56 protein-coding genes and 2 tRNA genes (1 of these 58 running past the window's edge) are annotated in these 57479 nt (G+C 57.4%); 28 read left to right on the top strand and 30 right to left on the bottom strand.

The features are described from left to right. Positions 1–85: 85 nt before the first annotated feature. Positions 86–598 carry a hypothetical protein gene (locus IEI95_RS25210; protein WP_194417161.1) on the top strand — a complete coding sequence of 171 codons (513 nt, stop codon included), beginning with the start codon at positions 86–88 and terminating at the stop codon, positions 596–598. A gap of 16 nt (positions 599–614) precedes the next feature. Here the strand turns inward: IEI95_RS25210 and pncB are convergent, their stop codons facing one another. The 7 genes from pncB to IEI95_RS25245 form a co-directional block, all read right to left on the bottom strand. Continuing rightward, positions 615–1919, bottom strand: a complete 1305-nt coding sequence (gene pncB, locus IEI95_RS25215; RefSeq protein WP_156532464.1) for a nicotinate phosphoribosyltransferase — start codon at positions 1917–1919, stop codon at positions 615–617. Between the two features lie 200 nt (positions 1920–2119). Beyond that, a complete protein-coding gene (locus tag IEI95_RS25220) occupies positions 2120–2401 on the bottom strand; it encodes a hypothetical protein (RefSeq protein WP_012654689.1) in 282 nt (93 codons plus the stop codon). Positions 2402–2483: 82 nt separating this feature from the next. Next, the gene (locus tag IEI95_RS25225; RefSeq protein ID WP_156532465.1) at positions 2484–3446 is read right to left on the bottom strand and encodes a 2-hydroxyacid dehydrogenase; all 963 of its coding nucleotides are present in this window, start codon (positions 3444–3446) and stop codon (positions 2484–2486) included. Between the two features lie 27 nt (positions 3447–3473). Then, positions 3474–5102, bottom strand: a complete 1629-nt coding sequence (locus tag IEI95_RS25230) for an ABC transporter ATP-binding protein (protein WP_194417162.1) — start codon at positions 5100–5102, stop codon at positions 3474–3476. Next, complete coding sequence (locus tag IEI95_RS25235; RefSeq protein WP_070147529.1) at positions 5099–6235, bottom strand: ABC transporter permease; 1137 nt, start codon at positions 6233–6235, stop codon at positions 5099–5101. The genes IEI95_RS25230 and IEI95_RS25235 overlap by 4 nt, the downstream gene beginning before the upstream one ends. Continuing rightward, positions 6235–7326, bottom strand: a complete 1092-nt coding sequence (locus tag IEI95_RS25240; protein WP_012654685.1) for a microcin C ABC transporter permease YejB — start codon at positions 7324–7326, stop codon at positions 6235–6237. The genes IEI95_RS25235 and IEI95_RS25240 overlap by 1 nt, the downstream gene beginning before the upstream one ends. A 171-nt stretch (positions 7327–7497) precedes the next feature. Next, positions 7498–9393 carry an extracellular solute-binding protein gene (locus tag IEI95_RS25245; RefSeq protein WP_194417163.1) on the bottom strand — a complete coding sequence of 632 codons (1896 nt, stop codon included), beginning with the start codon at positions 9391–9393 and terminating at the stop codon, positions 7498–7500. A 287-nt stretch (positions 9394–9680) separates the two neighbouring features. Between IEI95_RS25245 and mepA the strand changes: the two genes are divergently transcribed. From mepA to IEI95_RS25275, 6 genes are all read left to right on the top strand, one after another. After that, positions 9681–10691, top strand: coding sequence for a penicillin-insensitive murein endopeptidase (gene mepA / locus IEI95_RS25250; protein WP_194417364.1), 1011 nt, complete (start codon positions 9681–9683; stop codon positions 10689–10691). A gap of 83 nt (positions 10692–10774) precedes the next feature. Continuing rightward, positions 10775–11155, top strand: coding sequence for a methylglyoxal synthase (locus IEI95_RS25255; RefSeq protein ID WP_156537858.1), 381 nt, complete (start codon positions 10775–10777; stop codon positions 11153–11155). A gap of 47 nt (positions 11156–11202) precedes the next feature. Next, a complete protein-coding gene (locus IEI95_RS25260; protein ID WP_012654681.1) occupies positions 11203–12225 on the top strand; it encodes a glucokinase in 1023 nt (340 codons plus the stop codon). Positions 12226–12329: 104 nt separating this feature from the next. After that, positions 12330–14120, top strand: a complete 1791-nt coding sequence (locus IEI95_RS25265) for an ABC transporter ATP-binding protein (protein ID WP_156532471.1) — start codon at positions 12330–12332, stop codon at positions 14118–14120. An 85-nt stretch (positions 14121–14205) separates the two neighbouring features. Then, positions 14206–15018: a 4-hydroxy-tetrahydrodipicolinate reductase gene (dapB, locus tag IEI95_RS25270; protein WP_156532566.1), complete on the top strand. Its 813-nt coding sequence runs from the start codon at positions 14206–14208 to the stop codon at positions 15016–15018. 34 nt (positions 15019–15052) lie between these two features. Further along, positions 15053–15688 (top strand): 2,3-bisphosphoglycerate-dependent phosphoglycerate mutase, encoded by a 636-nt coding sequence (locus IEI95_RS25275; protein ID WP_012654678.1) that lies wholly within the window; start codon positions 15053–15055, stop codon positions 15686–15688. A gap of 54 nt (positions 15689–15742) precedes the next feature. Here IEI95_RS25275 and IEI95_RS25280 read toward each other — a convergent pair whose 3' ends face one another. The 7 genes from IEI95_RS25280 to IEI95_RS25310 all read right to left on the bottom strand — a co-directional run bounded on the left by IEI95_RS25280 (position 15743) and on the right by IEI95_RS25310 (position 21350). Then, positions 15743–16279, bottom strand: a complete 537-nt coding sequence (locus IEI95_RS25280; RefSeq protein WP_156532472.1) for a TIGR02281 family clan AA aspartic protease — start codon at positions 16277–16279, stop codon at positions 15743–15745. 129 nt (positions 16280–16408) lie between these two features. After that, on the bottom strand, positions 16409–17038 hold the full coding sequence (gene upp / locus IEI95_RS25285) for a uracil phosphoribosyltransferase (RefSeq protein WP_060719365.1): 630 nt from the start codon (positions 17036–17038) through the stop codon (positions 16409–16411). 84 nt (positions 17039–17122) lie between these two features. Beyond that, positions 17123–18121, bottom strand: a complete 999-nt coding sequence (locus tag IEI95_RS25290; protein ID WP_156532473.1) for an adenosine deaminase — start codon at positions 18119–18121, stop codon at positions 17123–17125. Then, a complete protein-coding gene (locus IEI95_RS25295) occupies positions 18118–19338 on the bottom strand; it encodes a phosphopentomutase (protein ID WP_156537860.1) in 1221 nt (406 codons plus the stop codon). The genes IEI95_RS25290 and IEI95_RS25295 overlap by 4 nt, the downstream gene beginning before the upstream one ends. A gap of 147 nt (positions 19339–19485) precedes the next feature. Beyond that, positions 19486–20070 (bottom strand): TadE/TadG family type IV pilus assembly protein, encoded by a 585-nt coding sequence (locus IEI95_RS25300; protein ID WP_012654672.1) that lies wholly within the window; start codon positions 20068–20070, stop codon positions 19486–19488. Then, positions 20067–20690, bottom strand: a complete 624-nt coding sequence (locus tag IEI95_RS25305; RefSeq protein ID WP_156532475.1) for a TadE/TadG family type IV pilus assembly protein — start codon at positions 20688–20690, stop codon at positions 20067–20069. The genes IEI95_RS25300 and IEI95_RS25305 overlap by 4 nt, the downstream gene beginning before the upstream one ends. Positions 20691–20915: 225 nt before the next feature. Further along, complete coding sequence (locus tag IEI95_RS25310; RefSeq protein WP_085946603.1) at positions 20916–21350, bottom strand: pilus assembly protein N-terminal domain-containing protein; 435 nt, start codon at positions 21348–21350, stop codon at positions 20916–20918. Positions 21351–21738: 388 nt separating this feature from the next. On the opposite strand from IEI95_RS25310, the gene IEI95_RS25315 reads away from it, so the two are divergent. The 11 genes from IEI95_RS25315 to IEI95_RS25365 all read left to right on the top strand — a co-directional run bounded on the left by IEI95_RS25315 (position 21739) and on the right by IEI95_RS25365 (position 31701). Further along, complete coding sequence (locus tag IEI95_RS25315; RefSeq protein WP_012654669.1) at positions 21739–21924, top strand: Flp family type IVb pilin; 186 nt, start codon at positions 21739–21741, stop codon at positions 21922–21924. 187 nt (positions 21925–22111) lie between these two features. Then, positions 22112–22297, top strand: a complete 186-nt coding sequence (locus IEI95_RS25320) for a Flp family type IVb pilin (RefSeq protein ID WP_012654668.1) — start codon at positions 22112–22114, stop codon at positions 22295–22297. A 203-nt stretch (positions 22298–22500) separates the two neighbouring features. After that, complete coding sequence (locus tag IEI95_RS25325; protein ID WP_071202384.1) at positions 22501–23019, top strand: A24 family peptidase; 519 nt, start codon at positions 22501–22503, stop codon at positions 23017–23019. Between the two features lie 110 nt (positions 23020–23129). Continuing rightward, entirely contained in the window at positions 23130–23939 is an 810-nt protein-coding gene (cpaB, locus tag IEI95_RS25330; RefSeq protein ID WP_012654666.1) for a Flp pilus assembly protein CpaB, read from the top strand. Continuing rightward, the gene (locus IEI95_RS25335; RefSeq protein WP_156532476.1) at positions 23936–25513 is read left to right on the top strand and encodes a type II and III secretion system protein family protein; all 1578 of its coding nucleotides are present in this window, start codon (positions 23936–23938) and stop codon (positions 25511–25513) included. Before cpaB ends, IEI95_RS25335 begins: the two co-directional genes overlap by 4 nt. Before the next feature lie 11 nt (positions 25514–25524). Then, on the top strand, positions 25525–26217 hold the full coding sequence (locus IEI95_RS25340; protein ID WP_194417164.1) for a CpaD family pilus assembly protein: 693 nt from the start codon (positions 25525–25527) through the stop codon (positions 26215–26217). A 26-nt stretch (positions 26218–26243) separates the two neighbouring features. Next, the gene (locus tag IEI95_RS25345; protein WP_156532477.1) at positions 26244–27530 is read left to right on the top strand and encodes a CpaE/TadZ family protein; all 1287 of its coding nucleotides are present in this window, start codon (positions 26244–26246) and stop codon (positions 27528–27530) included. A gap of 49 nt (positions 27531–27579) precedes the next feature. After that, positions 27580–29058: a TadA family conjugal transfer-associated ATPase gene (locus tag IEI95_RS25350; protein WP_156532478.1), complete on the top strand. Its 1479-nt coding sequence runs from the start codon at positions 27580–27582 to the stop codon at positions 29056–29058. A gap of 3 nt (positions 29059–29061) precedes the next feature. Beyond that, the gene (locus IEI95_RS25355) at positions 29062–30066 is read left to right on the top strand and encodes a type II secretion system F family protein (protein WP_156532479.1); all 1005 of its coding nucleotides are present in this window, start codon (positions 29062–29064) and stop codon (positions 30064–30066) included. Between the two features lie 10 nt (positions 30067–30076). Beyond that, the gene (locus IEI95_RS25360) at positions 30077–31057 is read left to right on the top strand and encodes a type II secretion system F family protein (protein ID WP_156532480.1); all 981 of its coding nucleotides are present in this window, start codon (positions 30077–30079) and stop codon (positions 31055–31057) included. 266 nt (positions 31058–31323) lie between these two features. After that, positions 31324–31701 carry a hypothetical protein gene (locus tag IEI95_RS25365; protein ID WP_012654659.1) on the top strand — a complete coding sequence of 126 codons (378 nt, stop codon included), beginning with the start codon at positions 31324–31326 and terminating at the stop codon, positions 31699–31701. Between the two features lie 96 nt (positions 31702–31797). Here IEI95_RS25365 and IEI95_RS25370 read toward each other — a convergent pair. Beyond that, positions 31798–31884, bottom strand: a tRNA-Leu gene (locus tag IEI95_RS25370). A gap of 393 nt (positions 31885–32277) precedes the next feature. Here IEI95_RS25370 and IEI95_RS25375 point away from each other — a divergent pair. Next, positions 32278–32691 carry a BA14K family protein gene (locus IEI95_RS25375; RefSeq protein WP_156532482.1) on the top strand — a complete coding sequence of 138 codons (414 nt, stop codon included), beginning with the start codon at positions 32278–32280 and terminating at the stop codon, positions 32689–32691. Between the two features lie 125 nt (positions 32692–32816). On the opposite strand, the gene pheT is transcribed toward IEI95_RS25375, so the two are convergent. The 8 genes from pheT to infC form a co-directional block, all read right to left on the bottom strand. Next, on the bottom strand, positions 32817–35240 hold the full coding sequence (gene pheT / locus IEI95_RS25380) for a phenylalanine--tRNA ligase subunit beta (protein ID WP_194417165.1): 2424 nt from the start codon (positions 35238–35240) through the stop codon (positions 32817–32819). After that, positions 35237–35656, bottom strand: coding sequence for a hypothetical protein (locus IEI95_RS25385; RefSeq protein WP_041696084.1), 420 nt, complete (start codon positions 35654–35656; stop codon positions 35237–35239). Before IEI95_RS25385 ends, pheT begins: the two co-directional genes overlap by 4 nt. Further along, positions 35656–36741, bottom strand: a complete 1086-nt coding sequence (gene pheS / locus IEI95_RS25390) for a phenylalanine--tRNA ligase subunit alpha (protein WP_156537863.1) — start codon at positions 36739–36741, stop codon at positions 35656–35658. The genes IEI95_RS25385 and pheS overlap by 1 nt, the downstream gene beginning before the upstream one ends. Before the next feature lie 126 nt (positions 36742–36867). Further along, a complete protein-coding gene (gene rplT / locus IEI95_RS25395; protein ID WP_012654655.1) occupies positions 36868–37272 on the bottom strand; it encodes a 50S ribosomal protein L20 in 405 nt (134 codons plus the stop codon). A gap of 39 nt (positions 37273–37311) precedes the next feature. Further along, complete coding sequence (gene rpmI / locus IEI95_RS25400; protein ID WP_012654654.1) at positions 37312–37515, bottom strand: 50S ribosomal protein L35; 204 nt, start codon at positions 37513–37515, stop codon at positions 37312–37314. A 227-nt stretch (positions 37516–37742) separates the two neighbouring features. Continuing rightward, positions 37743–39098, bottom strand: a complete 1356-nt coding sequence (locus IEI95_RS25405; protein WP_156532486.1) for a sensor histidine kinase — start codon at positions 39096–39098, stop codon at positions 37743–37745. Continuing rightward, complete coding sequence (locus IEI95_RS25410) at positions 39092–39760, bottom strand: response regulator transcription factor (RefSeq protein WP_012654652.1); 669 nt, start codon at positions 39758–39760, stop codon at positions 39092–39094. Before IEI95_RS25410 ends, IEI95_RS25405 begins: the two co-directional genes overlap by 7 nt. Before the next feature lie 1442 nt (positions 39761–41202). Beyond that, on the bottom strand, positions 41203–41739 hold the full coding sequence (gene infC, locus IEI95_RS25415) for a translation initiation factor IF-3 (RefSeq protein ID WP_041696081.1): 537 nt from the start codon (positions 41737–41739) through the stop codon (positions 41203–41205). Between the two features lie 203 nt (positions 41740–41942). Between infC and IEI95_RS25420 the strand changes: the two genes are divergently transcribed. Both IEI95_RS25420 and IEI95_RS25425 read left to right on the top strand, forming a co-directional pair. After that, positions 41943–42752, top strand: coding sequence for an alpha/beta fold hydrolase (locus IEI95_RS25420; RefSeq protein WP_194417166.1), 810 nt, complete (start codon positions 41943–41945; stop codon positions 42750–42752). A gap of 175 nt (positions 42753–42927) precedes the next feature. Next, the gene (locus tag IEI95_RS25425) at positions 42928–43542 is read left to right on the top strand and encodes a transglutaminase-like cysteine peptidase (RefSeq protein WP_041696079.1); all 615 of its coding nucleotides are present in this window, start codon (positions 42928–42930) and stop codon (positions 43540–43542) included. A gap of 64 nt (positions 43543–43606) precedes the next feature. Here the strand turns inward: IEI95_RS25425 and mbfA are convergent, their stop codons facing one another. From mbfA to cmk, 3 genes are all read right to left on the bottom strand, one after another. Further along, positions 43607–44590, bottom strand: coding sequence for an iron exporter MbfA (mbfA, locus tag IEI95_RS25430; protein ID WP_194417167.1), 984 nt, complete (start codon positions 44588–44590; stop codon positions 43607–43609). 161 nt (positions 44591–44751) lie between these two features. Then, the gene (gene rpsA / locus IEI95_RS25435) at positions 44752–46455 is read right to left on the bottom strand and encodes a 30S ribosomal protein S1 (RefSeq protein ID WP_060719485.1); all 1704 of its coding nucleotides are present in this window, start codon (positions 46453–46455) and stop codon (positions 44752–44754) included. 168 nt (positions 46456–46623) lie between these two features. Next, positions 46624–47268, bottom strand: coding sequence for a (d)CMP kinase (cmk, locus tag IEI95_RS25440; protein ID WP_194417365.1), 645 nt, complete (start codon positions 47266–47268; stop codon positions 46624–46626). Between the two features lie 269 nt (positions 47269–47537). Here cmk and IEI95_RS25445 point away from each other — a divergent pair, with 269 nt between their 5' ends. From IEI95_RS25445 to IEI95_RS25455, 3 genes are all read left to right on the top strand, one after another. Next, positions 47538–47924, top strand: coding sequence for a TIGR02300 family protein (locus tag IEI95_RS25445; protein ID WP_060719389.1), 387 nt, complete (start codon positions 47538–47540; stop codon positions 47922–47924). 151 nt (positions 47925–48075) lie between these two features. After that, positions 48076–48151 (top strand) — tRNA-Ala (locus IEI95_RS25450). Positions 48152–48593: 442 nt separating this feature from the next. Then, a complete protein-coding gene (locus IEI95_RS25455) occupies positions 48594–49973 on the top strand; it encodes an MFS transporter (protein ID WP_156532491.1) in 1380 nt (459 codons plus the stop codon). A gap of 81 nt (positions 49974–50054) precedes the next feature. Here IEI95_RS25455 and IEI95_RS25460 read toward each other — a convergent pair whose 3' ends face one another. Beyond that, a complete protein-coding gene (locus IEI95_RS25460; RefSeq protein WP_234890971.1) occupies positions 50055–50591 on the bottom strand; it encodes a hypothetical protein in 537 nt (178 codons plus the stop codon). A 234-nt stretch (positions 50592–50825) separates the two neighbouring features. Here IEI95_RS25460 and IEI95_RS25465 point away from each other — a divergent pair, with 234 nt between their 5' ends. Further along, the gene (locus IEI95_RS25465) at positions 50826–51461 is read left to right on the top strand and encodes a trimeric intracellular cation channel family protein (protein WP_156532492.1); all 636 of its coding nucleotides are present in this window, start codon (positions 50826–50828) and stop codon (positions 51459–51461) included. Positions 51462–51491: 30 nt separating this feature from the next. Here IEI95_RS25465 and irrA read toward each other — a convergent pair whose 3' ends face one another. After that, positions 51492–51908: an iron response transcriptional regulator IrrA gene (irrA, locus tag IEI95_RS25470; protein ID WP_070147497.1), complete on the bottom strand. Its 417-nt coding sequence runs from the start codon at positions 51906–51908 to the stop codon at positions 51492–51494. Between the two features lie 307 nt (positions 51909–52215). Between irrA and fabA the strand changes: the two genes are divergently transcribed. From fabA to fabI, 3 genes are read left to right on the top strand one after another with little or no spacing between them, the layout of a single operon-like run. Beyond that, complete coding sequence (gene fabA / locus IEI95_RS25475; protein WP_012654640.1) at positions 52216–52731, top strand: 3-hydroxyacyl-[acyl-carrier-protein] dehydratase FabA; 516 nt, start codon at positions 52216–52218, stop codon at positions 52729–52731. 34 nt (positions 52732–52765) lie between these two features. Then, complete coding sequence (gene fabB / locus IEI95_RS25480) at positions 52766–53989, top strand: beta-ketoacyl-ACP synthase I (protein WP_156532493.1); 1224 nt, start codon at positions 52766–52768, stop codon at positions 53987–53989. Between the two features lie 5 nt (positions 53990–53994). Then, positions 53995–54801 carry an enoyl-ACP reductase FabI gene (gene fabI / locus IEI95_RS25485; RefSeq protein WP_194417169.1) on the top strand — a complete coding sequence of 269 codons (807 nt, stop codon included), beginning with the start codon at positions 53995–53997 and terminating at the stop codon, positions 54799–54801. A 70-nt stretch (positions 54802–54871) separates the two neighbouring features. On the opposite strand, the gene IEI95_RS25490 is transcribed toward fabI, so the two are convergent. Further along, entirely contained in the window at positions 54872–55888 is a 1017-nt protein-coding gene (locus IEI95_RS25490; protein WP_194417170.1) for a class I SAM-dependent methyltransferase, read from the bottom strand. Positions 55889–56061: 173 nt separating this feature from the next. After that, positions 56062–57479, bottom strand: the 3' portion of a protein-coding gene (gene pnp / locus IEI95_RS25495; protein WP_012654636.1) for a polyribonucleotide nucleotidyltransferase. The gene runs 727 nt beyond the window's last position; 1418 of the gene's 2145 nt are visible here — the last part of the coding sequence; the start codon falls outside the window, past its right edge — the gene reads right to left on this strand; it ends in the stop codon at positions 56062–56064.

A 57479-nucleotide genomic window follows, 5' to 3' on the forward strand; every position in this document is an offset into this window, starting at 1 on the left:
TTCAACGATGACAAACCCGCTTTCCAGCTCGCCTTACGGTCTGAACCCGGATACACCGCTTCGAAAAAGCAGTGGTGATCGGACGATGGCGAAAGCAGAAAAACAGATGAAAGCTGCGGAGGTCGAGCGTCTCCGCGCAATGTTTCCCGGCATTTACAGTGATTTTTTAGCGGGCCGTATTGGTTCTCTGCGGGTCGCGCTTGAAGTGGCGGGGCTGCGGCCGCAACGCAGCCGGTTGGAGAAGCTGAAAAACTCCTGGAAAAAGGCGAGTTTGGAGGAGCGACGGGCGTTTATCGCCTGGCTGGCGGCCCAGGAAAATGGCGAGGCACTGGAAAGCGCTGTGTCGCGGTCAACCATGTCCGTGCAAAAATCTGCCGCCAGCCCGATTGCCAATGGCCGCTATCTCTTGCCGGAGACGATTATCCGCATTGAAACGATCATGGCGCGGCGGCGGCTGAAGCCGGGCGAGGTGATGCAGGAACTCGGTTTTGGCGCCAATGACAGGAGCCTGTTAAAGGCTCTGGCACGCAAAGCCGCATTGAGGCTGAAAGCCATCGCGGCGCTCGAAAGCTGGCTCGCCGAAAACGAAATTTCCTGACCCTTCGACGCAGGCTTTACACCTTGACGGCGTGCTCCACACGGTCCTCGGACCCGAAGAATTTCAGGTAGCGTTCGACTTCGGCGGGTTCGCCCGTTGCCTTCAAGGGATTGTCGGAGAGTTTGACGGCGGGACGGCCATTGGCTTCGGTGATCTTGCAGACGATGGAAATCGGCTTCAGCCCGGCAATGTCATGGGGTGCGCAGCCGATGAAATCATTGGTAAGGTTGGTGCCCCAGCCAAAACTCATTCGCACCCGGCCTTCAAAATGACGGTACGTGTCGATGATGGCGTCCACATCCAGCCCATCGGAAAAGATCAACAGTTTCTGGCGCGGATCGCGGCCCATTTTTTCCCACCAGGCGATGATTCTCTCACCGCCCTCAATCGGTGGGGCGCTGTCGGGACGAAAACCCGTCCAATCCGCCACCCACGGTGGCGCATCGCGCAGGAAAGCCGAGGTGCCGAAGGCATCGGGCAAAACGATCAGCAAATTGCCGTTGTAGAGCGTGTTCCAGTCCTGAAGCACCTTATAGGGTGCGTTAGCCAGTTCGGCATTGGTCTTCGCTAGGGCTGCGGCCACCATCGGCAATTCATGAGCATTGGTGCCGACGGCTTCCAGGTCCGAATCCATAGCCAGCAATACATTGCTGGTGCCGGTAAAGGCTTCGCCAATGCCTTCCTTCAGGGCTTCCACACACCATCTTTGCCACAGGAAGCTGTGGCGACGACGGGTGCCGAAATCGGAAATCCGCAGACCCGGCAATTGCTTCAGCCGCTCGACCTTTTCCCACATCTTCGCCTTGGCACGGGCATAGATAACGTCAAGCGTAAAATAACCGAGCGATTTTAGCGCAGCCCGCGACCGCAATTCATTGATGATTGCCAAGGCCGGGATTTCCCACAGCGTGGTTTCCATCCATCGCCCCCGGAAGGTCAGTTCATATTGGCCGTCGCGCTTGGAAAGCTCGTAGGGCGGCAGACGGATTGTTGACAGCCAGGCCAGAAATTCCGGCTCAAAAATCTGGGTGCGGCCGTAAAAACTATTGCCAGCCAGCCAGATCAGTTCTTTTTTGCTGATGCCAATCGTGCGGACGTGGTCGAGCTGGGCGCGCAATTCCGCTTCGTCGATCTCGTCGGCAATCCGCACCCTTGTCGTGCGGTTGATCAGCGTGAATGTCACATCGACATCTGGATAGAGCTTCCAGATCATCTGCAACATCAATAGTTTATAGAAATCGGTATCGAGCAGGCTGCGCACGATAGGGTCGAGCTTCCAGGCATGGTTATACACCCGCCGTGCAATATCCGCCTTTGCCATTCGTCCTCGCCGCCTGCCATCGGCCTGATTTTGGCCGCACCATTTCGACCATAGCCTTATGGCTCTGGTCTTTTCAGGGCCAACCTTATCGAAAAAACTGTGACCAAAGTCCAGTGGCCGGGAACTTCATTATTGTCCTACCGCACCCGCCCCCGCCATCAGGGCCCCGTCTATAGCCATCACGGCCCTGTCTTTCGCCATCAGGGGGTGGTGCTTGGTTGGCTCGGCTGCTGGGGAGCGGTGGTCGGGCGCGTCGTTTCTGTGGCCGGATCGGTCGAGGGTGCAATTTTCTGGCCCCACCATTCCGCTGGAATCCACGCAACCAGCGCCAGAACCAGTCCGGCCAGCAGTACGATCAGGACAGGTTTACCGCGAAAGCCCTGTCGCGCCTCGGTCGGCTCCAGCGGGCGTTCTGCTCCCGGCGTTTCGGGCGTCGTATTCAAGTTTCTATCAGCGGGGTCGAAATTGCCTGGACCTGCCATGCGGAGAGCCTCCATCTGTTTTATACGCATAAGCGTAAACACTTATGAAGGCCAACGTACCGACACGGCAAAGGTTCCGGGATCAGTAGCCCGCAGACCGGTCCACGACATGCTCCAGTGCCTCACCCGCCTCAAACCGGGCAATCTGCGTCTCCACATGGGCAAACAGCGCCCGCACATCCGATGCCGCTGCGGCATGAGGGGTCAGGACGACATTCTCCATGGCCCATAGCGGGCTATCCATCGCCAGCGGTTCTTTTTCAAAGACATCAAGCGATGCGCCACCCAACACGCCCTTCTGCAACGCGGCGATGACGTCTGCTTCCACCTGGCTTCCACCGCGACCGGCATTGAGAAACACCGGCTTGCCCAGCGCTCCGCCCTGTCGCAGCCGCGAAAACAGGCTGCTATCGTAGAGGCCCCGGGTTTCCGGAGTCAGCGGCAGGAGGCCGACCAGGATATCGGTGCGGGCCAGGAACGCATCGATATGGGCCTCGTCATAGGTGTCGATCCCGTCGATCTCGCGCCTGCGCCGCGACCAGCCGATCACGTCAAATCCCATAACCTTCAGTTTGCGCGCCGCATCCTGGCCCAGAACACCCAGTCCCATGACGCCGACGGTGATATCGCGGGCTTCCGGCTGGAGATCCAGTTCATTCCAGACCTTATCGCGCTGCTGCCTGAGATATTGGCCCATATGGCGCAAGTGATAGAGACAGTTCAGCACCACCCATTCGCTCATCCGGTCCGTCAGGCTGCGGTCAACAAAGCGCACGATCGGCAAGTCGGGAAGTCCCGGCAGGGTCAGGACGTGATCGACACCGGCGCCACCGGAAAACAGCACTTTGAGACCCGAAGCGCGGGTAAACAGCGATGGCTCCGGCTTCCACAAAACCGCATAGGCTGCCGCCGACAGGTCCCTGCCAGCGTTCTCGGGATCACCGAGATCGATCACCTCACGATCCGGAAAGGCCCCGGCCAGCGCTGCCTGCATGGCGGCGCGTGAAAACTTGAGGTCAATCACCACGGGAGGCTTGGGGGACATGCGGGGGCATCCTTGCAGAAGGCTAAATTATTGGCTGACACCACCGATATTCATGGCCTTGAGGTCGAATGCGGCAGCAAGAAGGGCCTTGGTATAATCCTGTTTCGGCGCGGTGAAAACCTCCTGCGCCGGTCCCTGCTCGACAACTTTTCCTGATCGCATGACGATGATGTCATTGGCCAGCGCCTTCACCACTTTCAGGTCGTGGCTGATGAACAGATAGGCGAGGTCATGGCGGCTCTGCAAATCGCGCAACAGATCCACCACCTGCGCCTGCACGGTCATGTCCAGCGCCGAGGTCGGCTCATCCAGCATGACGAAGCGCGGTTTCAGCACCATGGCACGGGCAATGGCAATACGCTGCCGCTGGCCACCGGAAAACTCATGCGGATAGCGCCAGCGGGTGGTGATATCCAGCCCGACTTCCTCCAGCGCCCAGCAGACCCGCCTGTCGCGCTCTGCTGCCGTGAGGCTCCGTTCATGCACTCGCAGGCCTTCGGCAATGATGTCACCCACCGACATGCGTGGGCTGAGCGCCCCGAACGGGTCCTGGAACACCACCTGCAAACGGTCGCGCAGCGGGCGCATCTGCTTGAATGAATAGCCATCGATATTCTCGCCGAGAAAGCCAATCCGACCCTCGGACGAGATCAGCCGGGCCAGCGCCAGCCCCAGCGTGGTCTTGCCGGAGCCGGATTCACCGACCACGCCAAGCGTCTGTCCGGCGCGCAGCGTCAGATCGACACCGTCCACGGCCTTCACATTGTCCACCACCCGGCGCAAAAATCCGGCCTTGATCGGGAACCAGACACGGATCTGCTGGCCTTCCATCACGACCGGCTTTGCCAGATCGGTTTCCGGCGGAACACCGCGCGGCTCGGATGCCAGCAATTTCCTTGTATAGGCATGTTGCGGATCAGCGAAAATTGCCTCAACCGGGCCGCTCTCAACGATTTTACCGCCGGTCATCACACAAACGCGGTCGGCAAATTTACGGACAATGCCGAGATCATGGGTGATGAACAGCATCGACATGCCATGCTCACGCTTCAGCCCGGCCAGAAGCTCCAGAATCTGCGCCTGTACCGTCACATCCAGCGCCGTGGTCGGCTCATCGGCTACCAGCAGCTTTGGCCGGTTGGCAAGCGCCATGGCAATCATCACCCGCTGACGCTGGCCGCCGGACAGTTCATGCGGAAAGGCCGAAAGCCGTTTTTCCGGCTCGCGGATGCCGACCTGAAGCAGCAGTTCCAGCGTCCGCTTGCGGGCGGCGTCACCGGTCAGCGACTGGTGGAGCTCCAGGATCTCGCCAATCTGCTGCTCGATGCTGTGCAGCGGGTTGAGCGAGGTCATCGGCTCCTGGAAAATCATCGTGATGTCATTGCCCCGCACCGCCCGCAAAGCCGGTTCCGACAGGGTCATCAGATCCCGCCCGTCAAACAGGATCTGGCCGGAGGGATGGCTGGCAGCGGGATAGGGCAGGAGTTTGAGGATCGAGGCTGCCGAAACCGATTTACCGGAGCCGGATTCGCCGACCAGCGCCAGGATTTCGCCCGGTGCGATATCGAAGCTGACGTGATCGACAGCAAGGCTCTGGCTTTCGCCCTGATGAAAAGCCACTGACAGATCGCGGACGGAGAGAAGAGGCGCGCTCATTTGAAGGTCTTCCTCGGATCGAAGGCATCGCGCACCGCCTCGCCGACGAAAATCAGCAGGGACAGCATGATCGCCATGGTGAAGAAGGCCGTCAGCCCCAGCCAGGGCGCTTGCAGATTGCGCTTGCCCTGGGCAATCAGCTCACCCAGCGAGGGCGAACCGGGCGGCATGCCGAGACCGAGGAAATCCAGCGAAGTCAGGGTGGTGATCGATCCCGACAGGATGAAGGGCAGGAAGGTCAAGGTCGCCACCATGGCATTGGGCAGCAGATGGCGGCGCATGATCGTCCAATTGCCAACCCCAAGCGCCCGGGCGGCGTTGACATATTCGAAATTTCTGGCCCGCAGAAACTCCGCCCGCACGATGCCGACGAAATGCACCCAGGTGAACAGCAGCATGATGCCCAGCAGAATGAAGAAGCCCGGCGGCAGCAGCGAGGCGATGATCAGCAGGATATAAAGCAGTGGGATCGATGACCAGATCTCGATGAACCGTTGCATCAACAGATCGGTCTTGCCGCCGAAATAGCCTTGCACCGCACCGGCGGACACGCCGATCACGGCGGAAATCATCGTCAGCGCCAGGCCGAACAGTACGGAAATCCGGAATCCGTAAATCATCCGCGCCATGACATCGCGGGCCTGATCGTCGGTGCCAAGCCAGTTCATGTTGCCGAGAATGCAATTCGGATCATCCGCACCCTGGGGGTAAGCCGAGCAACGCTGCTTGGCATCCATCAGCCAGAAGGGCGGCGTCGGGGCCGATTGCGGGATTTCCGAATTCACCGTGCGATAGGAATAGCGGATCGGTGGCCAGATCATCCAGCCATGGGCGTTGATTTCGTCCGAGACGAAGCTTGAGCGATAATCGGTAACAGCCAGAAAACCACCAAACTTTTCCTCTGGATAATTGATGGCGACCGGAAACAGGATCTCGCCCTTGTAGGAGGCGATGATCGGCCGGTCATTGGCGATCAACTCGGCGCAGAGGCTCAGTCCGAACAAAACCATGAAGATCCAGAAGGACCAGGAGCCGCGCCGGTTGGCCTTGAAATTCTCCAGACGGCGGCGGTTGATCGGGGTCAGGAACGGCTTTTTCGGCGGCTTGGCCAAGTGTTCGGGAACGGCTGCCATCAGACATCCCTCCGGTCAAAATCAATGCGGGGATCAATCCAGGTATAGATCAAATCCGAGACAAGGCTGACCACGAGGCCCAGCAGCGAGAAGATATAAAGCGTGGCAAACACAATCGGATAATCGCGGTTGATGATCGACAGATAGCCGAGACGCCCCAGGCCATCCAGTGAGAAGATATTCTCGATCAGCAACGAACCGGTGAAGAAGGCCGAGACGAAAGCGCCGGGAATACCGGCAATGACGATCAGCATGGCATTGCGAAACACATGGCCATAGAGCACCCGATGCTCGCTGAGACCCTTGGCGCGGGCCGTTACCACATATTGCTTCTTGATCTCGTCAATGAAGGAATTCTTGGTGAGCAGCGTCGTGGTGGCAAAGGCCGAAAGCAGCAATGCGGTCAGCGGCAGGGTCAGGTGCCAGAAATAATCGAGGATCTTCTGCCACCAGCTGAGATCGGCGAAATTATCAGAGGTCAGGCCACGCAGCGGAAACCAATTGTAGAAGGAGCCACCGGCAAACAGCACGATTAGCAGAATGCCGAATAGAAAGCCCGGCACGGCATAGCCGACCACGACGATGCCGGAGGTCCAGACATCGAAGGTCGAGCCGTCCTTGACGGCTTTGCGGATACCGAGTGGTATGGAAATCGCATAGGACAGCAAGAGAACCCAGACGCCGAGCGAGATCGACACCGGCATTTTCTCGACAATCAGGTCGATCACCGAGGTGTTGCGGAAGAAGCTCTCGCCGAAATCGAAACGGATATAATTCCACATCATGTCGAGAAACCGGGTAAGCGGCGGCTTGTCGAAGCCGAACTGCTTTTCCAGTTTCTTGATCAGGTCCGGGTCCAGCCCCTGGGCACCGCGATAGTTCGAGCCGCCATCACCCATGCCGCCCTGGCTGACGATATCGCCACCGCCAGAAAGCCGCTGGTCGGCGCTGTCACCCTGGCCGCTCAACTGCGCCACCACCTGTTCCACCGGACCGCCGGGAGCAAACTGGATGACCAGGAAGGAAATGCCCATGATGCCGACCATGGTCGGGATCATCAACAGCAGGCGGCGCAGGATATAGGCGCCCATCAGCAGAACGCTCCCGTGTTCACCATGCCATCACGTTTTGCCAATCCATCCGTCCTTTATTGCTCTTGCCGTAGTTTGGGGCGCTGATTCGCCGTGCCTATTGGTAGCGGCTGAAATGCGGCCTGCAAAGCAGCTGTCACTGCCTATGCCGCCGCACGATCCCACCTAGGGTTAGTTCGAGGCTTGCTTTGCCCACCAGATGTCGGGGAAGCCGCTTGAAAATTCCGGCAGATTTTGCGGATGCGCAAACTTGTCCCAATAGGCAAACCACACCTCACCGCGCGTGTAAGACGGCACGACGTAAGCGCCAGCCAGCAGCATCCTGTCGAGGGCGTGGACGGTAGCGATCAAAGTGTCGCGGTCTTTCGCAAAGATAATCTGGTCGACCAAGGCATCGATACCCGGGTTTTTAATGCCGGCATAATTGCGCGAAGCGGTGGTGTCGGCACTGGCCGACCCCCAGTAATCGCGCTGCTCATTGCCGGGATTGGTGGATTGCGCCGCAACATAATAGATGGCGTCATAATCGAAGCTACGCAACCGGCTGGTGAATTGGGAGGAATCGACGCTTCGGACATTGACCTCGATGCCGATTTTTCTCAGATTATTGGAATAGGGCAATGCCACCCGCTCGATGAGCGGACCATCCAGCAAAATTTCGAACGTGAACGGTTTGCCGGTCGCCTTGGAGACCATCCGGTTGCCGCGCAATTCGTAGCCTGCCTTGGCGAAAAGCGAAATAGCCATGCGCAGATTGTCACGCTGCTTTGAGGGGTCTCCATTGACCGGATTTTTATAGACCGTGGAGAACACCTCCGGCGACACATATTGCTTGATCCCGTTCAGGATCTCCAACTCCTTACCATCAGGCAAGCCGCTGGAGGCCAGGTCATTGCCATAGAAATAGCTGTCGATTCGCTTGTAGAGCCCGAAAAACGCCGTGCGGTTCAGCTCCTCGAAATCGAAAGCGTAGTTCAGCGCCTTGCGGACATTCACATCCTTGAACTGCTCCCGCCGCGTATTGAGGAAGAAGCCCATCATCAAGCCGGCTTTGCGGTAATCGTTCGGGATCTGCTCGCGCTTGATCCTGCCTTGGACGGCAGCCGGAAAATCGTAGGACTTGGTCCAGCGCATGGCGGAATTTTCAAGCCACAGATCGGTCGCGCCAGAACGGAAACCTTCGAATGCGACATTGATATCGGTATAATAGGTGTAGGATATACTGCGGAAATTATTGTAGCCGATGTTGACGTTGATATCCTTGCCCCAATAGTCATCCCGCAATTCGTAGCGCACCGATCCACCTGGCGAAAACCCGGCGATGCGATAGGGACCAGATCCCATGATCGGCTCAAGCGTTGTCTTGGAGATATCACGCGGCTTTCCATCGGGGCCTTGGGCTTGCCACCAATGCTTTGGAACGACGTCGAGTTGCCCGACAATCGAAGGCAGTTCCTTGTTGCCTTTCTGATCGAACGTGAATGTGACTTCCCGTTCACCGGTCTTTTCGGCCTTCACAACATGATTATAATAGATCGCAGCCGCAGGATTGAGCTGCTTGACGGCATCGAAACTGAAAACAACATCATCCGGGGTGACTGGCTGGCCATCCGCCCATTTGGCCTCGCGCCGCAGCCTAAATTTCACATAGGAAACGTCATCGGGATAGGCGAGCGCCTCCGCCAGAAGACCATAGCTGACGCCATCCTCATCAAGCGAGGATTTGAGCAGGGTTTCGGTCACAAGCGATGCACCAGGGGGCGACGATAGCAGCACCTGGACACCATCTGCCAACTGCCCCTTGCCCGCGATCGGATTGAACGTATCGAAGGTGCTGCCGAACGACGACAGTTTCAACTCACCCGCCTTCGGCGCATCCGGATTGACATAGTCGAAGCGTTGAAAACCCTCGGGATATTTCGGAGCGTCGATCAAGCCGATGGCGTGGCGCCATTGGGGTTCCTCTGCGAAAGCCTGGGTGGTCAAGCTCTGTGCGGCGCAAAGACCCAGAAGCAATGGCCCCAAAAACAATGCGCGTATTTTTGCCCCGGCGCGGATGACAGCCATGAATTACCCCTCGAATTTCGTCAGCATGACCGACAATGTCTTTCCATGCATGATTTTCCACATTCCTGACGGAGAAGGATAACCATGCAGTGGTGATTTGGCTGACAAGATAAGACAAAACCGGGCGAAAGACAGGCTTTGGCACACAAACCCACACAAACTCTCCGGTTTTGAGGAGTGCCGGGTTTCACTTTTGCCTGACAAACCCTAGTTTGATTGCCATGTATATGGATGATTCCGCAAGGATGAGGTGAAATTTGACGAGACGATCAACGGTGCTGCGGGCGATGACAGCCGGGCTGGCGGTTCTTTCATTCGGGCTCGACATGGCCATGGCCGGGCCGGATCAGCCGGCAAAACTCGCCTTTCCCCAGGAAACCCTTCCCAATGCAGGGCCATCCACGCCCTATGGTTCCTATGCGCGAGGCTGCATGAGCGGAGCGGTCGCCCTGCCGACGGATGGGCCGAATTGGCAGGCCATGCGGCTGTCGCGCAATCGCCGCTGGGGCAATCCGGCAATGATCCAGACCATCGAGCAATTGTCGCGGGATGCGCCGAAGATTGGTTGGCCGGGCCTGTTGGTCGGCGATATCGCCCAGCCGCGCGGCGGGCCGATGGCCAATGGCCATGCCTCCCACCAGATCGGGTTGGACGCCGATATCTGGCTAACCCCGATGCCTGCAAAACGCCTGAGCGTGCAGCAGCGCGAGGATCTGCCCTTTACCTCGATGATCCTGAAGGACAAGTTCCTGACGATCAATCCTCAGACCTGGACACAGACCCATGCCCGCCTGCTGATGCTGGCGGCAAGCTATCCGCAGGTGGAGCGGCTGTTCGTCAATCCGACCATCAAGAAGAAACTCTGCGAAAGCTGGACGGGCGACCGAACCAATATGGGCAAGATCCGTCCGATCTATGGCCATGACGCCCATTTCCATATCCGGCTTTCCTGCCCGCCCGGTGCCGCTGGTTGCAAGCCGCAAGCACCTGTTGCCCCCGGCGACGGCTGCGATAAATCGCTGGCCTGGTGGTTTACCAAGGAACCCTGGGAACAGAAGAAACGCGACCCGAATGCCAAGCCCCCACCGCCGCCACGCCCCGTGATGGTTTCAGACCTGCCCAAGGCCTGCGCCGCCGTGCTGGAGGCTCCGGCTGTCGCCAGCGAGAAACAGGCGACCTTTGGCGGCGCCAAGGCCTATGTCAGTCCGGGTGCTGCCGCGGTGAAAGCCTCAACGGCCACCCCTGATGATGCCAACCTGCCCAGCGAGGACGTTCCATCACCGGTACCGCGCCCCTAAGATCAGGCGGGGGCGGCTTTTCAATTCCCCGCCGCTTGGTATAAGAGATCCGCAAATCGATTTAAACGCTCAGGGGAGAACCAATGGCTGAGCGCCAGAAGATTGCGCTGATCGCGCATGACAAGATGAAGGACCAGATGGCGGCGTTCGCTCACCACCATCAGAGTTTTCTTGAGCAATGGCAGATCGTCGCCACCGGCACGACCGGCGCCCGGGTGCAGGACGCCTGCCCGAAACTGGACGTTATCAGGATGAAAAGCGGCCCTCTGGGCGGCGACCAGCAGATCGGTGCGATGATTGCCCAGGAAGAGGTCGCCATGCTGATCTTCTTCGTCGATCCCCTTACCCCCATGCCTCACGATGTCGATGTCAAGGCGCTGATGCGACTGGCCATTCTTTACGATACACCGATGGCGCTCAACCGGGCAACGGCTGACCGCCTTCTGCCCGTCATCGCCGAATAAGACCACACCGGACCATTAAAGCCGCGCGACCAGAAATGGATTTTTCAATGCCAAAACCTCATGACAATGATCACATGCCCTTTCCGGTTCTTGTCGGCGATATCGGCGGCACCAATGCCCGCTTCTGGATTCTCATGGATGCCCATGCTGCGCCCAAGGAATTTGCCAATATTCACACGGCGGATTTCCCGACCATCGACCAGGCCATTCAGGATTGCATTCTCGACAAATCCGGCTTCCAGCCGCGCTCGGCCATTCTGGCTGTGGCCGGGCCGATCAAGGATGACGAAATCCCGCTGACCAATTGCCCCTGGGTCATTCGCCCCAAGGCGATGATTGCCGATCTCGGCTTTGACGACGTGCTTGTTGTCAATGATTTCGAAGCGCAGGCGCTGGCTGCTGCCTCACTGGGACGCAACGACCGCGAACCGATCGGTCCCCTGACCGAAACCTCGCTGAATTCCCGCGTCATTCTGGGACCTGGCACCGGGCTGGGTGTTGGCGGTCTGCTTTATACCCATCATACCTGGTTTCCGGTTCCCGGCGAAGGTGGCCATGTGGATATCGGACCGCGCAGTGACCGGGATTGGCAGATTTTTCCGCATATCGAACGGATCGAAGGCCGGATTTCCGGCGAGCAGATCCTGTGCGGGCGAGGCATCCTACATCTCTACAATGCCATCTGCGCTGCCGATGGCATTGAGCCTGTATGGACCGATCCCGCCGATGTGACCCAGCATGCCCTGAAGGGTAATGATCCGGTCTGCGTGGAAACCATGACACTGTTCGTGACCTATCTTGGCCGGATTGCCGGTGATATGGCTCTGGTTTTCATGGCCCGTGGCGGCGTTTTCCTATCCGGCGGCATTTCGCAAAAGATTATCCCCTTGCTGAAGAGCCCGGTCTTCCGGGCCGCTTTCGAGGACAAGGCCCCGCATACGGAAATGATGAAGACCATTCCCACCTTTGTCGCCATTCACCCGCAGGCCGCCCTTTCAGGGCTGGCAGCCTATGCCCGCACCCCGTCGAGCTATGGCGTGAAGCATGAAGGACGTCGCTGGCAGCGTTGATTGCGTCGCGCATTGCTCTATGGTCAAAAGCCGCCGGACTGGCTATAGACCCGCTGGCGCGGCCATGATGGTCGCTATGACCAATCGAATGGGAAAGACATTTCTTGCGCGACACCATCAAGACCTCCCTGCCAGAATCGTCGGAAAGCATCACGGCAGTTCTCAAGCGGGTCATCGCCGAAAATGGCCGTGATCATGTGCGCGGCTATGTCTTCGCCATCATATGCCTGGCAACCGTAGCGCTGACAACGGCCTTTACCGCCTGGATCATGGAAACGGTGATTAACGAGGCCTTCGCCAACAAGCGCGCCGATCTGGTCTGGATCATCTGCGTCTCGATCTTCATCGCTTTCTCGCTGCGGGGCCTTGCCAGCTATGGCCAGGCGGTGGCCTTGTCCAAGATCGGCAATAACATTGTCGCGCGCTACCAGAAGCGGTTGTTCAGCCATCTGATGACGCTGTCGATGGGCTATTTCAACGAGGCCCGCTCGGCGCATCTGGCCGCCCAGGTCAGCCAGAATGTCAATGGCATCAGAGATGTTTTGAACCTGACCGTCACCTCGACGGCGCGGGATCTGCTGAGCCTCATCGGCTTGATCGCCGTCATGCTCGCCAAGGACTGGGTGCTGACGCTGATCGTTTTCGTGGTGGCGCCTCCGGTTCTCTATTCGCTGCGCTATATTTCCAAACGGCTTCGCAAGGCGACAACGGATTCCGTCATGCTCAACAGCCGGGTGCTGGGTGCCATGCAGGAAAGCGTCCAGGGCATTGCCGTCGTCAAGGCCTTCACCATGGAAGAAGAGCTTGGCCGCAAGGTGGAGGGCATTATCGACAGTGCCGAAAGCCGCGCCAATCGCATCGCCCGTTTGAGCGAACGCACCTCGCCGATTACCGAGAGCTTTGCCGGTCTCGCCATTGCCGCCGTCATTGCCTATGCCTCCTACCGCACCATCGCCGGTGGGATGCTGCCGGGCGCATTCTTCTCCTTCATCGCCGCCCTGCTGATGGCCTATGAGCCTGCCAAGCGGCTGGCAAAGTTGCAGATCCAGATGGAACGGGCCGTGGTCAATGCCCGGATGATCTATGCCATCCTCGACACCCAGCCACACCAGCGCGACAAGCCGGGCGCTGGCGAATTGAAGGTCAGCGAGGCCCGTATCGAGTTCAAAGACATTCATTTCGCCTATGGCAACGGCCCTGAAATTCTGAAGGGCGTCGATATCACGGCCGAAGGCGGCAAGACCACGGCACTGGTCGGGCCATCGGGGGCCGGCAAGTCGACGATCATCACGCTGATCCCGCGCTTCTACGATCCGCCGCAGGGCCAGATCCTGATCGACGGGCAGGACATTGCCGATGTGACCAAGGCCTCGCTGCGCAAGCATATCGCCTATGTGTCGCAGCATCCCTATCTGTTTGAAGGCACGATCCGCGACAATATCCGCTATGGCCGTCCCGACGCCACCGATGCCGACGTGGAAGAAGCTGCCCGCCTTGCCCATGCGCATGATTTCATCCTGGCGCAGCCCTATGGCTATGAAACACCGGTGGGTGAAAACGGCCTGACGCTGTCCGGTGGCCAGCGCCAGCGCCTATCGATTGCCCGCGCTCTGGTGCGCAACGCGCCGATCCTGCTTCTGGACGAAGCAACATCCGCTCTCGACACCGAATCGGAAGCCGCCGTACAGAAGGCATTGGACGAAGCCATGAACGGCCGGACTGTCGTGGTCATCGCGCACAGGCTGTCCACCGTGGTCAAAGCCGACAAGATCGTCGTGATGCAAGATGGCCGGGTGGTCGAAATGGGCAACCACAGGACACTGACGGAAAGGCCGGAGGGGCTTTACGCCCGGCTGAACAATATGCAGGCAACCAATGGAAGTCCTTCACTGTAAGCACAAAGCCTGCGGAGAAGGACGGATGAGGACGGAGAGAGGCATGACAGTTGCATTGAACACCGGTCCGACACAGACTGGCCCGATGAAGCTGGTCGTGGTTGGCGTCAGCGGACGCATGGGGCAAGCTCTGGTGCGGATCATCTGCGAGACGCAGGGTGCCGTGCTGCATGCGGCGGTGGGTCGTCCGGGCTCCGCCTCGATTGGCCGGGATGCCGGTGATCTGGCCGGCGTCGGTCCACTGGGTGTTCCCGTCACCGACGATGCATTGGCCGCCTTCGTCAATGCCGATGGGGTGATCGACTTTACCAGACCGGAAACCTCGGTGGAATTTGCCGCCTTGGCAGCCCAGGCCCGCATCGTTCATATCATCGGCACCACGGGATGCTCACCAGTTGATGAGGCGAAGTTCGAGGCGGCAGCGCGCCATGCCAGAATCGTCAAATCCGGTAATATGAGCCTAGGTGTTAATCTGCTCTCTGTTCTGGTTGCCCAGGCGGCAAAGGCTCTGGAGGCCTCCGGCTGGGATATCGAAGTGCTGGAAATGCACCACAAACACAAGGTCGATGCGCCCTCAGGCACCGCCCTTCTTCTGGGTGAAGCCGCCGCCAAGGGGCGTGGCGTCGACCTCAAGGACAACGCCGTCAAAGTGCGCGACGGACATACCGGGGCGCGTGCGCCCGGATCGATCGGCTTTGCAACGCTGCGCGGTGGCTCTGTCATCGGCGAACATTCCGTTCTGCTGGCTGGCGAAGGCGAGATCGTCACGCTCTCCCATAGCGCCGGCGACCGTTCAATCTTTGCACGCGGCGCGGTCAAGGCCGCGCTCTGGGCGCAGGACAAGAAACCCGGCCTTTATTCCATGCTCGATGTTCTCGGGCTTTCATCTCCGCAATAATGTTTCCAGTAACGTCAATGAGAGGATTTTGTCGATGACCGGTACCCTCGTGCTCGTGCGCCATGGCCAGAGCGATTGGAATTTGAAGAACCTGTTCACCGGTTGGCGTGATCCCGACCTGACCGACCTTGGCGTGCAGGAAGCCAATGCCGGCGGCAAGGCGCTAAAGGATTACGGCATTCAATTCGATATCGCCTTTACGTCCGATCTTTCCCGCGCTCAGAAGACCTGCGGTATCATTCTCGACAATCTTGGTCAGTCCGGCCTTGAAACCATCCGCGATCAGGCGCTCAACGAGCGCGATTATGGCGATCTTTCCGGCCTCAACAAGGATGACGCCCGCGCCAAATGGGGCGAAGAACAGGTGCATATCTGGCGCCGTTCCTACGACATTCCGCCACCGGGCGGCGAAAGCCTGCGCGATACCGGCGCCCGCGTCTGGCCCTATTACCTCACCGAAATCCTGCCGCGCGTGCTGCGGGGCGAAAAGGTGCTGGTGGCGGCCCACGGCAATTCACTGCGCTCGCTGGTGATGGTGCTGGACAAGCTGACCAAGGAACAGATCCTCAGCGTCAATCTCGCCACCGGCGTGCCGATGGTCTACAAGCTGAACGCCGATTCCACCGTGGCTTCCAAGGACGTGCTGGGCGACATGTCCGGCGCGCATTGAGCGCGGTTCAGCAATTTTAAATCAATCTCATCAGGGCTCCTCCAAGAGGAGCCCTTATTTTTGACTGAGCTTCAACTGGCCATCTTCAACTTTGTAGCTGCCGAGTTGTTTCAGGAATGTCATGCCGATCAGCGTACCGGACAGTGCCTTGTCTTTCAGCACCATGGCTTGAACCTGCGTAGCACGCACCCCGCCAACCTCCACCCGGTCAAGCGTCACCACCGCAGCCAAAGTGTCGCCATTGGCGGTATTGACCTTGTATTTGAAATTCAGATCATTGCCGCTGAAGCCAAGCCTGCGGGCGGTGGTCTCGTTAATGGCAACCGTGCTTGCGCCGGTATCGATCATCGCATCGACGGTTTTGCCGTTGATGCGGAAGGGCGCGATGAAATGGCCCCGGCCATCGGCCTTCAGGATCGCCTGACCTGAACCGGCGACCGGCTGCGGTGCGACCGCGAGACGGGTTGCCTCAAGGCTTGCCGCCTGCGATGACTTTTCCGGCGCGGTGTGCGTCCTGTCCTGCAAATAGGCAGGCAATTGCGTGGCGACGAGGACTGTCAGACCGGCAAAGACCAGAACCCTCATCAGCATCGCGTTAATCTCCCACCGTTTTGAAGATAAAAACGCTGATGGGCTTTCACTCCGGTTAACATCACCGTTCAAAAGCAAACCCCGACGCAAGAAGCACCGGGGTCGAGGCCGTTCATCATTAAAAAAGCTTTACTTGGTGCCGTACATCCGGTCGCCAGCATCGCCGAGACCTGGCACGATATAACCCTGCTCATTCAAATGACTATCAATCGAAGCCGTAAAGATCGGCACGTCGGGATGGGCTTCGCGGAAATGTTTCAAACCTTCAGGGGCTGCCAACAGGCAGACGAAGCGCAGGTTCTTCGCTCCCCGTTCCTTCAGCTTATCGACGGCAGCGATTGAAGAATTACCGGTGGCCAGCATCGGATCGACGACAATCACCAGCCGCTCCGACAGGTTTTCCGGGGCCTTGAAGTAATATTCGACCGGCTGCAAAGTCTCGTGATCGCGGTAGACGCCGACATGCGAAACACGAGCGGAGGGAACCAGATCCAGCATGCCTTCCAACAGGCCGTTTCCGGCACGCAGAATGGAGGCGAACACCAGCTTCTTGCCTTCCAGCACCGGCGCTTCCATTTCCACCATCGGCGTTTCGATGGTTTCCACGGTCAGCTCCAGATCGCGGGTCACTTCATAGCAGAGCAGCGTCGAGATTTCCCGCAGCAGCCGGCGAAAGCCCGCCGTCGAGGTTTCCTTGCGGCGCATAAAGGTCAGCTTGTGCTGCACCAGGGGGTGATTGATGACTGTGACGCCGTCCATGGGAAACCTCTTGTCTCTTCCGCTCTATTCCTGACTGTGATGTTTCTTCCAACGAATCGGTGGGATGAGCAAGGCTTACAGCCGTTAAATCGCTGCCTCATCCCCAGAACCAGCCGCTTGCAACCGCTGCAACAGGTTTTGGCGGGTCGTCTCATCCACGAAAGCCGCTTCGATGGCCGTTCGCGTCATCGCATTGATCTCCGCCTCCGAAAATCCCATCGAAGCGGCGATGGCATAGTCATTGGCCAGCGATGTGGCGAAAAACGGCGGATCGTCAGAATTGATGCATACCCGCACGCCAGCATCAGTCAGGTCGCGCATGGGATGGCTGGCATAATCCTCAAACACTTTAAGGGCGATATTGGAGGCGGGGCAGACTTCCAGCACAACGCCCTCATCCGCCAGTCGCTGCACCAGATCGGCATCCTCAATCGCGCGCACGCCATGGCCAATCCGGCTTGGGCGCACCAGATCCAGCGCGTCACGAACGCTGAAAGCTCCACAGAGTTCGCCAGCATGGATGGTAATGCCGTAGCCCGCCTCACGGGCGATGTCGAAGGCCGGGGCGTAATCCGCCACCCTATTCATCCGCTCCTCACCCGCCATGTTGAAACCGGTGATCAGCGGATGATGGTAATCGGCCAGCCATTTCGCCCGACGCAAGACGTTTTCCGGCCCCAGATGCCGTTCACCGATAATCACCATCCGGCATTCGATACCGGTCTTGGCCCGTGCAGCGACAATGCCTTCCGCCAGCCCTTCGATATAGGCTTCGGCGGACAATCCTACCGCCTCGCCGTGATCAGGCGAAACGAATAGCTCGCTATAGATCGTATTGACGCCCGCCAGTTCGCTCAGATAGGCCTCGGCCAGGGCGGCGAAATCCTCCTCCGTGCGAAACACCGAGGCGACAAAATCATAGGCGGCTATGAAACTGGTGAAATCCTCCCAGACATAGACGCCATTGCGGATGAAGCTGCTGGCGTCAATGCCGTATTTCTCGGCTTGGGCCGCGACCAGAGCCGGAGGTGCCGCGCCTTCGATATGGCAATGCAATTCGGCCTTCAACAGCAATGCGGTCATAGGAAACTCCCGCCATGGCGACCCGGAGCAATGCCGAGATGGGCCGCAATTGTCTCACCGATATCGGCATAGGTGTCGCGAATGCCGATGGAACGCGCCCGGATGCCGGGACCGAACGCCATGATCGGCACCCGCTCACGGGTATGGTCGGTGCCGCGCCAGGTCGGATCACAGCCATGATCGGCGGTCAGGATCACCATGTCGCCGGGGATAAGCTTGCGATAGACATCCGGCAGCCAGAGATCGAAGGCTTCCAGCGCTGCGGCATAGCCCGGCACATCGCGGCGATGGCCGTACAGCATGTCGAAATCAACAAAATTGGTGAAGACCAGATCGCCGTCCGCTGCCTCATCCATCACCGCCAGCGTCGTCTCCATCAGTGCGGCATTGCCATTCGCCTTGATTTCGCGGCCAGTCCCCTGATGGGCGAAGATATCGCCGATCTTGCCGATGGCATGTACCGTGCGACCCGCTTCACTCAGCCGATCGAGCAAAGTCGGCTCTGGAGGCGGCACCGAATAATCCCGCCGATTGCCGGTACGCTGGAAATTCGAAGCGCTATTGCCGATAAAGGGGCGGGCGATCACCCGGCCTATCTTGTAGGGAGTGAGCAGTTCCCGGACCATTTCGCAGAGCCGCAGCAAACGCTCCAACCCGAACACATGCTCATGGGCGGCAATCTGGAAGACGCTATCGGAGGATGTATAGCAGATCGGCTGGCCCGTGCGGCAATGCTCCTCACCCAAGCGGGCCAGGATGTCGGTGCCAGAGGCATGACAATTGCCGAGAATGCCGGGAAGATCGGCGCGTTTGCAAATCTCAGCGACGAGATCGGCAGGAAAGGCATCGCCTTCTTGCGGGAAATAACCCCAGTCGAACATGACAGGTGTACCAGCGATTTCCCAATGGCCAGACGGTGTATCCTTGCCCCGGGAAATTTCATTGGCCGCACCGTACAGACCAAAGACCCGCTCCGGCAAGGCCATGCCCGCAGGCAGGCTACCGCTGGCCAGACTGGCAATCTGCAACAAGCCCAGCGCCGATAGGTTCGGCAACATCAGCGGCCCGGCCCGCAGGCCATCGCGGTCTCCGGCACCGGCGGCGCAGAACTCGGCAATGTGGCCCAGCGTATCGGCCCCGTCATCGCCATAGGCTGGCGCATCGGGGGCACCACCGACACCAAAGGAATCGAGAACAAACAGAAAGGCCCGCGCCATGCTTCACCCATCATGCCCTGCCGTATCCTGCGCTTCACCATGCATCGCTTCGGGATTCAGATGAAATCAGGCCGTATCAGGCAGTTGACTATCAATCGGACGGATTGAATAGACATTTAGACAGGCAATGGCAAATCCCCCTTCGGATTAGCAATCAGAGCAAGCAATCTCGCCGTTTTCCCGCTGACGGAAGTAATAATCCCTGGCGATGGTAATTGTGCTGACGCTTGATCCGGTAAATCCAGGCAGATAGGTGACAAGCTCATGGGGAATGGTCAGTTCCGCGTGGACGAAAAAGGCATTGGCGGCGGCCATGCCGGACGGAAGCGTCACCGTTGCACCGGTTGCATAGGGTTTGGAGCCGTCCTGCGCCCAGGACCAGGCAATCGTCGCCTTGACATTGCTGTCCACCTTGATGCCGGTGATCTTCAGCGTATAGCCTGTCGTCGCAGTCGGGGCGAACATGGCCTTCAGCACATCCGGCATGTTCGCCAGAAAGGTCTTATCGACCGTTTTCTGCTTGCGCGCCACGATATCGGCGATGGCCCCGGCGCTGGTGGTGGCGCGCTGCGACACGCTGAGCGCCATGGTAAGCTCAAACGCCCCCAGATAGAGAACCAGCAACAAGGGCACGATCAGCGCAAATTCCACCGCGCCGACACCGGAACGATCCAGCGCCAACAGCCGGAACGGTCTGCATAGAAGCAAAATCAGGGCGGGTTTCGACCTCATGGATAATTCTCATTTTGGAAGGCCAAGGTCGATACGATCAGGTAATCGGAATTGCTGGAAACACCAGGGCGGTGGATCGTGGCAATATAGGGCCGGACGAGATCGGTGGTGACCGGCCAATAATAAAAGGCACGCAGCATATTGATCGAGCTTGCCCCGCCAGGCGTGAAGGCAAAACTGGATGTATCAAGGCTACCGGATGTGGTGGCAATTGTGGTGGGCATGGCGGAGAAAGCCGTATACGTGCGCACATCGAGCCAGAGCCGGTTGGGCGTTGCGACTTCCGCAGCATCGCAGGTGAGGAGAAAGGAAATCTCGTTGCAGAACAGCTGGCGGAATTCCGTCGCCGTCTTGTCGGTGCTACGGGCCTGGTTATAGGTGATATTGCCGGTGCGCAATTGCCTGCCGAGCGTATCGACCGCTGCATTGACGGTCTGTTCGGCGATGAAAGCCACGAATGTTTCAAGAATGGCAAAAATGATCAGGAAATAAGGAATGGCCAGAATGGCGAATTCGATGGCCGCCGATCCGTCACGGGAGCGACGCAAACGCCTGGCCACTAATCTCCATCTGCGCCATCGTCCGTTGCTTTTGTCACGAGTGCCATATGGAAAGACCATTGCTGAATGCCGGTTGTTGTGCCTGATAGCAAGCTAGGGCTGGATCTATTTAATTTCCGTTGCCGAATTCCTTCAGTTTGAACAGGATGATACGGAAACGAGCAAAAAATTAATTTTAGATATTCTGAATAAATTCATATTATTACTGCATGATTTCTTATGCAGGAGTTGGGCGCGTAACGATAGGGCAGTTAAAGTTTCACTGTCTCGCGCAGCGTCTTGCCGCTATTGGCCGGTTCCGCTGGACGCACTATTGCTGGAAGACGCATCTCCAGTGGAATTTCCAGACTGCGAATGCTGCTCGCAGCTTGGCGTGCAGGACAGGACCGTGCGTTGCGTCTGTTTGTACAGCCGAACTGTATTGGCTTCATCGATAGAGACAAGAATACGCTCGTCGAAAATGGCATTGCCCTGGCTGTCGAGCAGAACCAAATTCGTCGTTCCGAAGCTACGCCCTGTCAGCACGATGGTTTTTGGGTCGGCCACGGTGGCATCGGCGACTTTCTCATTGCCGATGATGACCTTGCTGACCGGCCGGTCGAGTTTGAGAATGCGGGCCTGATTCATCACCACGCGCAAAAGCGGGTCTTCAGCATGCGCTGTGCCGGGAACTGTCGCCATTCCGGCAAGCAAAAACGCAAAACAGCAGCGAAACAACATCGGCAGCGCCATGGAAAACATTTCTCTCGTGCAGATCAGGACCACAGATTGAGATAAAATGGTAAATGAACCATAAAGCCATCGTCTCCTCTCAGGACATCATACGGTTCATCTCGTGATAAATACGCGCATGTTCGCGGCCATAACTGACACATACTTGCATAATTTCGCATGTAAACATGCTGTAGACTGGCCTTTTTCCGGAGTGAATACAATTTTCCCGACTATCTTTCAGCTTCATTTACCACACTGAAATCAAGCTGCCGTTCAAGGATAATTAACTTGTTTTCTTAAGGCGATAGCAATGCGGCGAACTGTAATTTCAGTTCAACCGGACAACAAAAAACAGTTGGCGGACAAAATAAACCTTATGAAGCAGGAGAAGAGCATGTCCAAGATTTTCGCACGTTTTATGAAGGATGAATCCGGCGCGACCGCCATCGAATACGGCCTGATCGCCGCTCTGATTTCCGTGGCCCTGGTTGCTGGTGCAACGTCACTCGGCTCGAGCTTGAACAACACGTTCACCAATCTGACTACGCAGATGAATAAGGCGGCTACCGCATCCAAGTAAGCTTATTCCCAAATCCGAAAGGCTATTGGGGCATTTTCTCATCCGAAAATGCGCAAAGCTTTAGAGTATTTCACCACTTCAATTCAGAGTGAAATGCTTTACAAAATGCCGATCTTCAATTCTACATCAACCGATCAGTAAAAATAGTTGACTGGTCAGAACAACACCTGTGGAGCATGAGAAGCGCATGTCCAAGATTTTCTCACGTTTTATGAAAGATGAATCCGGTGCAACGGCCATCGAATACGGCCTGATCGCCGCTCTGATTTCCGTGGCACTCGTCGCTGGCGCGACCACACTCGGTACAAGCATTGGCAACACCTTTAATAACCTGACAACGCAGATGAATAAGGGTGCGGACGCAACCAAATAAGCTTGAAACGAGCAGCCTCAAGGCTACAAGAGCCGCCTCGCAAGGGCGGCTTTTCTCTTTGCTGTCGCTGGAGAGCCTGCCCTAAATATTTCCCGCCCCGAATATTCTGAGCGAGCAGTATTTTCAGTCCAGAGAATGATTCGGTAATGGCTTTACGCCATGGTCGATTTACTAAAATCACGTCATCAAAGGGTTCATCCGCCATGCTGGCTGTTACGCTGTCACTGATCATGCCTCTTTGTCTGGCACTCGCGGCCTTTACCGATCTGTTCGAGATGAAGATCCCCAATGCGATCCCCCTTGTGCTGCTTATCGGTTTTGCCGCCCTCGCCCTGGTGTTGGGCCTGCCTATAGGATTGGCCGGTCTGCATCTCACGGCGGGTCTGATCGTGTTTTTCGGTTGTTTCACGCTGTTTGCCGTCAATGTCATGGGCGGCGGCGATGCCAAGCTTTTGACGGCTGCTGCCGTCTGGTATGGTTTCAATATCAGCCTGGTGGAATTTTTGATTGAAGTCGCGGTGTTTGGCGGCGTGCTGACCCTGATGATCCTGGCTTTGCGCAGCCAGGCCAATACCGTAATGGCCCTTGGACTGCGCCTGCCGCGCTCGCTGATTGTCGAGAAAAAAATCCCCTATGGTATTGCCATTGCCATTGGCGGTTTTTGCAGTTTCCTCAGTGCACCAGTGGTGACATTGGCCTTGGCGACAGTTTCGCCGAAATAAATTCGGCAATATTTTGTTAACCACGCCAGTAAGGCGGTTGTTAACTATAATTACACCAATTTCTGTTCTTTTCGACCTTAAGAAAGCTTCCGCCGACTTAAGGACAGACCATGAAGCCCGCCCGCATTCTCATTCTCTTCGTCGCCGTGGCCGCGGCCGGTCTGGCCGGTCTGTTGGCCATGGGACTGAGCGGGCAAAAGCGCGTGGTGGTGCAGCAATCCGAGCCTGTGGTGACGAAGGAACCGACCACCAAGGTGCTGATCGCCGCTGCCAGCCTGCCGGTCGGCGCCCGCCTGACCGATAAGGCAATGCGCTGGATGGACTGGCCGAAGACCGATCTGGTCGACGGTTTCGTGACGGAGGAGAACCGTCCCCAGGCCTTGAGCGACCTTGCCGGGCTTGTCGTGCGCCTGCCGATTTTCGAGGGTGAGCCGATCCGGATCGAAAAGATCGCCGACGCCTCCAGCCGCACCCTTTCAGCGCTGCTTCCAGCCGGAAAGCGGGCAATCTCCACGGAAATTTCCGTGGCAACCGGTGCTGGCGGTTTCATCCTGCCCAATGACCGCGTTGACGTGATCATGGTCCGCAAGGGCGATAATGACAATCATCTGACCGAAACCGTGCTGTCCAATGTCCGCGTTCTCGCCATCGACCAGCAGATCGAGGAAAAGAACGACGGCACCCGTTCGGTCATTGGCACCACCGCAACACTGGAACTGACGCCGGAGCAAACCAAGGTGCTGACGGTTGCCCAGCAGATGGCCGAGCGCCTGTCATTGGCGCTGCGCTCCGTGGCGGATGCCCAGGAGCAGGACAATAGTTCCGCAAGCTACCTGCTGAGCGGCGATAGCGGCGGTCCACAGGTGCAGGTCATCAAATCCGGGCAGATCGTCAAGAGCGCGGGAGCTGCAAAACAATGAACGGACGATTTTCCATGCGCCTTTCCCCTGCCCGCCTGTTTCGGATGATGATCACCGGCAGCCTTTCGCTAGGCCTGTCGATTACCGGCCTGCCGGGAGAAAATATGCTTGTCTGGCGTGCCGAGGCGCTTGCCGCCGGTGCCCAGAGCCTGGTGCGCATCGCCCAAACCGGCCCCGGCGTGCGGCGTGATCTGAAGCTTGGCCTCAACAAGGCCATCGTCGTCGATCTGCCTGAAGATGCCCATGATATCCTGGTGGCTGATCCGGAACTGGCCGATGCCGTCACCCGCACCTCGCGCCGGATCTATCTGTTTGGCAAAAAGGTTGGCCAGACCAATATTTTCATTTTCGGGGCGGATGGCCGCGAGATCGTCAGTCTCGATCTGCAAATCGAACGGGATATCGAGGGTCTGCAAACCAACCTGAGCCGGTTCATTCCAGAGTCCAATATCAAGGTCGAGATCATCTCTGACAACGTCGTGCTGAGCGGCACGGTGCGCACCCCGCAGGATTCGTCGCGCGCCGTCAGCCTTGCCAAGGCCTTCCTCCAGGGTGGTGAAGCCACCACCCGCGGCGAAACCGCAACCAGCAACAGCAGCGGCGACGGCGCGGTGGCCATCTATGCAGAAGACCGTCAAACCTCGCAGATCGTCAACATGCTGACCATCGAAGGCGAAGATCAGGTAACACTGAAAGTCACCGTTGCCGAGGTCAGCCGTCAGGTGCTGAAACAGCTTGGTGTCAGCGCCAGCGCCACCGATGGCACCAGCGGTATCAGCTACGCCAATCCGTCCAACCTCGGCAATTCCGTCGACGTCGGCGGCACCGCCACAATTTCCAAGACATTCGGCAGCTTTGGCATCAGCGCCTATGTCAATGCCATGGAGCAGGCGGGTGTGATGCGCACGCTGGCTGAGCCCAGCCTGACGGCAATTTCCGGCGAACAGGCGAAATTCTACGTCGGCGGCGAATATCGTCTGGCAGCTGGCCAGGAAATCAGCACCGACAGCACCACCGGGCAGAAAACCGTCTCTCGCACGACCTCAACCGTCGATTACGGCATTCAGCTGAACTTCCGACCGGTCGTGCTCTCTCCGGGCCGTATCAGTCTGGCAATCGAGACCAATGTCTCCGAGCCGACCTATGAGGGATCGGTGGTAGAGGGCAATTCGGATTCGTCCATCCCCGGCTCGACCTATTTGTCGATCCGCAAGCGCGAGGCCTCGACCACGGTCGAGCTGCCCTCCGGCGGATCGATTGTGATTGCCGGTCTGGTCCAGGACAATGTCCGCCAGGCCATGTCCGGCCTGCCGGGTATTTCGAAAATCCCGATCTTCGGCACGCTGTTTCGCAGCAAGGATTTCGTGCGTAACGAAACCGAACTGGTGATCATCGCCACGCCCTATCTTGTCCGGCCTGTCACCCGCAATGCGCTGGCGCGTCCCGACGACAATTTCAATCCTGCTGGAGACGGCGCCATGTATTTCCTGAACCGTGTCAACAAGGTCTACGGCCGCAAGGAAGCCACGGCGAACGGCGCTTATCACGGCACTGTCGGCTATATTTACAAATGAGGGCGAACGCGATGACACTTCACCCTACCCTGCCCCTGACACGCGTTTGCGCGCTCCTCCTCGGATTGATGGCCATCCTGCCGCTTAGCAGTTGCGGCGGCATGAAAGACGAGATGTCCACCGGCTCGATTCCCGACGATTACCGTACCCGCCATCCGATCATCGTCACCGATGTCGAGCATTCGCTGGATCTTCCGGTCGCGCAGGGCTCAAGCCGCCTGACGATCGGCATGAGCGATGCGGTGACGGGCTTTGCCCAGGATTACCGCAATGCGTCCACCGGCTATGTGCAAATCCTGGTGCCGCAAGGGTCTCCCAATACAACAGCTGCCTCCAGCATTGCTCGCCAGGTACGCAGCCTGCTGGTGTCCAAGGGCATTGCCGCCCCTAAAATCGTTGAACGGCCTTACCGGGCTGGCGCAACAGGTGATGCCGCGCCGATCCGACTGAGCTATGTCGCAACCACGGCGGTGGCCGGACCGTGTGGCCAATGGCCGGAGGATCTCTCCAACGACACGGCGCAGAACAAGAACTGGCAGAATTTCGGCTGTGCCTCCCAGGCCAATCTGGCGGCGCAGGTTGCCAGCCCGACGGACCTGATCGCGCCGCGCGGTATGACGCCGATCGATGCCGAACGACGCTCGACGGTGATCGACAATTATCGCGACGGCAAGGACACCTCAACCACGACATCCACGGATTGAGTGACAAGGATCGCGGGGGCAGGCTGATGAATACGATCAAATACGATATCGCCGGATCGAAAGAAGACGGCCTGGCCGCGGAACCGGTGAGAACCGGTAATCTCGAGCAATTGCGGCCTTTGCCACGCATTTCCGTGCATGCGTTCTGCATCTCGGACAGTGTGCTGGCGGTGATGGAAGAGGCCGCCCGCGACCGTCGCATGGCCAAGGTCAGCATGCGGGTAACAAGCGGCGGCATTTCAGCGGCGGTCAATATGTTTGCCGGGGCACCGACCCCCAATCTGGTCATTCTGGAAACCGATGCGAAGCCTGAGAATCTGCTCTCCGAGCTGGCGCCGCTGGCCGATGTCTGCGATCCCTCGACCCGGGTCATCGTCGTCGGACGCTATAACGACATCGCTCTTTACCGCGAATTGATGCGCAATGGCGTCTCCGATTATATCGTTGCGCCGGTCAGCATGGCCGACGTCATCGGGGCCTTATCATCGATCTTCATCGACCCCGATGCCGAGCCGCTGGGGCGCAGCATCGCCTTCATAGGCGCAAAAGGCGGCGTCGGCTCCTCCACCATCGCCCATAATGCGGCCTTCATGATCGCCTCGCTGTTTTCCTCCGAAACCATCCTGGCCGATCTGGACCTGCCCTATGGCACGGCCAATATCGATTTCGACCAGGACCCGGCCCAGGGCGTAGCCGAAGCGGTCTTTGCCCCGGAGCGCCTGGACGAAGTGTTTCTTGATCGCCTGCTGACCTCCTGTTCACAGAACCTGTCCCTGCTGGCCGCCCCCTCCCTGCTGGACCGTGCCTATGATTTTGAGCGCGGCGCCTTCCTGCCGCTGTTGGAAACCCTGCAACGCAGCGCCCCGGTTGCGGTGCTGGACCTGCCGCATAGCTGGAACGAATGGACGCTGGCGCTACTGTCGGAAGTGGACGAGATCGTCCTGACCTGCGTGCCGGATCTTGCCAATTTGCGCAACGTCAAGAACCTGCTCGATGCGCTGAAACGGTTGCGACCAAACGACAAGGCACCGCATCTGATCCTCAACCAGGCCGGCATGCCGAAACGACCGGAAATTTCGCCCAGCGATTTTTTCGAACCGCTGGACATGCAGCCAGCCGCGATCATTCCTTTCGATATTCAGCTGTTTGGCAATGCCGCCAATTCCGGCCGGATGATCGCCGAGATCGATGCGAAAAGTCCGACGGCGGAGACGTTCTCGCAGCTCGCCCATCTCATCACCGGACGGGTCAGTATCAAGAAGCCGAAAAAACCGGGTCTCAGCACGATCTTCGCCATGTTGGCACGCAAGTAAACATGCAACCGAGGGCGTCTTTGCATAGGCGCCCGACTGGAACGACACAATGTTCGGTAAACGTGGAAATGAAGGGTCTGTAAAGTCCGGTTCCGGCACAGCGGTGCCGGTCTCGGCACTGTCATCGCCCGGCATGCCGGCGTCCGTTTCTTCATCCGGACGGATCGAGCCGGGCCGCGCAGAGCCACCCAGGCCAGCCGCTCCCGCCGATCCCGCTCAGCGTCGTCGCCAGAACCGGACCGAGGATTATTACGATACCAAGAGCCAGGTTTTTTCGGCGCTGATCGACACGATCGACCTGTCGCAGCTTGCCAAGCTGGACGCGGAAAGCGCGCGCGAGGAAATCCGCGATATCGTCAACGATATCATTTCCATCAAAAATTTCGCCATGTCGATTTCCGAGCAGGAAGAACTGCTCGACGACATCTGCAATGACGTGCTGGGCTACGGCCCGTTGGAACCCTTGCTGGCCCGCGACGATATTTCCGACATCATGGTCAATGGTGCCGGCCAGACCTTTATCGAAGTTGGCGGCAAAACCATCGAATCCGAAATCCGGTTTCGCGACAATTCCCAGCTTCTCTCAATCTGCCAGCGCATCGTCAGCCAGGTTGGCCGCCGCGTCGATGAGAGCAGCCCGATCTGCGACGCCCGCCTGCCGGATGGCTCGCGTGTCAATGTGATCGCTCCGCCGCTGTCCATCGACGGTCCGGCGCTGACGATCCGTAAGTTCAAGAAGGACAAGCTCAATCTCGACCAGCTGGTCAAGTTTGGTGCCATTACGCCGGAAGGTGCGCAAGTCCTGCAAATCATCGGGCGGGTGCGCTGTAATGTGGTGATTTCCGGCGGCACCGGCTCGGGCAAAACCACCCTGCTCAATTGCCTGACCCGTTATATTGATGCCGACGAACGGGTAATCACCTGCGAAGATACGGCAGAATTGCAATTGCAGCAGCCGCATGTCGTCCGGCTGGAAACCCGCCCGCCGAATATCGAGGGCGAAGGCGAAATCACCATGCGTGATCTCGTCAAGAACTGCCTGCGCATGCGTCCGGAACGGATCATCGTCGGCGAGGTGCGCGGATCGGAAGTCTTCGACCTGTTGCAGGCGATGAATACCGGCCATGACGGCTCGATGGGCACCATCCACGCCAATACGCCGCGTGAATGCCTGAGCCGTATGGAATCGATGATTGCCATGGGTGGCTATTCCCTACCGGCAAAGACCGTGCGCGAGATTATTTCCGGCTCGGTCGACATTATCATCCAGGCCGCCCGTCTGCGCGACGGGACACGTCGCATCACCCAGATTACCGAGGTGGTGGGGATGGAAGGCGATGTGATCATCACCCAGGACCTGATGCGCTTTGAAATGGAAGGCGAGGACCTGACCGGCAAGATCATTGGCCGCCATGTCTCCACCGGCATTGGCAAGCCGCATTTCTGGGAACGCGCCCGCTATTACAACGAGGAACGGCGCCTGGCGGCGGCGCTCGACGCCATGGAACAGAAAACCGGTGTGGTGTAAGCCATGAACATCAATGTGCTCGCCATCGTGCTTCTTGCAGCCCTCGCGGCGGGATCGCTGGCCTATGTCCTGTTGTTTTCACGGGTGCAGGCCGACAAGAAAACCGCCACACGCCTCGCCCGGGTGAAAAATGCCGAAGCCGATACCGCCAAGAAACAGGTGGCGCGCGACCGGGTTCAGGAGCTTTCCAAGCGACGCAAGTCCGTGCAGGACACGCTGAAGGAAATCGAACGCAAGCAGAATGAGAAAAACAAGAAAATCTCCAGCCAGTCGCTGAAACAGCGGCTCGGCCAGACCGGTCTAGATGTCAGCCTGACCCAGTTCAGCATTGCCAGTACCACACTTGGTCTGGTGTTTTTCTGCCTGTGCTTTGTCCTCGGCATGTCTCTGTTTGTGTCCTTGGGGATTGCCTTTACGGCTGGTGCCGGCCTGCCGCGCTGGATCGTCAGCTTCCTGATCCGCCGACGCCAGGAAAAATTCCTGACCGAGTTTCCCAATGCGCTGGACGTGATGGTGCGGTCGATCAAATCCGGCCTGCCGCTCAACGATTCCCTGAGGATGATCGCCGTCGATGCGCAGGAACCGGTCAAAACCGAGTTTCGCCGTGTGGTCGACGCCCAGCAACTGGGTATAACGGTGCCGGAAGCCTGCGGGCGTATGTTCAACTCCATGCCTTTGCAGGAGGTCAGCTTCTTTGCCATCGTCATCGCCATTCAGTCGCAGGCGGGCGGCAATCTCTCCGAAGCCCTGTCCAATCTATCGAAAGTGCTGCGTGAGCGGCGCAAGATGAAGGCCAAGGTCAGCGCCTTGTCGATGGAGGCCAAGGCATCAGCGGTCATCATCGGCGCGTTACCCTTCATCGTCGCCTTTCTCGTCTACATTTCCTCTCCAGCCTATATCATGGTGCTGTTTACCGACCCGCGCGGCCATATGATTCTGGGGTTCTCGGCGTTCTGGATGTCTATCGGCATTTTCGTCATGCGTAACATGATCAATTTTGACATTTGAGGACGTGCCAATGTCTGCCGATCTTACCGCCACACTGACCAACCCGACCCTGCTGATCGCCGTATTGGTGGCCATTGCGGTTTTTGCCACCCTTTACACCCTGATTTCACCGCTGCTGGAGCGGAGTGACCTCAACAAGCGGATGAAGGCCGTATCCTCCGAGCGCGAACTGATCCGCGCCCGCGAGCGGGCCAGAATGAACAGCGAGGGCGGACGCGGCAGCCTGCGCAATACTGATAACAGTTCGGCGCGCAAGATCGTCGAGCGTTTCAACCTGCGCAAGGCGCTGGTGGACGACAAGACCATGGACCGGCTGAAAACCGCTGGTTTGCGCTCCCAAAATGCCCTGAACATGTTTCTGACGGCCCGTTTCCTGCTGCCCTTCCTGTTTCTGGCCCTGGCAACCACCTGGATCTTCGCCTTGCACAACATGCAGTCCAGGCCGTTTGCCGTGCGTTTCCTGGCGGCGGTTGTGGCGGGTTATGTCGGCTTTTATCTGCCCAATATCTATATTTCCAACCGCATTACCAAACGGCAGCATTCGATCCGTCGGGCCTGGCCCGATGCACTGGACCTGATGTTGATCTGCGTCGAATCCGGCATGTCGATGGAAGCGGCGATGCGGCGCGTCGCCGATGAAATGGCGTCTCAATCTCCGGCGCTGGCCGAGGAAATGGTGCTGACCACAGCTGAACTGTCTTTCCTCCAGGACCGCCGCACGGCCTATGAAAACCTTGGAAACCGGACCCAGCTGGAAATCGTCAAGTCTGTCTGCCAGGCTTTGATCCAGGCGGAACGCTATGGAACACCGATCGGCCAGGCCTTGCGCGTTCTGGCGCAGGAGGGCCGCGACGAGCGGATGAATGCTGCGGAAAAGAAAGCTGCCGCCCTGCCCCCAAAGCTGACCGTGCCGATGATCCTGTTTTTCCTGCCGGTGCTGGTCGCCGTTATTCTTGGTCCAGCCGGTATTCGCGTCTCGGACCGGTTCTAGGTATTTTGGCATAGCGAAGCGTTTGATGGATATCACAATCCGCTACCCGCTGGCGAAACCGTGATCGGCAAGGCCTGCCCTATGCCCTTTTGCCCACGCGGCGGCCTTCCTATATCAGAGATGACGAGTCCAGTTTTGGGCAGGCGCGCAACGGGCCATCGATTGTTTGTCAGGGACACCGCTCACCGATTTTCCTGAACCGACAAGCTTGAAAAGGGGACTGGATATCCGGTCCTTCGGCGCGGTGTCAGCAAATGGAGATCGACATGCAGAACCGAGCAGCAAGATGGACGGCAGCGCTGGTGGCAGCAGGCTTGACCATGACGGGGCCGGTTATGGCAGACCAGAACAAGAAGCCCGCCCTGGATAACTGGTCGCAGCCGTTGAAAGGTTACAAGGACCTGCCCGGCGTGAAGACGCAGGCCGAAATCGACCGGCAGAACCTCCAGCCAAGTTATCGCTGCCAAACCGAGACCGTGCTGATGCAAGGGCGCGGCACCCGCGATTTTCATTTTCTCGGCTCCGGCATGCCGCGAACCGTCTATCGCTGCACCACGGATGAGGGAATTACCTATACGGGCAGCGAACCGCCACGTACCGGCGCATGGCTGCCGGGAATCAATCCGAGAGATGTCGGAGAATAAGCACTCAAACAACGAAAAGACGCTTAAAAACAAAAAAGCCCGGCGAACCGGGCTTTTTTGTATTCATAAACCAAATCAAAGATTTGGCTTGGGAATTGGTGCCCAGAAGAGGACTCGAACCTCCACACCCTTTCGAGTACCAGCACCTGAAGCTGGCGCGTCTACCAATTCCGCCATCTGGGCGACGAGGAGGGATTTAGTAGGCCAGCCCGCGCCTGTCAACACGGTTTTTGAAGTTTTCATGTCAGGACCGATTTTTTTCCGATTGCCTCTATCCCGTTCATTTTGCAGCATCATTCAACATTCGTCCAAGCGTCTGAATCTAGAGGTTTTAATAGAGACAATCCGCGACCCAGAAAAAACTGGCGCCAATAAATGATTCATCTAATATACAAAGCGATCTCGCTCGAAAGCCTGAGTTTTTGATAGATGCAAGCGCAAGACAGATGGAATCATGTCGCCAGAAAAATTGCCTCGCCTTGAAACTGTCCCCACCCTTGAAGCTTGGGCCTTGAAGCTTGGGCGACGAGATTTATGTAATTCGGCATGTCCGGTTTTAGTGTGAGGAGGCGTAGAATGCCATTGTTCCGCAATGCCTTGGCTGGGGTTGCGTTCGTCCTTGTCGGCAGCTTGCCCGCTGTCGCCTCGGCGACCATGCCGTTTGCCGTGGACCCGCTCAGCGGCAACCCATCCCGAGTGATCGATATCCGCTATGTCTGCGACGTCTATGGTTGTTATGATCGGCCCGATTACGGCAGGCCCCCACCGCCACCGCCAGGCTATTACCGGCCAGTCCCACCGCCGCCGCCACCCGGCTACTATCGCCCAGCACCTCCACCACCGGGTTACTACCGTCCAGCGCCACCGCCGCGGGTATCGAACCGCCATGTCCGCTGGTGCATGGACCGTTATCGGTCCTATGATCCACAAACCAACCGCTATATTGCCGGGGATGGCCGCACGCGGGTCTGCCGCTCACCATTCCGATGATTTAAGCGTCTGACTGTGTTGAAAACCTGAGAAACGCAAAACCCCTCGAAATATTCGAGGGGTTTTTACAATCACGATAAAAACAGCGGGACAAAGTTCCCGCCACCTGATCCTGACGATGGATGTCAGGCGCGTAGCGCACCGCCTGTGGTCTTCTCCACATTGCCGACGATCTTCTTGGTCAGCGCGTCAAAATCCTCATCGGTCAGGGTCTTGTCCGATGGTTGGATCAGCACTTCAATGGCCACCGATTTCTTGCCTTCGCCAACGCTTGCCCCTTCAAACACGTCAAACACGTTGACGCCCGTGATCAGCTTGCGGTCGGCGCTGGTGGCAGCCTTGATGATCGCGCCCGCTTCAACCTGTTTTTCGACCACAAAGGCGAAATCGCGCTTCACCATCTGCAAGGGCGAGAGATCCAGCGCAGGCTTGGTGCGGGTGGCCTTCTTCTTTGGCTCCTGCATGGCATCAAGATAGATCTCAAAGCCGCAGAGCGCACCGGAAACATCCAATGCGGCCAGCGTCTTGGGGTGGAACTCACCAAAGTAGCCGAGCACGACCTTTGGACCCATCTTGATGGTGCCGGAGCGGCCCGGATGGTACCATTCCGGGCCACCCTGCTCGATCTGCACATTGCCCATCGGCAGGCCGCAGGCTTCCAGCACGGCCAACGCATCGGCCTTGGCGTCATAGACATCCACTGGCTTGCCGCCGCCCTTGGCAGCGTTGGACCACATGCGACCAGCACCTGCGAGCGATGCCGTGCCACGGCGCACGCCACCTGCCACGCGGCGCTGACCTTCTGGCGTATCGCCTTCATAGGTGCCGGAGACTTCGAAAATCGCCACATCGCCAAAGCCACGGTCGGCATTGCGCTGGGCAGCGGTGAGCAGACCCGGCAGCAGCGATGGGCGCATGTCCGACATGTCAGCAGCAATCGGGTTGACCAGTTTCAGCTCCGGCTTGCCGCCACCAAACAAAGCGGCCTGTTCTGCCGAGATGAACGACCACGTCACGGCTTCCATCATGCCACGGCTGGCCAGCGCCCGCTTGGCTGTGCGGGTGCGGATCTGCAAGGTGGTGAGGATTTTGGTGTTGACCGCGCCCATGGATGGTAGAGGCTCTGGCGTAATCTTATCCACGCCATGCATACGCATGACCTCTTCCACCAGATCGGCCTTGCCGTCCACATCTGGCCGCCATGATGGCACAGCCACCTTGACGGTTTCGCCCTCGCCCGACACTTCAAAGCCAAGACCGGTGAGGATGGTGCGGGATTCGTCGGTGGAAACATTGAGGCCAGTGAGGCGCTTGACTTCCGAGAATGGGAAATCAACCACCTTTTTCGTGTGGCCCTGATAGCCAACCACCTTGGCGCTTGCAGCCTTTCCGCCGCACATCTCCAGCACCAGCTCGGTGGTGCGCTCAAGGCCGGGCACCATATAGTCCGGGTCAACACCGCGCTCAAACCGATAGCGGGCATCGGTGATGATGCCGAGCGAACGGCCCGATTTGGCAATGTTGATCGGGTCCCACAGGGCCGATTCAATAAGCACATTACTGGTGTTTTCATCGCAGCCGGAATGCTCGCCGCCCATGATACCGCCAATGGATTCTAAGCCATTATCATCGGCAATCACCACGGTGTTGGGTGTCAGCTTATAGGTACGGGTGTCGAGCGCGAGAATTTCCTCGCCATCCTTGGCGCGGCGCACGGTCAGCACACCCTTGACCTTATCGGCATCAAACACATGCATGGGCCGACCTTGATCAAAGGTCATGTAATTGGTCACATCCACCAGCGCCGAGATCGGGCGAAGGCCAATGGCAATCAGCCGCTTTTGCATCCAGACAGGGCTTGGGCCATTTTTAACGCCGCGCACGAGGCGATAGGCAAAGCCGGGGCAAAGCTTGGCATCATCCAGCTCCAGCTTGACCTCAACCGAGGTCTCGCCTTCCACCGCAAAGCTTGGAGCCTTTGGCTGCTTCAACGTGCCAAGGCCGGAGGCGGCCAGATCACGGGCAATGCCGTAAATGCTGGTGCAATCGGGCCGGTTGGGCGTGAGATTGATCTCGATGACCGGATCATCAATGCCTGCATAGGCGGCGAAAGAGGTACCGACAGGCGCATCATCCCGCAGATCGATAATGCCATCGTGATTGTCAGACATGTTGAGCTCTTTTTCAGAACACATCATGCCATGGCTTTCCACGCCACGAATATTGCCAACCGCCAGCGTCACATCCAGCCCCGGCACATACATGCCCGGACGGCCAAACGCGCCAATCAAGCCCGCCCGCGCATTCGGCGCGCCGCAAACCACCTGCACAGGCTTACCATCACCAGCATCGACCGAGAGAACTTTCAGACGATCGGCAGACGGATGCTTTTCCGCGCTCAAAATCTTGGCAATCACAAACGGCTTATAGGCCGCCTTGTCATCAACATCCTCAACTTCAAGGCCAATGGCGGTAAGGCGCTCGCAGACCTGATCCAGCGTGGCATCGGTGTCCAGATGGTCTTTCAACCAGGAGAGTGTGAATTTCATTGCTTTTCTCTCAACTCGTGGAATCTCAAGATCGTAAAATCTTCAGAAGTTGGCGTTAGCCCTAGCTCACGCCGAATTTGAGATCTCACGTACTTCATCAATTCAGTAGTATTTGAACTTCCATCTACCTTAAGATCATCACTGTATTTCTTCGTTAATCTTAAAAGCTCTGGATCACCGAAAACCTGAACTCTATCAACAGCACGCTCAATCGCCTGCATTTCGTCCTGCGGACTCACAAAGGACGGTGTAGCAATAGCATCATACGTTTCAAGCAGGTACTTCACGATCAGCTCACGTCTTTTATTGTACTTCTCTCTTCTGGAAGACAATAAATGTGTAAGCCAAGCGACAACAGCCCCGCCAATCACAGCACTTGTTAACGTTAGCGATGCGGTGAGGACGGCTTGCTCCATCAAACGCTCAATCCACCAAACAATGTCGGCACATCCAATGGACGAAAACCGTAGTGGTTCATCCAGCGGACGTCGGCGTTGAAAAAGTCGCGCAGGTCCGGCATGCCGTATTTCAGCATGGCGATGCGGTCGAGGCCCATGCCCCAGGCAAAGCCCTGGTATTCATCGGGGTCGAGGCCGCCGGCGCGCAGCACGTTGGGGTGGACCATGCCGCAGCCGAGGATTTCCATCCAGTCCTTGCCTTCGCCGAATTTGACGATCGGGCCAGAGGAGCGGTCGCACTGGATGTCCACCTCAAACGATGGTTCCGTGAACGGGAAGAAGGACGGACGAAAGCGCATGGTGACGCTATCGACCTCAAAGAAGGTCTTGCAGAATTCCTCCAGAACCCAGCGCAGATGGCCAACATTGGCGGTCTTGTCAATCACCAGACCTTCGACCTGATGGAACATCGGCGAATGGGTGGCGTCGGAATCCTGTCGGTAGGTCTTGCCCGGAATAACGATGCGGATCGGTGGCTTTTGCGCTTCCATGGTGCGCACCTGCACCGGCGATGTATGGGTGCGCAGCACCTTGCGCTCGCCATTGGCGTCGGGTTGCAGGAAGAACGTGTCGTGCATTTCGCGGGCCGGATGCCCTTCAGGGAAGTTCAGCGCCGTGAAATTGTAATAGTCGGTTTCGATATCCGGGCCTTCGGCAATGGAAAAGCCCATATCGGCGAAAATGGCGGTGATCTCATCGACGATCTGGCTGATCGGATGAATACGGCCACGCTCAGCAGGCGAAGAGCGCACGGGCAGCGACACATCCAGCGTTTCAGCCTTCAGGCGCGCATTGATGGCGGCATCCTTCAGCTCGGTCTTCTTGGCGGTCAGCTGTTCGGTGATCTCGTTTTTCAGCGCGTTGATCGCGGCACCGCGGGTCTGGCGCTCTTCTGGCGTCATGGAGCCCAGCGTTTTCAAAAGCTCGGAGACCGCGCCTTTCTTGCCCATGGCGGACAGACGCACAGCTTCAATGCCCGCCTCGTCGCTGGCGGCAGAAATGTCGGCCAGAAGGGATGTTTTCAAACTCTCAAGATCGGACATTGTTGTCTTTCCTGCCCATGTTCCGCCAGCGGATGTATCGCCAGTATCAAATAAAAAACAAAAAACCCGCGCCAGTTCTCCCAGCGCGGGTTTCCCAATACCAAATTTCAGTTTGGGACGCGCTGGTTACTTAACAGCGGTCTCAAACTCGTTCTTCGTGCCGGTGTCCTTCAGGTAGGACAGAGCCTTCTTGGAGGCTTCAACCAGCGCGCCGAAAGCTGCCGGCTCATGGATGGCCATGTCGGACAGAACCTTACGGTCAACTTCAATGCCAGCCTTGTTCAGGCCGTCGATGAAGCGGCCATAGGTCAGGCCGGATTCGCGCACAGCTGCGTTGATACGCTGAATCCACAGGGCGCGGAAGTTGCGCTTGTTGACCTTGCGGTCGCGGTAGGCGAACTGCTTGGAACGATCCACCGCAGCCTTAGCAGCGCGGATGGTGTTCTTGCGGCGGCCATAAAAGCCCTTGGCGGCCTTCAGAACCTTTTTGTGCTTGGCATGAGCGGCAACGCCGCGTTTTACGCGTGACATGTCATGATCTCCTTGAATGATCCAAAAAGCGAAAGGGTCTCAGAGACCGTTAGGCAGGTAGTTCTTGATGACTTTCTTGCCGTCTGCTTCGGCAAGTACCATCGTTCCGCGTGCATTGCGGATGAACTTATTGGACCGCTTGATCATGCCGTGACGCTTGCCAGCGGCAGCAGCCAGGACCTTGCCGGAGGCAGTGATCTTGAACCGCTTCTTGGCGGAGGACTTCGTCTTCATCTTGGGCATTTTGCTACTCCATTGTTCTTGTATCGAAACAGGCAGACGAGGCCTGTTTTCAAGCATAAAGAACGGCCACGGCATGCCCTGCCGGACCGTTCGGACGGGCGCTTATAACCGCAGGCCCGGTAAAGTGCAACGGGATTCAATGGCGCGAGGCAAAAATCGCTTTTGCGGCCTGCCAACACTGAAAAATTGTTGGCTTAAGCGCGTTATCTAGGCCAAGTGACCTGCCATCAGATCGGGTGAGCCGGAATCTGACGGCCGCCATTGCGGGGAAATTGCAGCGTAACAAGCAAGCCGCCAATATCGGCCTGATCCAGGCTGAGATTGCCGCCATAAGCGGTCATAATATCAGCGCAGATCGCGAGCCCCAGACCGGAACCGCCTTGGTCTGCGTCCAGAAATTCGCCCCGGCGCAGCACCTGCTGCCGGTCTTGCGGGCGCACACCCGGCCCATCATCACCAATGACGATCATCGCCATGTCCCGATCCCCAAACGCGCGGACGTGAATGACCGAGGTGGCCCATTTCGTTGCATTGTCGAGAATATTGCCGATCGCTTCGGCAAGATCGGCAGCGTCGGCCTCAATCGCCAAGCCTTGCTCCACCTCGACATCCCAGGCAAGCTCTCGCGCCCGGGCAATCGGGTCAAGAACCTTGACCAGTTTGCCTATCAGGCTTTCCATGTCGGTTACCTGCATCTGCTCGACACCAAGGCGGGCAGCCTGCAATTGCCGGTCGGCTCGCTGGCGCACCAGGTTGATTTGCTCGAAAGCCGCTTCTCGCTCGGCGGAAGGCAGATGCTGCACCATTTGCGCCAACACCGTCAGCGGTGTTTTCAATCCATGCGCCAGGTCGCTGGCCCTGCTACGCGCCTTCTCGATCGTGTATTGCCGTTCGGTGAGCAAGAGATTGATCTCCTCGACAAGCGGCATCACTTCAAGCGGCACGCCGTCATCCATCACCCGCAACTGACCGGCCCGGACCATCGACACCTGGTTTCGCACACGTGTCAGTGGTTGCAATACCACCCGGGCCTGGAGCAGCGCCGCACCCAGCAAAACCAGGGCAGTGATCAGCATGACGGAACGCGAGCGCTCCCGATGCTGATCGAGCGGCTCCATCAGGTTGGCCAAAGGAAATCCGGCATAGATGATAACCGGATAGTCTATGCCTTCATCCGAGATTTTGATTTCGCTGCGGAGCAGCAAAATATCCTCACCATCGGGTCCCTGCGCGCGACTGAAATCGAATGGACCTTCCTGATGCAATCCAGTTCGGGGCAGTTCCACATCCCATAGCGACCGCGACCGCAGGCTGCGGCCATCAGGCGTCCATACTTGCCAGTAACGTCCGCCGCTGACCGTGGAAAAGCGCGGATCTGCGGGTGGCGAGACGATATCAATCTTGCCATTTTCCACCTTGAGGCGGGAGGCAATGATATTGATAGTGACATTCATCTCGGTTTTGAATTGCTGACCGACATAGTTGATGAACAAATAACCGACCGAGAACCAAAGGACCATCAGCGCCAGCCCGATTGCCAGGAAGGAGCCGATCGCGAGCCTGAAGCGCAGTGATCTCAGCATGAATTTTCGTCTGGCACGACGTAACCAAAGCCGCGCCGTGTTTCGATAGCACTGGCATCCGTTTTCTTGCGGATCCGCGCCACCATGGCTTCGACTGCATTTTTCGAAGCATCGTCATCGCGGCCCTGGATCTGGGTGGCGATCTCATACGCTGAAAACACCCGGCCCTTGTTTTGGACGAGAATCTGGATCAATCGAAACTCCAGCGGGCTGACCTCCAACAGGGCACCATTGAAGGTGACGGTCCGACCGGCCTCATCCACCTGAAAACGCCCGGCTGAAAACAGGGTATGGCTGGTTTTTCCAGCGCGCCGCAACAATGCGCGAAGCCGGGCCAACAACTCCTCTGTGCGGAACGGTTTCGGAAGATAGTCATCCGCCCCGGCATCGAAACCATCGACCCTTTCCATCCAGGACCCTCGCGCCGTCAGAACCAGAACGGGTGTCTGGATCCTATCCTTGCGCCATCGCCTTAAAATCGAAAGCCCATCCAGCCCGGGCAGACCGAGGTCGAGAATGATGGCGCCGAGGCCGGTATCCTCTCCAGCCTCCCAGACATCCGGCCCCTTGTTGACCAAGGTCACCTCGTAGCCCTCGCCTCTCAGCGTCTCCGCCACATGGCGCCCGATATTGGCATCGTCTTCAGCCAGTAAAATACGCAAGATTCAATGCTCTCCAAAAGACCGCCGTGAAAGAAGTTACAATCCGCGCAAGATTATATCGTGCATGGCGCTATAGGATTTTGTTTGTATAGTCTTGTCCAAAAACCGGTTTCCACTTTTCGGCACGATACAGTGTAGGCAGTCGCTGTCAGATTTATCGTGCCAGTTTCCCGGTCCGCGCATCCACTTTCAAGGTGCGAAACCGCCCGGACATGTCCTTTATGGTCAGCAAGTAAAAATCACCGTTGGAGAGATAGCGTAAATCCACGTCGATCAACCGCGAACCTTCAGGCAGTTTGAGATTGCCAAGCACCTCTCGTAACGAACGATAGCGGCCACTTTTGACGCCGTCCAGCACCTGTGGCCGAACAACGCTCGGATCGTCATCTGTAAACGAGCCGTTCGGAGTTCCACCTGGACCTCCCCCGCCGGGCCTGCTGCCAAAAGGTCCAGGAGAGCCTGAAAAACTAGGAGGGCCACCACTCGGCGGATCGCCGCCTCGCCATCCACCAGGAGGGCCACCGCCTGGAGGCCCACCGCTTGGAGGCCCACTGCGATTGTCAGAGGCCATGACAAGACTGGTAAAGAACAGGGATACAAGAAACAGGATTGCCGCCACACACCGACCGTAGACGCGGCAGCCGTCTTGCCCGCCTTTCGCAAACCATCTCAGACACAAAAGTTGGTGCCGGATTGCTCTGGCAACCTCCTTTTTTCCATCTTCCGTTGAGCTGCTTCTCATGTCCATTCCGGTATAGGCAGAGGGCGACACTGGCTGACAAAATTTAATCGGCGCTCGGCTGCCTGTATTCAGTCATAAAATCCCATTGGACCTCAGATAAATTATCCAGTCAACGCGACGTGTGATGCGCAAGGCGATCCGACGGCATTCTCAGGTTGATTCGTATAGGGCTATTTGAATATAGAGACCGCCAATAGCTGTAAAGTTAAATAACAATTGAAACAAATGTATCACCAGTATTTTTTGAATTTTCGAAATTTTTCTGATGCAAAATTCAATAAATTTCAATTGAAATTAAATTTCACTTCTCAATTGACCTTCATCGCAAATATAAATGACATAATTTATTTGGATAGACCACAAAAGTGCATAAATCTGCACACTCCCGAATAAGGAACTCCGCCGTTCCATTTAGAGACGGCGGAGTTTCCAATAGGCTAAGAGCCTGGTTGTCACCCAGGGGCATAGGATGACATAACAGACCGGGAACGTTGTGGGGACGTGGGGTAAATCCCGTCTGCTGAAAATGACAATGCCAAAAGACCACTGACACCGCGCTGACGGCCTTGTCAGGATTTTGTCAGGTTTACGTGTTCGAAGGCGACAAGATACTTTACGTAAAAAAGCGACCTGCGCTCGATAAAACGCATGTCGCTTTAAACTGGCAGATGCTCGCGGGTCCGACTGACACGCCGCTGGATTATTTAGGGGCCAGCACCATCATCATCTGACGACCTTCGAGCTTGGGTTCAGCTTCAACCTTGGCAACCTCGACTGTGTCTTCCTTCACCTGCATGAGCAATTTCATGCCCAGTTCCTGGTGGGCCATTTCGCGGCCACGGAACTTCAGGGTGACCTTGACCTTATCGCCGTCTTCAAAGAACCGCGACATCGACTTCATCTTCACCTCATAGTCATGGGTGTCGATGTTCGGGCGCATCTTGATTTCTTTGACTTCAACGATTTTCTGTTTCTTGCGCGCTTCTGCCGCCTTCTTCTGGTTGGCGTATTTCAGCTTGCCAAGGTCCAGGATCTTGCAAACGGGCGGTTCAGCATTCGGCGAAATTTCGACCAGATCGAGACCGGCTTCTTCCGCCATGCGGAGCGCCTGGTCCGTCGGCACGGCGCCGAGATTCTGGCCTTCTGCGTCAATCAACTGGACCTTTGGAACCCGGATCTCCCGGTTGGAGCGCGGCCCGTCCTTAACGGGGGCATCGGCTTTGAACGGTCTGCGAATGGTCGTATTCTCCTCAATAATTTCGGATAGTCAAATAGGCGATTTCGGAACGTCAGATAGGCCCGATTGCCCCGCCTTGCAAGGCTGGGCACTCTCTCGGACCACTGTTCAGAGGTTGATAGCATAGTTTTTTAAAAAAATCACCTGCTGTCGTGAAGAGAAGAATCTGTTTTATACCTTATAGGCCAAAGCAGGAGACAATCATGACCAATGTCGGACGCCCAATAGAAACCCATCCCATCACCGTGGGACAGGGAAGCGATGCGCGCAGCATAGCCGCGCTGGTACGGGCGCCAGCGCAAGACGAACGGCCCACCTGCATCTGGCTTGGCGGCTACCGGTCCGACATGACGGGCACTAAGGCACTGGAAATGGACGATCTGGCCGCGTCTCTTGGAGTTGGAGCGATCCGCTTCGATTATTCCGGGCATGGCGCCTCTGGTGGGGCCTTTCGCGACGGCACTATTTCCCGCTGGCTGGAAGAGGCTCTTGCCGTTCTCGATCACTTCAAACCGGAAAAGGCCATTTTGGTCGGCTCCTCCATGGGTGGGTGGATTGCATTGCGACTGATCCAGGAACTGAAAGCCCGCCACGACAATCCGACCCAGGTGTCAGGAATGGTGTTGATCGCACCAGCGCCCGACTTCACGTCGGACTTGATCGAGCCACTGCTTGGCGACCGGGAGCGGAAAGACCTAGCCGAGAAAGGCTATTTCGAGGAGGTCTCGGAGTATAGCCCGGAGCCGAATATCTTCACGCGTGCGCTCATGGAAGACGGGCGCGCTAATCGGGTGATGTCCGGCATGATCGACACCGGCTGCCCCGTCCATATCCTGCAAGGCATGGCCGATCCTGATGTACCCTACCAGCATGCGCTGAAACTGGTTGAACACCTGCCCGCCGACGATGTTGTGTTGACATTGGTGCGTGACGGCGATCATCGCCTGTCGCGTCCGCAGGACATCGACCGGATGCGCAACGCCATTCGCGCCATGATCGAACCACGGCCATGAAGGCTGAGGCCAAACCCAAGCCTCTTGAGCCATTCGGCAAAAATGCGACAAAAACTTCACACTCATTAACGGATTTTAACCATATTGGCCGATTGAGCCGCCCCTCGACCTTGGAACGATTGACTCTCTGCCCTTGGTAATCTTAACTCTTTGTTAAGAATTCAAGGGACGTCTCATGACCTTCAGGCTTTCAGCTCTGGCAGCATTTCTGGCACTTCCGCTGTTTTTCGCGGGCAATGCGGCTGCGGATATGACATCGGCTGTTCCAGCCTCGATGGTTACCGGTGGCATCACCTCGCAGCCCATTGGCCATTACGAATTTTGCCTGCGCTACAAGGCCGAATGCCAGGTGCGCAGCAAGCCCGCCCCTGCCCGCCAGGTTACGGAACACGGTTGGGATATTGTTCACGCCGTCAACATGGATGTGAACAAATCCATCACCCCGATGACCGATATGGACGTCTATGGCCGCGAAGAATGGTGGGAATACCCCGTTGACGCCGGCGATTGTGAAGATTTCGTTCTCTTGAAGCGCAAGCGCCTTCTCCAGGCCGGATTTTCTGAAGCGGATCTTTTGATTACCGTCGTGCGCAAAGCCGATGGCGAAGGCCATGCGGTACTGACGCTGCGCACATCCGCAGGCGACTATATTCTCGATAATCTGGTTGATGACGTCAAACTCTGGAGCCAAACCTCCTATACCTATCTGAAACGGCAGGCGAGCTTCGATACCGGTCGTTGGGTCACGATTGAAAGCGGCAAGGATGTTCCAGTCGCGGCGTTGAAATAGGTTAACAGACAATCAGTAAAAGGCCTGGATGTGGAAACGCTCCAGGCCTTTTTCATGGACTATTTCAACCATTGCCGATCAGGATACCGGCGGCCAGAACCAACGAACCGCCTAGCACCACCTGCATGGCCGCACGCCAGAACGGCGTTTCCATATATTTATTCTGGATGAAGGCGATGGCCCATAATTCGATGAACACCACCACACCCGCCGTCGCTGTCGCCGTCCAGAAATGCGGAATGAGATAAGGCAGCGCATGGCCAAGGCCACCCAACGCTGTCATGATGCCGCAGGCCAGGCCGCGCTTGATCGGTGAACCTCGGCCGGAAATCTTGCCGTCGTCATGAGACGCTTCTGTGAAGCCCATGGAAATACCCGCCCCCACCGAGGCCGAGAGGCCGACCAAAAAGGTCTGCCAGGTATCACCGGTAGCAAAGGCCGCCGCAAAGATCGGCGCGAGCGTCGAAACCGAACCATCCATCAATCCGGCAAGGCCCGGCTGCACATAGGTGAGAACGAACTGCCGCTTGGCGGTTTCCTGTTCCAGCTTCTGGACGTCCTCCGGCCGATGCTTTTCGCCCAACATATGGGCCACATCCTCGTGACCCTGCTCCGCCATCGCCAGATCGCCGAGAAGCGCTCTTGTGCGGGCGTCCGAGACATGTTTCTGGGCCTCGACATAAAAATTATACGCAGAACGCTCCATGGCTTCCGCCTCTTCGCGCACCTGATCGACGGAAAGCTGGGCCTGAAGCCAATCGGGCTTGCGCGTCATGAAACCCTGAACGTGCTCCCGGCGAATCAAAGGAATGTGCTCGCCAAACCGTTGGCGGTGCATGTCAATCAGCATGTTGCGGTGAGTGTGCTCCACCTCCGCCATATCCTGGAAGACCTTGGCAGATTGGGGATATTGCTCTTTCAACCGCTCCGCATAGGCCAGATAGATCCGCGCATCGTCTTCCTCAGACGAAATCGCCAGCGCAAGAACTTCCTGTTCGTTCAGACTATCCAGACGCCGCTTCGCAGAGGCGAATAAGGTGCGAAACATGATGGCCGTCCTCCAATTTAGAATAATTCTAAATTTAGAGCATTGCTCGATGGGCGGCAAGAGCCGTTTTCAGCAATCATCACGCCCGCAACCATCAAGCCAAAGAAAAACCCGCCGGACATTGCTGCCCGGCGGGTTTTTAATTTTCTAAACCGCGACGATTAGTCGTTGCTGCGGTTCTTCAGGGCTGCGCCCAGGATGTCGCCGAGCGAAGCGCCACTATCGGACGAACCGAACTGAGCAACAGCTTCCTTCTCTTCAGCGATTTCCAGCGCCTTGATCGACAGCATGACCTTGCGATCCTTCTTGGAGAAGTTCGTGACGCGAGCGTCAAAAACCTGGCCAACGGAGAAACGCTCAGGACGCTGGTCGTCACGGTCACGAGCGAGGTCGGCGCGGCGGATGAAGGACACGATGTCTTCATGGTTGACGAGCTTGACTTCGACGCCACCGTCATTGACCGCGATCACTTCGCAGGACACGACAGCATTCTTGCGCAGATCGCCGGAAGCGGCGGCATCACCGACCGAGTCCTTACCGAGCTGCTTGATGCCGAGCGAAATACGCTCCTTTTCGACATCCACATCGAGAACAACGGCGCGAACGACGTCGCCCTTGTTGTATTCTTCGATGACCTGCTCGCCTGGACGGTTCCAGTCGAGATCCGACAGGTGAACCATGCCGTCAACGTCGCCTTCGAGGCCGATGAACAGGCCGAATTCGGTCTTGTTCTTGACTTCGCCTTCGACTTCAGCGCCAGCCGGATGGCTGTAGGCAAATGCCTGCCATGGGTTTTCGAGGGTCTGCTTCAGGCCAAGCGAGATACGACGCTTGGACGGATCGACTTCGAGAACAACCACGTCAACTTCCTGGCTGGTGGACAGGATCTTGCCAGGATGAACGTTCTTCTTGGTCCAGGACATTTCGGAAATGTGGATCAGGCCTTCGATGCCCGGCTCCAGCTCAACAAATGCACCGTAGTCGGTGATGTTGGTCACGGTACCGGAGATCTTCTTGCCAACCGGGTACTTGGCAGCAATGCCATCCCAAGGATCCGACTCGAGCTGCTTCATGCCGAGCGAGATGCGGTGGGTTTCCTGGTTGATACGGATGATCTGAACCTTGACCGACTGGCCGATGGACAGGATTTCCGAAGGATGGTTCACACGACGCCATGCCATGTCGGTAACATGCAACAGGCCGTCGATGCCGCCGAGGTCAACGAACGCGCCGTAATCGGTGATGTTCTTGACGACGCCTTCAACAACCTGGCCTTCTTCGAGGTTCTGAACGATTTCAGAACGCTGCTCGGCGCGGGACTCTTCGAGAACCGTACGGCGCGAAACCACGATGTTGCCGCGACGCTTGTCCATCTTGAGGATTTCGAAGGGCTGCGGGTTGTGCATCAGCGGGGTCACGTCGCGGATCGGGCGGATATCCACCTGAGAGCGCGGCAGGAAGGCAACGGCGCCGTCGAGATCGACGGTGAAGCCACCCTTGACCTGGTTGAAGATAACGCCTTCGACGCGCTCACCAGCTTCGAACTTGGCTTCAAGCTTGATCCAGCTTTCTTCGCGACGGGCCTTTTCGCGCGACAGAACAGCTTCGCCCAGCGCGTTTTCAATGCGCTCGACGTAAACTTCAACTTCGTCGCCAACTTTCAGCTGGCCGTCCTTGGCGCGGGCGCCAAATTCCTTCAGCGGAACGCGGCCTTCGACCTTGAGGCCGACGTCAACGATTGCGACGTCCTTCTCGATGGCCGTCACGATGCCCTTGGCAACATAGCCTTCGGCCAGATCGGTCTTTGCGAAGGATTCTTCCAGCAGGGCCGCAAAATCGTCCCGTGTCGGGGTAGAAACAGACATGAAATCTCCTAATCGCATCCCCTTGGGAATGCGCAGTGCGCCGGTGGGTTGGTGTTGATAACGGCCGATCCCGCGTCCGCCCTTATAACAAGGACAACCCGGCGCAAGGACGCTGGTTTCGGCTGGTCCAGACAAAACCGATCGTCGGTCCTGCCTGCTGAATGCATGCTAATTGTTTTTCAATGCCGCATCGATCAAGGAACGCGCAGCTTGAAACGCCGCCTCTATACTCATTTCGGACGTATCTAGCAAGTGCGCGTCTTCAGCAGGTTTCAACGGGCTGTCGGCGCGGCCCATGTCGCGCTCGTCGCGCCGCTTCACATCCTCAAAAACCGCCGGATAATCGGCCACACCGCCATGGGCGACAATCTCGTCATAGCGGCGCCGGGCGCGCACTTGCGGAGAGGCCGTCACATAGAGCTTGACCGCCGCATCCGGGCAGACAACGGTGCCGATATCGCGCCCGTCCAGCACCGTGCCGGGGGCTTTCAGCGCGAACCGTCGCTGCGCCTCGACCAGAGCGCGGCGCACGGCTGGCATGACGGCGATCTTAGAGGCAGCCTCGCCGATATCGTGCTTGGCCAGAACCTCCCGGTCCAGACCGGCCAGATCGAGCCCCAGCGCCACCTGCTCGGCAACAGCCTCATTATCGAGCGGCAGGCTTTTTTCCAGAAGCGCCTTTGCCGTAGCGCGGTAGGTCAGGCCGGTGTCCAGATGATGAAAGCCGTAACTGTCGGCGATGCGGCGTGACAGCGTTCCCTTGCCGGCAGCCGCAGGACCATCGATGGCGATTACAAACGTGTTTCCCGTCACCTCAGTCAAACAGCCATCCTCTTCCTGTCTGCATACCTCATGTTGCACGGCCCCGTAGCACACCCGAGGTCCAAGGTCATCCCCGCTTCATCGCTGGCCATTCAGGTCTCTAGCTGGCGCGAAAGCTGCAAGCCTGCGGATCAACCAGCCAGTTTGCCTTTGACAGAAGCCAGTACAACGATTAAGGGACCGACGACAGTTGGACCGGCCTTCGGGTCCGGGTCCTTGGCGCATGCCCTCTTTTCCAACGATTTCATGAGGCTTTGACAGTGGCGAAGGCAGAACTTGGAACCAAACGCACTTGCCCCGACACCGGCAAGAAATTCTACGATCTGAACAATGATCCGGTCGTATCTCCCTATACGAAGAAATCCTGGCCGCTCTCTTACTTTGAAGAGACCTCGGTAGCCGCCATCATGGAAAAGGCTGAAGAGGAAGAGGTCGCGGAAGTCGATACCGAGAACACCGATGTCGAACTGGTTTCGCTGGAAGACGCGGACGATGCAGCCGGTGGCGACGACATTCCAGATATCGGCGATGACGATGTCGAAATCGGCGACGACGATGACGACACCTTCCTGGAAGCCGATGAAGACGACGAAGACGACGACATGTCCGGCATTATCGGCGTGACCGGCGACGACGACGAAGTCTGATTCAACAGCTCTTCGCCCCCGGATGACAAAAAAACATCCGGGGGCGCATTTTTTGGCTTGTCATGTGCAAAAGCAGCACGTATGAAGCCGCCACACCGAACGAAGCACTGCTTCACACGGTTCCCGGACCCGGCAAATGTCGGACCCTTTTGGGGCTATAGCTCAGCTGGGAGAGCGCTTGCATGGCATGCAAGAGGTCAGCGGTTCGATCCCGCTTAGCTCCACCAAACCCCCTTTCTGTAGAGATTTGAGTACTCGGCGATCTGTTCCGTGAGATACCTCTGGCGCTGAACAATAAGCGAATCGATTTTTCTGAAAATTGGCGTTTTCTCCATCAGAGCGCTTGTTAACAGTTGCCTATTCTGCCAACGGGGATGCGGCACAAGCAATAATCCGAGCGTCCCGGTCACCCACTCAAAATCAATTGCGACCAGGACCCGCGCGATTACGCATTCGGCTTGATGCTCCATCATTGGCCTGAAGGATATTGGTGCTTTTGGGTTGTACATCCGCTTTGACCTTATTATGGTCGGACCGGATTTTGGTTGTAATAAATTAATTTACTATCATTGGTGGGTAAAATTGCGTTTATTGAATTGTCACCGGAGGGCTGGCAATTTGGCTTTTTCCTCATCCCACTGATGAAATGCTTGTTGGGAGGGAACAGATATGTCCTTAGATCGTGAAAAAGCGCACAGACAATCTCGTGTCGCCACTGCCAGCGGCTGGATTGGCTCCGCGCTGGAATATTATGATTTCTTCATTTACGCCACCGCCGCAGCGCTGGTTTTTCCTCAGCTGTTTTTTCCATCCGCAGATCCGACAACCGCAATCGTCGCATCACTGACGACCTATGGCGTGGGCTATGTCAGCCGCCCAATCGGTGCCTTCGTTCTGGGTCACATGGGCGACGTTTACGGACGTAAAAAAATGATGCTGACCTGCCTGTTTCTCATGGGCTTTTCGACACTGATGGTCGGCCTGTTGCCCACCTATGAGCAAATCGGCATCTGGGCTCCGATTTTTCTGGTCGTGCTTCGCCTGATCCAGGGCTTTGCTGTCGCCGGTGAAATTTCGGGTGCATCGTCAATGATTCTGGAACATGCACCAACCGGCCGACGGGGCTTTTTCGCATCCTTCGCACTTCAGGGCGTCCAGGCGGGACAGATTCTGGCTGCCGCCGTGTTTCTGCCGCTCGCCCACTATATGGAACCCGCAGCGTTCAACAGCTGGGGCTGGCGTATTCCCTTCCTCCTGTCGATCTTCGTGGTAATCGTCGGCTTTGTCATCCGCCGTCTGGTTGAGGAGACACCGACCTTCATCAACGCCAGCGAAAGTGGTGCGGTCCCGAAAGCGCCCATTGTCGAGGCTTTCCGCCATGGCTGGGCCGATATCATCCGCGTCATGTGCATGTCGCTTATGAACGTCATTCCAACGGTGACAACAGTGTTCGGCGCGGCCTATGCCGTGCAGCCAGCTTACGGTGTCGGCTTCAGCAAGGACGTCTACCTGTGGATTCCGGTTCTCGGCAATATTGTTGCCGTTCTGGTCATTCCCTTTATCGGCGGCCTTTCCGACCGTATTGGCCGCAGGCCACCGATCATCATCGGCGCATTGCTGTCTGGCGCTTTGTCGTTTGGCTATCTCTATGCGATCAGCATTCACAATGTCCCGATGGCCATCGTCATGTCGCTGTTGATGTGGGGTGTGATCTATCAGGGATATAACGCCGTTTTCCCGTCATTCTATCCGGAATTGTTTCAGAGCCGCATCCGCGTCTCTTCAATGGCTATCGCGCAGAATGTCGGGACCGCGATCACGGCGCTGTTCCCGGCCCTGTTTACCGCCGTTGCACCGCCCGGCTCGCTGAATATTCCCATCGTCATCGGATGCTGGACGCTCGCCGTTACCGTGATCTCAGCACTGGCCGCACTCTCTGCCCGGGAAACCTACCGAATCAGTATCGATGAGCTGGGCAACAAGACGGCAAAGCCGATCAGCAAGGACGAGTATAATCGTATGCGTGCGCATTCCATGGCAAAGGCGTAGCCCAAACGCACTCGCGTTCAAACACACGTTGCGACAGCATGATGCACCCTTCTGAATGCACCATGCTGTCGCTGTTTCAGACTATTTCTTGACGATCGTCACGAACATCACGCCGCGCACCCGCACAGTCATTTCACATTGCGGACCATCGGTGCGGTCGCAGAAATGCGGCGGCATTTTCAGCACGAAAACCTTGTTGCCGTAACGCTGGATGAAGTCATAGCCAAAGATCTTGGCGCTGGCGATCATCAGATAGCCGCCTTCCTTGACCTGGACATAGAAATTATAGGGGCAGCCTTCGGAATCGCAGTCGGGACCGCGCTTGCCATCGCAGGTCAGCGCGCCTTCGTTGACGATTGCATCGACAATGCCGTCATTGTTGATATCCAACCGGGTGACGTAGTTGTCATCGAACTCAGCTGTCTTGCAGACCTTACGGAAATGATCCTTCTCATAGATTTCCGGGTCACTGACCAATTGCTGTTGCGCCAGGGCGACCGAGGCAGACAGGGACAACAACAGGCACAGGAGCAGGCGAAGAAGCAATTTCACGGCATGAACCTTCGATAGGATTGCAGCCCTATGGCGAGAACGAAAATCTAGCGCATTACGGACCATCCGCACTGCCAAAGATCCCGATAGCGCAATCAGCTTGCGCCGCCCTTGCGATCAATCTTGTTTGCGACGGCCCGGTTGGCGGTGATTGGTTGGCGCAGGAAAGGGCGACACTTATTGAAACCGCAATCCTTATGCCTTGGGTAACGCATGATATTGTAAAATAGCCCGCATCCACCCCAGCGCCGCACATTTCGCGTCCATTCATCGGCAGATCATCGCAACGTCAGGGCCACTATGTCGCTTCTTCTTTATCTGGATTATGCAGGCGTTGCGCTATTTGCCGCCACGGGGGCTTTGGCCGCCTCGCGCAAACAGCTGGATCTGATCGGCTTTCTGTTTTTTGCCACCGTCACCGGCACAGGCGGCGGCACGGTGCGCGATATCATTCTTGGGCGCCTACCGGTGTTTTGGGTGGTCAACCCGAGCTATATTCTGATCTGCTGCGCTGTCGGCGTGCTGGTGTTCTTCACCGCGCATCTGGTGGAATCACGCTACAAGCTGCTGATCTGGCTGGATGCCATCGGGCTTTCCGCCTATTGCGTGATGGGAGCCGCCAAGGGCATGGCCGCGACAGGCTCGCCCACCATCGCCATCGTCACAGGCATGATGACGGCCACCTTGGGCGGCGTGCTGCGTGATTTGCTGGCCAATGAGCCTTCAGTGTTGCTGCGACCGGAAGTTTATATCACCGCAGCCTTGATCGGTGCCTGTGTATTTACCGGGGCCTTCATGCTGGCCGTGCCCTTATACTGGGCTTGCGCAGGTGGGATGCTGGCAGCCTTTCTGGTGCGTGGCGGCGCGCTGTATTTCGGCTGGACATTTCCAAGATACGGCCATCAGGCTGGACGCCATCCCGATGACGTGATGTGAACCCGATATGGTCGGTAACAGGTTTTGAGATCAGGCCTTGGGACGCAGCCGGATCACCACGTCAACATGAGAAATTTCCATGCCTTCAGGCGGGGCAGGCAGGTTGCCGATTTCGATATTGCTGACCGGAATATCCAGAACCTCGTTGCGGCCCTCCACGAAAAAGTGGTGGTGGTCCGACACGTTGGTATCGAAATAGGTCTTGTTGCTCTCAACCGCCAGAACCCGGATCATGCCGGCCTCGGTAAACTGATGAAGCGTGTTATAGACGGTGGCGAGGGACACAGGCACGTCGGCGGCAACCGCTTCTTCGTGCAATTCCTCGACGGTCAGATGCCGGTCTCCCTTGGCAAACAACAGCGAAGCCAAGGCAACCCTCTGCCGTGTCGGCCTCAGGCCCGACCGACGCAGTTTTGCTTCCACGTCCCTAGAGGCTTGCGCCATCATACCGGCGATCTCCGCATTGTCCCTTGAAATCTCACTGTCATCGTACTGATATACCTGCTGACGGGCCTGCTTTCAATAGTTTGACGGCGGGTAAATCCAGTGAAAGCCCTTATATTGAGGCGGTTGACCGATTTTAGCACTGGTGGAGTATGGACGCTTCCTGTATTCGGTCGGCGGAAAGCGGCCAGGACAGAGGCCATACGACACTGCGTAAAGCGTTGGAATGAATTGGCATCGGCTTCAATTCGTCGCCATCTTGCTTTAAGTCTCCTAAGCGGAACGCCTGAAGGGGGGAATTGAAAGACCGATGAACGAAAAACAGACAAGCTATAATTACGACGAGATTCTCGCCTGCGGTCGGGGTGAACTGTTCGGCCAGGGCAATGCGCAATTGCCGCTGCCGCCCATGCTGATGTTCAATCGCATCACCGATATTTCGGAAACCGGTGGCCCACATGACAAGGGCTATATCCGCGCCGAGTTTGACATCACCTCCGATCTCTGGTTCTTCCCCTGCCACTTCCAGGGCGATCCGGTCATGCCGGGATGCCTTGGCCTGGATGCCATGTGGCAATTGACCGGCTTTTACCTCGGCTGGCTGGGCGAACCCGGCAAGGGCCGGGCGATCTCGACAGGCGAAGTGAAATTCACCGGCATGGTTACGCCCTCCACCAAGCTGGTGGAATATGGCATCGACTTCAAGCGCGTCATGCGCGGGCGTCTGGTGCTGGGCATTGCCGACGGCTGGATGAAGGCCGATGGCGAGGTCATCTACAAGGCAACTGATCTGCGTGTCGGGCTTTTCAAGGAAAAGGCCGACTGAGCGCATCACCCCCATCAAGCAAAAGGTCGATTACATGAGACGGGTAGTAGTTACGGGTCTGGGCATTGTGTCCTCCATCGGCAACAATGCCGCGGAAGTCACAGCATCTCTTCGCGACGCCAGGTCCGGCATTTCCTTTTCTCCCGATTTTGCCGAGCATGGCTTCAAATGCCAGGTCTGGGGTCAACCTTCACTGGACACGACCGACCTTGTCGACCGTCGTGCCATGCGCTTCCTGTCACAGGGCGGCGCCTGGAACCATGTGGCGATGAAGCAGGCGATTGCCGATTCGGGCCTGGAGGAAAAGGATTATTCCGCCAACGAGCGCACCGGCATCATCATGGGCTCGGGCGGTCCGTCGACCCGGCAAATCGTCGAGGCGGCCGATATTACCCGCCAGAACAAAAGCCCGAAGCGCATCGGACCGTTCGCCGTGCCAAAGGCCATGTCATCGACGGCATCGGCGACGCTTGCCACCTGGTTCAAGATCCACGGCGTCAACTACTCGATCTCGTCCGCTTGCTCGACCTCGGCCCATTGCATCGGCAATGCCGCTGAAATGATCCAATGGGGCAAGCAGGATATCATGTTCGCAGGCGGCCATGAGGATCTTGATTGGTCGATGTCCGACCTGTTCGATGCCATGGGCGCCATGTCCACCAAATACAACGAGACGCCGGCTCTGGCTTCGCGTGCCTATGACACCAACCGCGATGGCTTCGTCATCGCTGGCGGCGCAGGCGTGCTGGTTCTGGAAGAACTGGAACATGCCAAGGCGCGTGGCGCCAAGATCTATGCCGAACTCACCGGCTATGGCGCGACCTCGGACGGTTACGACATGGTCGCTCCGTCTGGCGAAGGCGCTATCCGCTGCATGCGCCAGGCGCTCTCAACCGTTAAAGGCGACGTGGATTACATCAATACCCACGGCACATCGACACCGGTGGGCGACAGCAAGGAAATCGGCGCGATCCGCACCGTATTTGGCGATAAAATCCCACCGATCCAGTCCACCAAATCGCTGACCGGCCATTCGCTGGGAGCGGCAGGCGTACAGGAATCGATCTACGGCCTGCTGATGATGCAGGAAGGCTTTATTGGCGAAAGCGCCCATATTACCGAGCTCGATCCAGAATTCGAAGGCGTGCCGGTCGTGCGCAAACGGATCGACAATGCCAAGATCGACATAGTGCTGTCCAATTCCTTTGGTTTTGGTGGAACGAATGCGACGCTGGTGTTCCAGCGTCATAATGGATGACAGCGATGATCGCTTCCATGCAAGGTAAACGCGGGCTCATCATGGGCGTTGCGAACAATCACTCGATTGCCTGGGGCATTTCCCAGGCTCTCGCCTCAGCTGGTGCCGAACTGGCCTTCACCTATCAGGGCGAAGCGCTTGGCAAGCGCGTCATGCCGCTGGCCGCCCAGCTCGGCTCGGATTTTGTTCTGCCGTGTGATGTTGAGGACCTTGCCTCTGTTGATGCGACCTTCGCCGCGCTGAAAGAGCGCTGGGGCAAGCTTGATTTTGTCGTCCACGCCATCGGCTTTTCCGACAAGAACGAGCTGAAAGGCCTCTATGCCGACACATCGAGGGAAAATTTCACCCGTACCATGGTGATCTCCTGCTTCTCCTTCACGGAAATTGCCCGGCGTGCAGCCCACCTTATGCCAGACGGCGGATCGCTGCTGACGCTCACCTATGGCGGCTCCACACGGGTCATTCCTAATTACAACGTTATGGGCGTTGCAAAGGCGGCGCTGGAATCCTCGATGCGCTATCTTGCCAGCGATTACGGCCCGCGCGGCATTCGCGTCAACGCCCTTTCGGCTGGCCCGGTCCGCACACTTGCCGGTGCAGGCATTTCCGATGCAAGGGCCATCTTCAGCTGGAACCAGAAGAATGCGCCGCTGCGCCGCACACCCACCATCGAGGATATCGGCGGGTCGGCTATCTATCTGCTGTCGGATCTGTCCAGATGTGTGACAGGCGAAATCCATTACGTCGATGGTGGCTATAATATCACGTCACTGCCAGCTCTGGGCGTGCTGCGCAGCAACGACGCTGAATAGAGTATAATGACTATTGAACAAAAAAGGCGCCAGGATCTCTCCCGGCGCCTTTTTTTTGTAATCGTTCGGCTTATTTCTTCGCCCACAGCACCTTGTAGCGTGCATTGCGGCAGGTCTCGCCATGCTGACGAAAATTGGCCCCCAGAACCGGCTCATAGGCCAGGCCGCGATTGGCCACCATCAGCAGATCTCCGCCACCGCGCAAAGCATCCGCCGCCGCTTTGATCATTGCCTCGCCAATCGATGGCTCCGTCGCATGGCCTTCGTGGAAGGGCGGGTTCATGATGACCAAATCGTATTTTTCCTTGGGCGGTTCAGTACCCAGATCCTGCCAGAAGAACCGTGCCGTCAGATGAGGGCAGTTACGGGCCAGGTTTTTCTTGGCCTGTTCCAGCGAATCGTAATTGGCCTCGAACAGGTCGATCCGGTTGGTGCGCCGTGCCTTCTCGGCCAGCATCACCGACAGATAGCCCCAACCAGCGCCGAAATCGGCGGCATTGCCATCGAAATCCTCCGGCAACCGGCTGACCAGCAGTTCAGAACCGGGATCGGCATGCATATGGGAAAACTGCCCGGCATAGGTTTCAAACCGCCCCTCGACCATGACCGGCTTGGAAGCGAGCGCGGCAACCGCAGCAGTCTTATCCTCCGGCACGGTGAACCACACGGCAATGCCGTGATATTTTGGCAGCGATTGCGGCTCAAGGCCAAGACGGTCTATCTGCTTGCGCAGCGGCTGAATCCCATCTTCCTTGGCACCGGCCACAATGATGACGCCACCGGCTCGGACACGCGCCAGCGCTTCGGCGACGCGGTTTTCGTTGAGACCCTTGTGCTTGCCAGCCAAAACCAGCGCGCCGTCATAATCCTCACCTGCGACAACAGCAACCGGCGTCTGACGGGCTGCCTGCAGGCGGCGAAAATCGGGGCGGAAACCTTGGACCACCGTCAATTCGGCACCAAAGCCTTCCGGCTTCACGAAGCCTGCCTCGGCGCCGAGAAACAGGAAGCGTTCGTCTTCACCTGGAAGAGCAACAGCTTCGGTGACAAAGGGATGGAAAATGGTCTTCAGTGTTTCGCGGCTCATGGCTCGGCAATCTCGTGATTAGACTCAGTCGGTTTCATGGCGAAACAGACAGTTTCTATTTTCTCTTGTTTTCGTTTGTCTTGAGAGAACCGGTTTTCACGTTTCCCTGACAAACTCCCGGATAAAAAAAGGCGCGGAAAATCTCCCGCGCCTTGTCATAGGATTACCCCCGCTTATTCAGCGGCAGCGTCGCCTTCGGCCTTCTTGTCGCCGACGATTTCCTTGCCGGTTGCCTGATCGACAACCTTCATGGACAGACGAACCTTGCCGCGCTCATCAAAGCCCATCAGCTTGACCCAAACCTTGTCGCCTTCCTTGACCACATCCTGGGTCTTGGCAACGCGGTCTACAGCCAGCTGGCTGATGTGGACGAGGCCGTCACGCGAACCGAAGAAATTGACGAAAGCGCCGAAGTCAGCAGTCTTGACGACCGTGCCTTCATAGACAACGCCGATTTCAGGCTCGGCAACGATCGAGTGAATCCACTTGCGGGCGGCTTCGATTTCCTTGCCGGAAGCAGAGGCGATCTTGATCGTACCATCGTCTTCGATGTTGATCTTGGCGCCGGTTTTTTCGACGATTTCGCGGATAACCTTGCCGCCGGAACCGATGACTTCACGGATCTTATCGACCGGGATGGTCATGACTTCGATGCGCGGTGCAAATTCACCGAGCTGCGAGCGACCTTCGGTGATGGCATTGGCCATTTCGCCGAGGATGTGCTTGCGGCCATTCTGGGCCTGCGCCAGGGCAACCTTCATGATCTCTTCGGTAATACCGGCGATCTTGATGTCCATCTGCAACGAGGTGATACCGGCTTCGGTGCCTGCTACCTTGAAGTCCATGTCACCGAGATGATCTTCATCGCCGAGAATGTCGGAGAGAACGGCAAAACGCTCGCCTTCCAGGATCAGGCCCATGGCGATACCAGCAACCGGCTTGGCCAGCGGAACACCCGCATCCATCAGCGCCAGCGAGGTGCCGCAAACGGTTGCCATCGAGGACGAGCCGTTCGATTCGGTGATCTCGGAGACGACACGCAGCGTGTAGGGGAACTGTTCAGGCGAAGGCAGCATCGGGCGAATGGCGCGCCATGCCAGCTTGCCATGGCCGATTTCGCGGCGGCCCGGGGAGCCCATGCGGCCAGTTTCACCAACCGAATAGGGAGGGAAGTTGTAATGCAGAAGGAAGCGTTCCTTGTACATGCCCGTCAGGCTGTCAACATACTGCTCATCTTCGCCAGTGCCGAGCGTGGCAACCACGATGGCCTGGGTTTCGCCGCGGGTAAACAGCGCCGAACCGTGCGTGCGCGGCAGGATGCCGACTTCGGAGACAATCGCACGGACCGTTTCAAGATCACGGCCATCGATACGGCTCTTGGTGTCGAGAATGTTCCAGCGAACGATCTTGGCTTGCAGGTGCTTGAAGACCGCACCGATCACTTCGTTGGTGTATTTAGGCTCTGCACCCTCTGGGAAGAAGTGTGCCTTGACCTTGGCCTTTACGGCATCGACGGCCGTATAACGATCAGCCTTCTGGGTGATCTTGTAGGCGTCGCGCAGTTCGGCTTCGGCAATCGAGAGCATTTCGG

It is taken from the genome of Agrobacterium vitis (assembly GCF_014926405.1).
In the GTDB taxonomy this organism is placed as follows: domain Bacteria; phylum Pseudomonadota; class Alphaproteobacteria; order Rhizobiales; family Rhizobiaceae; genus Allorhizobium; species Allorhizobium vitis_H.

Coding starts and splice junctions, on each gene's coding strand:
- IEI95_RS25210 (WP_194417161.1), top strand. CDS start 86: ATGGCGAAAGCAGAAAAACAGATGAAAGCTGCGGAGGTCGAGCGTCTC.
- pncB (WP_156532464.1), bottom strand. CDS start 1,919: ATGGCAAAGGCGGATATTGCACGGCGGGTGTATAACCATGCCTGGAAG.
- IEI95_RS25220 (WP_012654689.1), bottom strand. CDS start 2,401: ATGGCAGGTCCAGGCAATTTCGACCCCGCTGATAGAAACTTGAATACG.
- IEI95_RS25225 (WP_156532465.1), bottom strand. CDS start 3,446: ATGTCCCCCAAGCCTCCCGTGGTGATTGACCTCAAGTTTTCACGCGCC.
- IEI95_RS25230 (WP_194417162.1), bottom strand. CDS start 5,102: ATGAGCGCGCCTCTTCTCTCCGTCCGCGATCTGTCAGTGGCTTTTCAT.
- IEI95_RS25235 (WP_070147529.1), bottom strand. CDS start 6,235: ATGGCAGCCGTTCCCGAACACTTGGCCAAGCCGCCGAAAAAGCCGTTC.
- IEI95_RS25240 (WP_012654685.1), bottom strand. CDS start 7,326: ATGGGCGCCTATATCCTGCGCCGCCTGCTGTTGATGATCCCGACCATG.
- IEI95_RS25245 (WP_194417163.1), bottom strand. CDS start 9,393: ATGGCTGTCATCCGCGCCGGGGCAAAAATACGCGCATTGTTTTTGGGG.
- mepA (WP_194417364.1), top strand. CDS start 9,681: ATGACAGCCGGGCTGGCGGTTCTTTCATTCGGGCTCGACATGGCCATG.
- IEI95_RS25255 (WP_156537858.1), top strand. CDS start 10,775: ATGGCTGAGCGCCAGAAGATTGCGCTGATCGCGCATGACAAGATGAAG.
- IEI95_RS25260 (WP_012654681.1), top strand. CDS start 11,203: ATGCCAAAACCTCATGACAATGATCACATGCCCTTTCCGGTTCTTGTC.
- dapB (WP_156532566.1), top strand. CDS start 14,206: ATGAAGCTGGTCGTGGTTGGCGTCAGCGGACGCATGGGGCAAGCTCTG.
- IEI95_RS25275 (WP_012654678.1), top strand. CDS start 15,053: ATGACCGGTACCCTCGTGCTCGTGCGCCATGGCCAGAGCGATTGGAAT.
- IEI95_RS25280 (WP_156532472.1), bottom strand. CDS start 16,279: ATGCTGATGAGGGTTCTGGTCTTTGCCGGTCTGACAGTCCTCGTCGCC.
- upp (WP_060719365.1), bottom strand. CDS start 17,038: ATGGACGGCGTCACAGTCATCAATCACCCCCTGGTGCAGCACAAGCTG.
- IEI95_RS25290 (WP_156532473.1), bottom strand. CDS start 18,121: ATGACCGCATTGCTGTTGAAGGCCGAATTGCATTGCCATATCGAAGGC.
- IEI95_RS25295 (WP_156537860.1), bottom strand. CDS start 19,338: ATGGCGCGGGCCTTTCTGTTTGTTCTCGATTCCTTTGGTGTCGGTGGT.
- IEI95_RS25300 (WP_012654672.1), bottom strand. CDS start 20,070: ATGAGGTCGAAACCCGCCCTGATTTTGCTTCTATGCAGACCGTTCCGG.
- IEI95_RS25305 (WP_156532475.1), bottom strand. CDS start 20,690: ATGGTCTTTCCATATGGCACTCGTGACAAAAGCAACGGACGATGGCGC.
- IEI95_RS25310 (WP_085946603.1), bottom strand. CDS start 21,350: ATGTTGTTTCGCTGCTGTTTTGCGTTTTTGCTTGCCGGAATGGCGACA.
- IEI95_RS25315 (WP_012654669.1), top strand. CDS start 21,739: ATGTCCAAGATTTTCGCACGTTTTATGAAGGATGAATCCGGCGCGACC.
- IEI95_RS25320 (WP_012654668.1), top strand. CDS start 22,112: ATGTCCAAGATTTTCTCACGTTTTATGAAAGATGAATCCGGTGCAACG.
- IEI95_RS25325 (WP_071202384.1), top strand. CDS start 22,501: ATGCTGGCTGTTACGCTGTCACTGATCATGCCTCTTTGTCTGGCACTC.
- cpaB (WP_012654666.1), top strand. CDS start 23,130: ATGAAGCCCGCCCGCATTCTCATTCTCTTCGTCGCCGTGGCCGCGGCC.
- IEI95_RS25335 (WP_156532476.1), top strand. CDS start 23,936: ATGAACGGACGATTTTCCATGCGCCTTTCCCCTGCCCGCCTGTTTCGG.
- IEI95_RS25340 (WP_194417164.1), top strand. CDS start 25,525: ATGACACTTCACCCTACCCTGCCCCTGACACGCGTTTGCGCGCTCCTC.
- IEI95_RS25345 (WP_156532477.1), top strand. CDS start 26,244: ATGAATACGATCAAATACGATATCGCCGGATCGAAAGAAGACGGCCTG.
- IEI95_RS25350 (WP_156532478.1), top strand. CDS start 27,580: ATGTTCGGTAAACGTGGAAATGAAGGGTCTGTAAAGTCCGGTTCCGGC.
- IEI95_RS25355 (WP_156532479.1), top strand. CDS start 29,062: ATGAACATCAATGTGCTCGCCATCGTGCTTCTTGCAGCCCTCGCGGCG.
- IEI95_RS25360 (WP_156532480.1), top strand. CDS start 30,077: ATGTCTGCCGATCTTACCGCCACACTGACCAACCCGACCCTGCTGATC.
- IEI95_RS25365 (WP_012654659.1), top strand. CDS start 31,324: ATGCAGAACCGAGCAGCAAGATGGACGGCAGCGCTGGTGGCAGCAGGC.
- IEI95_RS25375 (WP_156532482.1), top strand. CDS start 32,278: ATGCCATTGTTCCGCAATGCCTTGGCTGGGGTTGCGTTCGTCCTTGTC.
- pheT (WP_194417165.1), bottom strand. CDS start 35,240: ATGAAATTCACACTCTCCTGGTTGAAAGACCATCTGGACACCGATGCC.
- IEI95_RS25385 (WP_041696084.1), bottom strand. CDS start 35,656: ATGGAGCAAGCCGTCCTCACCGCATCGCTAACGTTAACAAGTGCTGTG.
- pheS (WP_156537863.1), bottom strand. CDS start 36,741: ATGTCCGATCTTGAGAGTTTGAAAACATCCCTTCTGGCCGACATTTCT.
- rplT (WP_012654655.1), bottom strand. CDS start 37,272: ATGTCACGCGTAAAACGCGGCGTTGCCGCTCATGCCAAGCACAAAAAG.
- rpmI (WP_012654654.1), bottom strand. CDS start 37,515: ATGCCCAAGATGAAGACGAAGTCCTCCGCCAAGAAGCGGTTCAAGATC.
- IEI95_RS25405 (WP_156532486.1), bottom strand. CDS start 39,098: ATGCTGAGATCACTGCGCTTCAGGCTCGCGATCGGCTCCTTCCTGGCA.
- IEI95_RS25420 (WP_194417166.1), top strand. CDS start 41,943: ATGACCAATGTCGGACGCCCAATAGAAACCCATCCCATCACCGTGGGA.
- IEI95_RS25425 (WP_041696079.1), top strand. CDS start 42,928: ATGACCTTCAGGCTTTCAGCTCTGGCAGCATTTCTGGCACTTCCGCTG.
- mbfA (WP_194417167.1), bottom strand. CDS start 44,590: ATGTTTCGCACCTTATTCGCCTCTGCGAAGCGGCGTCTGGATAGTCTG.
- rpsA (WP_060719485.1), bottom strand. CDS start 46,455: ATGTCTGTTTCTACCCCGACACGGGACGATTTTGCGGCCCTGCTGGAA.
- IEI95_RS25455 (WP_156532491.1), top strand. CDS start 48,594: ATGTCCTTAGATCGTGAAAAAGCGCACAGACAATCTCGTGTCGCCACT.
- IEI95_RS25460 (WP_234890971.1), bottom strand. CDS start 50,591: ATGGTCCGTAATGCGCTAGATTTTCGTTCTCGCCATAGGGCTGCAATC.
- IEI95_RS25465 (WP_156532492.1), top strand. CDS start 50,826: ATGTCGCTTCTTCTTTATCTGGATTATGCAGGCGTTGCGCTATTTGCC.
- irrA (WP_070147497.1), bottom strand. CDS start 51,908: ATGATGGCGCAAGCCTCTAGGGACGTGGAAGCAAAACTGCGTCGGTCG.
- fabA (WP_012654640.1), top strand. CDS start 52,216: ATGAACGAAAAACAGACAAGCTATAATTACGACGAGATTCTCGCCTGC.
- fabB (WP_156532493.1), top strand. CDS start 52,766: ATGAGACGGGTAGTAGTTACGGGTCTGGGCATTGTGTCCTCCATCGGC.
- fabI (WP_194417169.1), top strand. CDS start 53,995: ATGATCGCTTCCATGCAAGGTAAACGCGGGCTCATCATGGGCGTTGCG.
- IEI95_RS25490 (WP_194417170.1), bottom strand. CDS start 55,888: ATGAGCCGCGAAACACTGAAGACCATTTTCCATCCCTTTGTCACCGAA.